This is a genomic window from Kribbella sp. NPDC059898, from assembly GCF_042730855.1.
GTDB lineage: Bacteria > Actinomycetota > Actinomycetes > Propionibacteriales > Kribbellaceae > Kribbella.
In genome coordinates this window covers 53,712-110,308 of record NZ_JBHWKR010000005.1, presented here as the reverse complement: position 1 = coordinate 110,308, position 56,597 = coordinate 53,712, and the positions used below count along the sequence as shown (strand labels likewise).

Sequence of the window (56,597 nt, the reverse complement as noted above, 5' to 3'; positions counted from 1 at the left end):
GAGCTCGTTCGTGTTCACGCTGCTCGGCCTGGCCATCACCGGCTCCCCGGTGCAGGCCGGTCTGGTCGGTACGGCGTCCTCGCTCGGCACCGTCCTGGTCGCGCTGCCCGGCGGCGCGCTCGCCGACCGGTGGAGCCGGCGCCGGATCCTGGTCGGGTACACGTTCCTCGGCGCGTTCCTGTTCGGCTCGGTCGCCGTCGCCGCCTGGCTCGGCCACCTGACGCTCCCGCACCTGTTGCTGGTCGGTCTGCTGAACGGCGCCGGCTACGCGCTGTTCATGCCTGCCGAGAGCGCCGCGCTGCGCGAGATCGTCGCCCCCGAGGACATCAGTACGGCGCTCGCCGCGTCGCACGGCCGGCAGAACGTGGCAGGGCTGGCCGGCGCACCGCTCGGCGGCCTGCTGTTCTCGATCGGGCGTGCCATCCCGGTCGCCGCGGACGCGATCTCGTACCTGGTGATGGCGATCATGCTGACGACGATCCGGCACCCGCTGCCGGCCCCGCAGCCCGAGGGCGAGGCACCCGAGCCGATCCTGAAGGCGATCCGGTCCGGGCTGGCCTGGCTGTTCCGCCAGCGCGACCTGCGGACGATCGCGATCGCCGCGACGCTGCTCAACTTCGCCGCGAACGGCACGATCCTGGTGCTGATCCTGAGCATGCAGCAACGCGGCGTACGGCCGTCCGTGATCGGGCTGCTGGAGACCGCGATGGGGGTGGGCGGTCTGCTCGGGGCGTTCGCGGCGCCGCGGCTGCTGGCGAAGTACAGCACCGGGAAGATCACGATCCTCGGCGCCTGGGTCGTCACCGTGACGTTCGCGGCGACGGCTGCCAGCACGCTGCCCGCCGTACTGATCGTGCTGCCGGCGCTCGCCGTGTTCCTGCTGCCCGCGCTGAACTCGGGCCTGTTCGGCTACCAGATGCTGATCACCCCGAACAATCTGCAGGGCCGGGCCCAGAGCGCGTTCATGTTCATGTCGAACGGCGCAGCCCCGCTGGCGCCGTTCCTCGGCGGCGTCTTCCTCGGCACGCTCGGCGCCCGGACCGCGCTGCTGCTCTTCGGGGCGCTGCTCGCGGTGGGCGCCGTACTGCTCACCGTGAGCAGGTCGATCCGGGCGATCCCGCTGCTTTCGGACGTGGAGGCCCTCCCGTAGGCGGCGCTCGTGTGCTCAGATGGGTTCATGAAGAAGCTCATCAACGACCCTGCCGATGTTGTGAGTGAGGCGCTGCGCGGGATGGCGGCGGCGCATCCGGACCGGCTCCGGGTGGACCTGGAGAACCGGATCGTTTACCGCAAGGAGGCGCCGCGGCCCGGGAAGGTCGGGCTGATCTCCGGCGGCGGGTCCGGGCACGAGCCGATGCACGGCGGATTCGTCGGGGCCGGGATGCTGGACGCGGCCTGCGCGGGTGAGGTGTTCACGTCCCCGGTGCCGGACCAGATGATGGCCGCGACGAAGGCCGTCGACGCGGGTGCCGGCGTACTGCACATCGTCAAGAACTACACCGGCGACGTGATGAACTTCGAGATGGCCGCCGAACTGGCCGCGGCCGACGCCGGGACCGAGGTGCTGTCGGTGGTGACGAACGACGACGTCGCCGTTCAGGACAGCCTCTACACCGCGGGCCGCCGCGGCGTCGGCGTGACCGTACTGCTGGAGAAGATCGTCGGCGCCGCCGCCGAGGAGGGCCGCCCGCTGCAGGAGGTCGCGGACCTGGCGAAGCGGGTCAACGACAACGGCCGCAGCATGGGAATGGCGCTCACGTCCTGTACGGTCCCGGCCGCGGGCAAGCCGACGTTCGAGCTCGCCGAGAACGAGATGGAGGTCGGCATCGGCATCCACGGCGAGCCCGGCCGGCAGCGCCTCCCGCTGGCCCCGGCGCGCGAGATCGCCGAACTGCTCGTCGACCCGGTGGTGTCCGATCTGCCTTACACCCAAGGCGATTCGGTGATCGCGTTCATGAACGGCATGGGCGGTACGCCGCTGATCGAGCTGTACGTGATGTACAACGAGATCGCCCAGCTCCTCGACCGCGCCGGCATCACCGTCGCCCGCTCCCTGGTCGGCAACTACATCACCTCGCTCGAGATGGCCGGCTGCTCGGTCACCCTGCTCAAGGTGGACGACGAACTGGTACGCCTCTGGGACGCCCCGGTGAACACCCCCGGCCTACGGTGGGGTGCATGAGCGTCGAGAACTTCGTCAACTGGATGCAGGACGTCGCGCAGGTGCTGCACGAGAACGCGGCGTACCTGACCGAGCTGGACTCGGCGATCGGGGACGCTGACCACGGGGCCAACATGGATCGCGGGTTCCAGGCGGTCGTCGAGGTGCTGGACGGTACGTCGTTCGCATCGGCCGACGAGTTGCTGAAGAAGGCCGGGATGACGTTGGTCAGCAAGGTCGGCGGGGCCAGTGGGCCGTTGTACGGTACGTTCTTCCTGCGGTTCGGGACCGCGCTGGCCGGGGTCGACCTGACACCGGAGGCGATCGGGAAGGGGCTGCACGCCGGCGTCGAGGGTGTGCTGGCCCGCGGCAAGGCGGAGCTCGGCGACAAAACGATGTACGACGCGTGGGCGCCGGCGTTGACGGCGTACGACGATGCCGTGGCCGGCGGAGCGGAGCTCGGTACGGCGCTGACCGCCGCGGCGGAGGCGGCCGCGAAGGGGCGGGACGCGACCGTACCGCTGGTGGCACGCAAGGGGCGGGCCAGCTACCTCGGTGAACGCAGCGCCGGGCATCAGGATCCGGGGGCGACGAGTACGACGCTGATCTTGGAGTCCGCGGCGCGCACGCTCTCATGATCGGGATCGTGGTGGTGTCGCACAGCCGGGCACTGGCGGACGCGGCGGTCGGGCTCGCGGCGGAGATGGTTGCCGAGGACAAGCGTCCGGTGATCGCGGTGGCGGCGGGGCTGGACGCGACGACGTTCGGGACCGACGCGATGGCGGTCGCGGAGGCGCTCGGGGTCGCGGACAGCGCGGACGGCGTACTCGTACTGCTGGATCTCGGGTCGGCGGTGCTGAGCGCCGAGATGGCCTTGGAGTTCGTCGATCCCGCGGTCGCGGAGCATGTCCGGCTGACGAGCGCTCCGCTGGTCGAGGGGCTGGTGGCGGCCGTGGTGACGGCGTCCACGGGCGCTTCGCTGGATGCGGTTGCTGCGGAGGCGGCGCGGGGGCTGGCTGGTAAGCAGGACCATCTCGGGGACACCTTGGTGGTCGCGGAGCCGATAGTTGAGGCCGATCACACCGTTGAGGTGGTGGTCGGGAACGAGCACGGGCTGCATGCGCGGCCGGCGGCTCGGTTGGTTGGGCTGGTCAACGGGTTTGATGCTGTGGTCACGCTGACCGATCTGGACACCGGGAAGGGCCCGGTGGATGCGGGCAGTTTGAGTATGGTCGCGACGTTGAATGCGCGGCAGGGGCATCGGTTACGGGTGGGCGCCAGTGGAACGCAGGCAGCTGAGGTCCTCGCGGCCGTTGAAGAGCTTGCTGCTGACAACTTCGGTGACGAGGTCGTGGTTGCTTCCCAGTTGCCGGGTGGGTCCGGGCTGGATGTGGCGATCGGACCGGCCGTGCTTGTCGATGCTGCGGTTGATCTCACCGGTTATGTTGCTGGGGACAACGAAGATGCCCGGTTGGAGGATGCGGTTCGGGTCGCGGGCGATGAGCTGCGGGCGTTGGTTGACGGTGGCGGGATCTTCGAGGCACACCTCGCGCTGCTGAACGACCGCAAGCTGCTGGAGGACGTCCGCGCGGCGATCACGGGCGGTACGTCGGCGCCGGTCGCGTGGAAGCAGACGTACGACGGGTTGGCCGCCACCTTCGAGGCGTTGGACGACCCGTACCAGCAAGAACGCGCGCAGGACGTCCGTGCAGTGCGGGACCGCGTGCTGCGGTTGCTGGTCGGCGCCACGGAGCAGACGGCTGCCGACGGCATTCTCGTAGTGCCTGAGCTGGATGCGGCTACTGCTGCGACGGTTGATGCGACCGCGGTCGAGGGCATTGCGGTGCGGGCCGCGGGGACGACCGGGCACGGGGTGATCGTGGCGCGGTCTCGCGGGATCCCTTTGGTGACAGGGATCGGAGACGTCGCGGTACGGGCCGGGACCGTGGTCGCGTTCGACGCCCGAACGGGTGTGTTCGACACGTCACCCGACGAGGCCGCGGTGCGCGCCACGATCGCCGAGCGGCTGGACGAGCGGGCGCGGGCGATCGCTGACGCGGACGCGCCGGCCACGACCCGCGACGGCCGGACCGTCGACGTACTGGTGAATGTCGGTGTCCTGCAGGACGCCGTGGAGGTGCGGGGCGCGGACGGGTCGGGGCTGGTGCGGACCGAGGTGCTGTTCGGCGGCCGGCGTACGGCGCCGAGCGTCGACGAGCAGGCCGAGGTGTTCCTCAAGATCGCGCAGGCGCTCGGGAACAAGCCGATCACGATCCGCACATGGGACATCGGCGGCGACAAGCCGCTGCCGTTCCTCCCGCAGGAGCACGAGCCGAACCCGTTCCTCGGCGAACGCGGCCTGCGAGTGTTCCGCCGCCGGCCGGAGCTGCTCCGCGATCAGCTCGCGGCGATCCGGCGGACGGCGGCGGAGACGCCGGTACACGTGATGTTCCCGATGGTGACGACCGCCGACGAGGTCGACTGGGCGCTGCACGAGCTCGGCCCGCGGGACAACGTCGAGGTCGGCATCATGGTCGAGGTCCCGGCGGCCGCGCTCCGGGTTGCCACGCTCGCGAAGGACCTCGACTTCGTCAGCATCGGCACGAACGACCTCACGCAGTACACGACCGCGGCCGACCGTACCAACGCTGCCGTGGCACCGCTTGCGGACGGGTTGGACCCCGCGGTGCTCCAGCTGATCGATCACGTCGTCCGTACGGCGGGCGTACGCGTGGCCGTTTGCGGTGACCTCGCCAGCGACCCGCAGGCCGCCGTACTGCTGGCTGCTCTCGGTGTGACCGAGTTGAGCGCCGTCGGCCCGCAGGTACCGCTGGTGAAGGCCCAGCTACGACAGGCCGACCTCAGCCAGGTCGACACTGCCGCGGCTTTGGCTGCCCGGGACGCGAGTCAGGTGCGGGGCTTGCTGTAGTAGCGAAGCTCGACCAGGTTGAAGCCTGAGGTGCGCTCCGCCTTCGCGGGGAGGGTGTAGGACTGCCCGGGCTCCAGGTAGGTCACGTCTGGGCTCGACAGGTCCAGGTCGACGACAAGAGCGGGGTAGGCGCCCGTACGCCACGTGTAGGACTCCCCTGCCTCAGGAGTGACGTGCTGCACGCGTACGTCGTCCTCGTCGACCACGACCTTCGTCGGAATCTCGCCGGTCTGCTCGAAGCCCGCAGCAGCTGTGTCAACCGCGGCGTACGGCTCGCCCGAGGCCTCTTCGCCGAGGTCGAGCACCTCGATGAGGCGGTTGAGGTAGAGCGCGTCGCCGTCGTTGGTGAGCATGTGCACCGGCGACACGGGCCGGTAGACCGACCCGCCGACGGTCTCGCTCAGGTGGCGGGCAGGGCTGCCGTCCAGCCAGTCCATGTGACACGGCGACGTCGACAGGCACAGGACGACGTACGGGTTGTGGTGCAGGTGCCAGCCCTGCGCCGTACCGGGCTGCAGCTCCACCTCCCAGACACGCACCCGTGAGTTCTTCAGCAGCACGCGGGTGCCGATCTCACCGAGCACGACCTCGGTGCCGTCCGGTGCGGTGACAGTTGTGCCAGCGGTCATGCGTTCTCCTCGATCGGTCGTTCCATCGCGACGCCGGGGAGCAGGGTCCCATCCGGCATCGGTAGCTGGGCGTCCTCCACCTCGGTGAAGCCGTAGGCCTTGTAGAGCGGTACGCCGGGCAGCGTCGCCATCAGGGCGAGCCGGGTGAACCCCTCCGCGCGAGCAGCCTCGGTACAGGCGGTAAGAATCGCCCGCCCGAGCCCGCGGCGGGTCCAGTCCGCCCGTACGAACATGGCCCGGATCCTGGCCGGCTCGGTCGCCGGATTGAGCAGCCGGGTGTCGGCTCCCGCCGTACTGGCGTTGAACAGCTTGTTCCGCCGGCTCCACCCGCCGCATGCGACGACCTCTCCGGCCGCCTCCAGCACGTAGTAGGTGCCGTCGTCGATCAGGGCGGTGTCCAGCGTGGTGATGTGCTCGGCCGCACTGGCCGTCTGCGCGGCGTCGTAGTACGCCGGAAACTGTGTCTCCACCGCCGACCGGGCCAGCGCGGCCACCGCAGGCCCATCCCCCACCACAGCCAACCGCAACACAGGCTCCACGCCCACAGACTATCTGTGGTTCTTGACCCACTTGCGGTACACCAGGAACATCCGCCAGCCCACGATGAGCCCGGCGAGACCCGCCATCGTCAGCGGAGCGTGCGCGACGATCAGCACGCCCACGAACACCACCCCGACTGCGAGCTCCTTCACGAACCTCACCACCAACTGCCGCTCCGCCGCGGGCGGCCGTGCGGCGAGCGACACCTCGGGCGTCGGCGACCCGCTGGGCAGGGGCCCGTCCAGATCCGGCATCGGCAGGCCGTCGAAGACCGCCTTCAGGTCGCGGCGGGTCTGTGCCGTCGTGACGAACAGGTTGATGCGTCGGGACAACTCCGCCTGGTCGATGGTCCCGGCCGTGTACAGGTCGGTCAGGGCGACCGCGCACCGCTGCCGGTCGTCGCTGGTCAGCGGGGTGCTCCGGTTCTGGCGCTGCACAGGAGGGCGGCGCTTGGGGCGGGCGCCGACCAGTTCGTACTCAGCGGGTCCGATGTCCTGTGGGCGACGGACGATGGTCGAGGTACGCAGCAGGTGGTCCAGGACTCCCTGGATCTCGTCCGGTTCCGCGCCGGTCCGTCGCACCAGCTCGTCGCGGCTCTTCCGCCCGTGGCCCAGCGCCCGCAGGACCATACGCTCTAACTCTTCAGGTGTCATCCGCTCCGGCGAGCTATCGAGCGCACCCTCGCTCAAGGCCCCGGCCAGCAGGCCGCCAAGCGCCCTGCCGATGGCCCTGGAGGGAGAGTCCAGCATCTCGGCGACCAGCTTCAAGCGGACGGCACCGGCCCCGGTCAGCTCGTACTCGGCCGGCATGCCCCGCTGGGTCAGGCGCGCGACGGACCCGTCCTCGACCAGCTCGTCCAGAGCGGACTGCGCTGTGTCGTCGGTGGCGCCGGTGCGGCGTACCAGCTCGGCTCGCGTGAGTGGAGCATGTCGCAGTTGCGTCAGCAGGACATGCTCCAGCATCGCGTCTATCGCCACAGTTCCCCCCTCGGCTCATTCTCGCAGAACCGGGTGGTCAGTCGAATGTCAGAAGCAGCAATCCTCCCGAGTACGTCGGACGCAGTACGGCCTCCACCCGGACGTGCTGAGCGCGTACTGGCGTGAACGACGTGCTGTTGGGCTGATCGACCGCGACGTCGTACGGCGTGGTGTTGTCGGCCGGGCGCCACGTCGCCCCGTCGAGCCACAGGACCCGCCAGGACTGCGGTACGCGGCACTGGCCCGAGCCGGTGTCGTCGTACCAGTACGCCGAGACGCTCGACAGGTCCCGTACCTCGCGCAGGTCGTACTCGATCCACTCCGTCGTCCCGCGACGGTCCCACCAGGTGAAGCGCGGAATCGACGTGTCTGCTGACGATTCCGGCGTACGGCCCGAGTCGGGCGCCTCCAGCGAGTCCCCGTCGTTCACGTGCGACGCGGTGATCCGGGTGCGGTAGAACCACTCCTCGCCCTGCGCAGACACCTGCGGGAACGACGTGACCCGCAGCCGGGCCGCCCCCATAGGTATCAGGGTCACGGTCTCCACAGGCTGCTCTGACAGTGCAGGGCTCTGCTGCAGCAGCCCTACGACGTCCTCGGTGTCCGTTTCCCACTGCGGGATCCGCTGAGCCTGTGTGGTGAGTGCCAGCGGTACGCCGTCCCGTGTGAACGGGTTGCCGCCGCCCTCCCGTCGTACGACGTCAAACGTGGCGCCTGCGACGAGCCCGTAGTTCCACGGGGATTCCGGGTACACGGAGAGCTCCGGCCAGGCCTCCGTGCCGCCGATGCGCTCGTACCGCTCGTCGATCTGCAGCGAGTACGTCAGCGGGCCGCGGTCGACGGACACCGAGTCGTGGTTGTCGTTCCAGACGCGGGTGGTCGTCCGCATCGGCAGCTTGAGCTCTACACGGTCACCCGGATGCCAGGTGCGCTCTACCTTCATCCAGTCGCCAGCAGTGCGCACCTGCTCCCCGTTGACCTTCACCGAGGCGCCATGCGCCCAGCCGGGACGCCTTAGGTACAAGGGGAATCGCACCGGACGCTGCGACTCCACCGTGAACGTAATGGTGTCCGAGAACGGGTACTCCGTGTCCTGTACGACGGACACGGTCTCGCCCGTTCCGACCGTCGCAGTCACCTTGCTGGCGGCGTACATCGACGCGGCCAGACCGTTGTCCGTAGTAGCCAGCCACAGCTCCTGCACGTAGTAGGGCCAGCCCATGCCGTAGTTGTGCGGGCAGCACCTGTACTGGTGCACGCCGTACTTGTAAGAGCCCATCGGGAACGCGTTCTGGAACTGCCCGTGCTTCGGCTGGTCGTCGAGCTGCACGCTGTTCGCACAGGTGATGTAGTGCATCACCTGCTGCTGCGGGTCGTACGACGCCGGTAGCGAGTTGAACGCGAGCTCCTCACACCTGTCCGTCCACGCGACGTCGCCCGTGAACCGGGTGAGCAGCTCGTAGCTGTGCATCAGCTCCACGATCCCGCACGTCTCGAACCCCTGCCGCGGATCACCGAACCCAGGGCGCGAGTTCTCGTCACCGGCGTACCCGCCGCCCGGGAACTGTCCGTACAGGCCCATGACCGTCGCATAGTCCCGGTACGTCGCCTCCCGGTGCTTGGCGTCCCCGGACAGCAGCCAGTACTGCAACGGCTCCCGGAAACCCTGCGCCAGGTTGACGTTATGCCAGGTGGGGATGCCGTTCACGTAGTCCGCCGACCCGTTGTGCATCTTGGTCACCAGATCGAGCAGCCACTGCTCACCGGTGCGGTTGTACAACCAGTACGCACTGTCGATGTTGTCGCCCCAGCGGAACGCACCCCACGACCGGTTGAACACCTCCGGCGGCTGCGTGTTCTGGAACCTCAGGTACTTCGTCATGAACGGAATGACCCGCTCGTCACCTGAGTACTCGTACCAGGACCGGAACGATGCCAGCAACGGCATGCCCGGCCAGAAGTCCGGGCCGTTCTCCAACGACGTCCGCAACCGGTCCGGGCCGAACCACCCGTCGGCCGCCTGCGTAGCCAGGATCCCGTCCATCCACCGTTGCGTCCTGGTCAGTACGCCGGTGTCGCCCGTAACGTAGCCGAGGTCGCCGAAGCCGCGCAGCCAGTACGGCAGCTCCTCCCATGCGCCGAGCGCCGGGTCGACCCAGCCGTTCGTGTCGTAGACCAGGAAGTCGGAGATCTCGTCGTACCGCCCGCACAGCCCGTTGACCTGCAGGTCGAGCTGCTGCGCGAGCCAGCCGCGTGGCTCGATCGCACCGGGTGGGAGCTTCTGGAACGGGACAGGGCGCAGCGGAGCATGTTGCGGGACGTAGTGCCCGCCGCGACTCGCCGGCGGGCCGGAAGGAGGGGCGGCGGTCGCGGAACTCGTCACGAGCACCGCCGCGGCCAGAGAGACACCGAGGAAGTCACGTCGGGGCAGTCCTTCGGGAGTGGGTTCGGACATGGGTGCGCCTTTCGGGTGACGGGGGCGGACATCACACCGACGGAAAAACGGCACACGTTTTCCGTCACTGACAACGTAGGTCTCAGCTAGGCTTCGACGCAAGACGGGACGACCAGGAGGATGACAGGATGAGGCCGCCGGCAGTGCGAATGGTGGATGTTGCCGCGCTCGCGGGGGTGTCCGCCGGGACGGCGTCCAAGGCGCTCAACAACACCGGCCAACTGAGCCAGGAAACCCGCGACCGGGTGCGGCAGGCGGCCGAGAAGCTCGGGTTCACCCCCGACAGCCGGGGTCGCGCGCTGTCCTCCGGCCGCACGTACACGGTCGCGCTGGTGACCACCGACAGCACCGGCCGGTTCAGCATCCCGATCATGCGCGGCGTCGAGGACGTGCTCAGCGCCGGGCAGCTCGCGACCGTGCTGTGCGACACCCGGGACGACCCGCTGCGCGAGCTGACGTACCTGCGCTCGATGGTCGCCCGCGGCGTCGACGGCTTCGTCGTCACGGGACGTCGTACCGAGCCACGGCCGCCGATCGACGTACCGCTGCCGGTCGTCTACGCGCTCGCCGCCTCCAGCGACCCCAAGGACGCCTCGGTGATCGTCGACGACGCGGGCGGCATGGCGGCCGCGATCACGCATCTGCTGAGCCTCGGCCGGCAGCGGATCGCGCACATCACCGGTCCCGTCAACCACCGCTCCGCCACGGCCCGCGCCGAGGCGGTCGTCAGCACTGCCGGCGACGCGCTCTGCGGCGAGCCGCTGTACGGCGAGTGGAGCGAGCGGTGGGGGCGCCAGGCAACGGACGTCGTACTGCGGCAGGGCCCGGACGCGATCAGCTGCGGCAGCGACCAGATCGCCCGCGGCGTCTGCGACCGCCTCCGCGAGCTCGGCCATGCCGTACCCGACGACATCGCGGTCACCGGCTACGACAACTGGTCGGTGATGGCGATGGCGAGCCGTCCGCCGCTCACCACCGTCGACCCGCGCCTCGAGGACCTCGGGCGCCGCGCGGCGACCGTGCTGCTCGAAGGAATCGCCGGCAAGCGGCACCACGGCGTACTGGAGCTCCCGGCCCGGCTGATCACCCGGGAGTCGACCCTAGGCGCCTGACTTCTTGCGTTGCTCGTCGCGCTTCGGGCGGGAGGCCCAGCGGTACGCGAAGAACACCCAGGCGAGTGCGGGCAGCCCGAAGATCGCGGCAACGATCTCCCGGCCGAACACCAGGAACAGCAGCCCGGCCAGCGCGAACGGCAACGCCATCCACACCGCACCGATGAACGCCGCCCATCGCCACTTCCCCGGTGTCCGCGGCACGGGCTTGTACAGCGACGGCGTCGGCAGGCCGGCGAAGATCGGGATCAGGTCGCCGTGCGTGACCGCGTCGTTCAGCAGGTCCACCCGCCGGTGCAGTTCGTCCTCGTCCAGCCGGCCGATCGCGAACTGCTCGGCCAGCTCGTCGGTACAGACGTGCCGCTCCTCGTCGGTGAGGCGGATGTTGACCATCCGCCGCCGCGTCGCGACCTCCCGCGCCTCCTGCCCGGCCGCCGTCGCGTACCCGATCAGGTCGCCCGGTTTCACCGGTCGCCGCTCCGCCATCCGCCTCACCTCACACTCGTCATTCAGAGTGTGCCATCCGGGTGGTCAGCTGAGGGCCGCCGGAAGTGTCGCGGTCCAGGCCTCGCGGAGTTCCGCCAGGGGGAGTTCGAACTGGTCCTGGACGTCGAGGGTGTCGCCGGTGATCACGCCGATCTTGGCATGCGGGAAGCGGCGGGCGGTGCACATGTCGGTGAACCGCACCTCCTCGGTCCGCGGTACGGCGACGATCGCGCGGCCGGCCGACTCCGCGAACAGGAACAGGAACGGGTCCAGCCCGTCCGGCGCCCACACCCGCGCGCCGATGCCGCCGCGCAGCGCCGACTCGGCCAGCGTCTGCGCGACACCGCCGTCGCTGACGTCGTGCGCCGCGTCGATCAGGCCGTCCCGCGAGGCGTTGATCAGGATGTCGGCGAGCTGCTTCTCCGCCTCCAGGTCCACCGCCGGCGGCCGCCCGCCGAGGTGCCCGTGGACGACGTGCGCCCACTCGGACCCGGACAGCTCGTCCTCCGTCGTCCCCAGCAGGTACAGCTGGTGGCCTTCCATCTCCGCGGTGAACCCGATCGGCGTCCGCCGGGTCACGTCGTCGATCACGCCCAGCACGCCCACGACCGGGGTCGGCAGGATCGGCGTCTCGCCGGTCTGGTTGTAGAACGACACGTTCCCGCCGGTGACCGGCATGCCGAGCTCCTTGCACGCGTCGACCAGCCCGCGGATCGCCTCGACGAACTGCCACATCACGGCCGGGTCCTCGGGCGAGCCGAAGTTCAGGCAGTCGGTGACCGCGACCGGCCGGGCGCCGGTGGTCGCGACGTTCCGGTACGACTCGGCCAGCGCCAGCTTCGCGCCGGTGTACGGGTCGAGCTTGGCGAACCGGCCGTTGCAGTCGGTGGACACCGCGACGCCGAGGCCGCTGGTCTCGTCGACCCGGATCATGCCGCTGTCCTCGGGCTGCGCGAGCACCGAGTTGCCGAGCACGTACCGGTCGTACTGGTCCGTCACCCAGGACTTGTCGCACAGGTTCGGCGACGCGACCAGCTTCAGCAGGGTGTCCCGCAGCTCCGCCCCGCTGCTTGCCCGCGGCAACTTCTCGGCGGCGTCCGCCTGCAGTTCGTCCTGCCACGCCGGCCGCTCGTACGGGCGGTCGTAGACGGGGCCCTCGTGCGCGACGGTCCGCGGCGGTACGTCGACCACCCGCTCGCCGTGCCAGTCGATCTCCAGCCGGTCGGTATCGGTGACCTCGCCGATCACGTCCGCCTGCACATCCCATTTGGCGCAGATCTTCAGGAATGCCTCGACGTTGTCCGGCGTCACGACCGCCATCATCCGTTCCTGCGACTCGCTCATCAGGATCTCTTCCGGCGCGAGCGACGCGTCTCGCAACGGCACCTTGTCGAGCGAGACGTGCATGCCGCCGTCACCGGCGCTGGCCAGCTCGGACGTCGCGCAGGACAGCCCCGCGCCGCCCAGGTCCTGGATGCCTTCGACGACATTCGCCTGGAAAAGTTCGAGCGTGCACTCGATCAGCAGCTTCTCCATGAACGGGTCGCCCACCTGGACGGCCGGCCGCTTGGTCGGGCCGCCGTCCGCGAACGTCTCCGACGCCAGCACGGACACGCCGCCGATCCCGTCACCGCCGGTCTTCGCGCCGTACAGGATGATCTGGTTGCCGAGGCCGGTCGCGTTCGCGAGGTGCAGGTCCTCGTGCCGCATGACGCCGATGCAGAGCGCGTTCACCAGCGGGTTCCCGGCGTACGTCGGGTCGAAGACGACCTCGCCACCGACGTTCGGCAGGCCGAGGCTGTTGCCGTAGCCGCCGACGCCGGACACGATCCCGGGCAGCACCCGCCGGGTGTCCGGCGCGTCCAGCGGTCCGAACCGCAGCGGGTCCATCACCGCGACCGGGCGGGCGCCCATCGCGAGGATGTCGCGGACGATGCCGCCGACCCCGGTAGCCGCGCCCTGGTACGGCTCGACGTACGACGGGTGATTGTGCGACTCGACCTTGAACGTGACGGCGTACCCCTCGCCGATGTCGATCACGCCGGCGTTCTCACCGATGCCGGCCAGCATCTTCCCGGCCGGGGTCTCCTGCGGGATGTCGCCGAACTTGCGCAGGTGCACCTTGGACGACTTGTACGAGCAGTGCTCGCTCCACATCACCGAGTACATGGCCAGCTCGCAGCTGGTGGGGCGCCGGCCCAGGATGTCCCGGATCCGCTGGTACTCGTCCGGCTTCAGACCGAGGTCAGCCCACGGCTGCTCGACGTCCGGCGTGCTGCTGGCGTTGCTAACGGTGTCGGTCGACACTTCAGGACTCCTGCACTAGGTGGGACTCAGGTAAAACGGTAGCTGGCTGGTGGGAAGCCAGGAGGTGGGCCACCAGGATCGGTACGGCGAACCCGGCCATGATCGCGGGCAGGGCGACGCCCGCGTCGTTCAGCAGCATGCCGACGATGCCGCACACGGACAGTGCGAGCAGCGTCGGCCGGACCATCGGGCTGCTCCGGTAGAAGTCGCGGTACGCCTGCGACGGAACCCGGTCCGGGAACACCGTGGCGAACACGCACAGCAGCACCGCGATCAGCATCGTCCAGCCGGTCGGGCCGTGGAAGAACATCACGGCCATCTGCAGCTTGCGGACGAACACGTCGTCTACGTCCCCTTGGAGCACCCGGGCGAAGAACGTCCCGAAGTGCGTGCGCTCCGCCGCCGGCCGCAGGTAGTCCAGGAACGCGACAGCCGTGACAGCCAGTACGCCGAGCACGCCGACGCTGATCAGTGCACGCAGCGAGAGGCTCCCGCGCCACGTCAGCCAGGCCATCAGCAGCACAGCCGGCGTGAGCGCCAGGATGCCGCCGAAGTCGGTGCCCCAGCCCGGTGTGCCGTCAACGATGATCGCCGCACCGCCGATGACCAGGACGGAGACCGCGGCCTGCGCCTTGCTCTTGCCGAGCAGCCTGTGCGCGGCCCACCCGGCCGTGACGAGCGCCCCGACACCCAACGCCGCGAACGTCGAGTTGCCGAAGCCGTAGAACCGCCCGCCGATCACAGGGCCGTCCGCGTACATGCTGCCGAGCTGCATGGGCGTCCCCAGTACGCCGTCAACGAGCAGCAGCAGGTACGCCGCGAGCGCGAGGCCGAAGTACGCGTACTTCTTCAAGAAGAGCTGGGCCAGGGCCGCGGACAGGACACTGATACCGATCGTCACGGCGTACAGCGAGAAACCAGGGGCGGGCCAGCGCCACCAGACGGTGGCCTGTGCCAGGAAGACCGCGATGTAGAAGCCGCCCTGGACGAGGAGCGTGAAGACGGCGGCACGGCGGGACGCGGGCGAGCGGCGTACCAGGAACCAGATCAGGGCGAGTACTTCGGCGCCGACGATCGTCAGGGCTACGTAGAACAGCACCGGGCGGGGCTGTTCGTACCGCTGGTTGGCGCCCAGACGGTCCGCGATCACGGCGGACGCGTCGGTATGGAGCTTGCCGGTGAAGTGGATCTCGCTGCCGTCCAGCGGGCTTGCGGTCTCCTCGCCTGCCGGGTCCACGGTGGCGGGAGTGCGGCCTTTCAGGATGGTCGCGGTGATGTCGGTGAGCTGGATCAGGCCGGGACGCCGGGTGCTGTCGCTTGTGAGCCAGCGCGGGCCGTTGTCCGGCGGGAGTTGCAGCGCGACCAGGGTCTGTTTGTGTGCGTTCAGGTCTTCCTGGCTGACGCCGGCCAGCAGGACCCAGCCGCCGGCGGCGCGTGCCTGCGCGACGAGGTCCGCGACCTTCTTGCGGGCTTCGGCGCGGCCTTCGCGCAGCGGCATCGCGCCCGCGTCGACGATCGCGTCACCGCAGTCCGGCTTCGCCAGCCGGGACGGGTCGAACGTGGGCTGCCAGTTGGCGACCGAGCCGTCGGTCTTCGCGAGCGCGATCGCGGCGCCCGGGCCGAAGCCGCAGATCGGGTAGCCGGTCTGGCCGAGGCGGCCGATCGGGGCGCCGGTGTGGTGCTCGGCCTGGCGGTCGACGTACGTCTGCCAGTTGTCCACCGTGCCGTTGGTCACCGCGGGCAGCTCACCGCACGGCTGGTCCGGAATGTTCCCCCAGGCCCGCGTACCGGCGCTGATCGTCAGCCAGCCGTCGATCGGGCAGGTGTGCGGGCCGGCGGTCTTCACCGAGATCGACCCCACGTGCGCCTGGTCGACCAGCGCGGTCAGCTCCGGCGACGCCTGCACGTCACTCCAGGTCAGCCCGGGAACCCCGACCACCACGACCTTCGCGAACAGACCCGAAGGTGCCGCGTCCGCCGTGCTGGTGCCGCCGATGGCTGCGGCGAGCGCCGCGACGCAGAGGAGCACCCGGCGCGCCCCCGACCAGCCCATCAGCCGGCGACGACGGCCTTCAGCACCGAGGTGAAGAAGCCCAGGCCGTCCGTGGTGGGGCCGGTGAGTGTCTCGACGGCGTGCTCCGGGTGCGGCATCAGGCCGACCACGTTGCCGCGCTCGTTGGTGATGCCCGCGATGTCGCGGTACGAGCCGTTCGGGTTGCCGAGGTACCGCGCCACCACGCGCCCCTCGCCCTCCAGCCGGTCCAGCGTCGCCTCGTCCGCGACGTACGAACCGTCCTGGTTCTTCAGCACGATCGTGATCTCGTGGTTCGCGTCGTAGTCGCTGGTCCACGCGGTGCGGTTGTTCTCGATCCGCAGCGGCTGGTCCTTGCAGATGAACTTGCGGTGGTGGTTCTTGATCAGCGCACCGGGCAGCAGGTGCGACTCGCACAGCACCTGGAAGCCGTTGCAGATCCCCAGCACCGGCATGCCCTCGCCGGCCTTCTTGATGACGGTCTCCATCACCGGCGCGAACCGGGAGATGGCACCGGCGCGCAGGTAGTCGCCGTACGAGAACCCGCCGGGCAGCACGACCGCGTCCACGCCGTGCAGATCCGCGTCGCCGTGCCAGAGCGCGACCGCCTCGGCCCCGGCCACCGCGGCCGCCCGCCGGGCGTCGGCGTCGTCCAGCGAACCGGGGAAGGTGACGACCCCGATCTTCACTGGTCCTTCTCCACGTGCAGCACGTAGTCCTCGATCACCGGGTTGGCCAGCAGGGTGTCCGCGGCCTTCCGGATCTCCGCAATGGCCTCCTCGGTCGCCTCACCGTCCAGGGTGATCTCGAAGCGCTTTCCCTGCCGCACATCGGCCACACGAGAGAAGCCGAGCCGGCCGAACGCGCCGTGCACCGCCTTGCCCTGCGGGTCGAGGATCTCGGGCTTGAGCATGACGTCGACGACAACGCGAGCCACTGACTACTCCAGGTTCGTTGCGGGGTGACGCCTGAATCCTACCGACCGCGGCGCGGAACTCCCGCATCCGGACTACTCACTCAGTACATACACGCAATGTATAGTTCTCAGCATGGCCACAGCCGAGCTCGTTCTCGGGCTGCTGTCCGGGGGGCCGGCCCACGGGTACGACGTGAAGCGCGGGCACGACGCCTGGTTCCCGGACAGCCGCCCGCTGGCGTTCGGGCAGGTGTACACGACGCTCGGCCGGCTGGAGCGGGACGGACTGGTCGAGATCGTCGACAAGACCTCCGGCGGCGGACCGGACCGGACCGTCTACGCGCTCACCGCGAAGGGCCGCGACCATCTCACGGACTGGCTGAACGACCCGGTCCCGCCGGCCTGGGGCAGCGCGGACGAGGTACTGCGCAAGCTCGTGGCCGCGATCCGTACCGGGGGCGACGCGGCCGGGTTCCTGGCCCGTCAGCGCGCCAGCCACCTGCGCCGGATCCGGGAGCTGCGCGAGACCCCGGCCGACGACGACCCGACCTCACCGCTGGTCCGCGAGTACACCGTGGCCCACCTGGACGCCGACCTGCGCTGGCTGGACAGCGCGCTGGACCGCATCGCCGAGCAGAGGGGGACTCGCTGATGAACGCTTTGGAACTGGAGAAGGTCGAGTACTCGTACCGTCGCAACAGCGCCCTCCGCGGCGTCAGCCTGCAGCTCGCGCCGGGTGAGGTCGTGGCGGTGACCGGTGCCAGCGGTTGCGGCAAGTCGACGCTCCTGCACTGCGCGGCAGGCATCCTGACGCCGGACGTCGGCGCCGTCCAGGTGGACGGGCAGGACCTGGCCGAGCTGCCGGAAACGGACCGTGCGGCCCTTCGGCGTACGAAGATCGGCATAGTGCTGCAGTTCGGACAGCTCGTGCCGGATCTGCCGCTCGTCGACAACGTGGCGCTGCCACTGTTACTGGGGGGACATGAACGTGGTGAAGCTCATGTGTCCGCGATGAACTGGCTGGAGCAGGTCGGCATCGCGGACGACGCTGACGCCGTACCTGCCGAGCTGTCCGGCGGACAGACCCAGCGGGCTGCAGTAGCGCGCGCACTGATCACGGGGCCCTCCGTAGTACTCGCAGACGAGCCGACGGGCAGCTTGGACAGCCGGGCCGGTCAGGAGCTCCTCGACGTACTGCTGCAGGCTGCCCGGTACCGCGGGGCGGCGTTGCTGATGGTGACGCACGACAACCTCGTGGCTGCGTCGGCCGACCGTGAGATCAGGCTGCGGGACGGTCTGATCCAGCACGAGGTTCAGCTCTGATGACGCTCGAGACACTGGTCCAGCTGGCACGTTCACGGACTCCTGCCGACCGCGGGCGGGTCCAGCTCGCCACGGCGGCCCTGGCACTCAGCGGGGCCGTCCTGCTTGGGGCACTGCGCATCACCCGCCTGGGCAAGAACCCGCTGAACGAAGAGGTCTACAGCAACTACATCGCCGAGCCAGGACTCCGGTCCGGCCTGATAGCGATCCTTGTCATCCTGGCCGTCCTGATCGGTGGCCTGGCAGTGCAGGCATTGCGGCTGGGTACTGCGGCCCGCGAACGGCGGCTGACCGCGCTCAGGCTCGCGGGAGCATCCAGGAAGCAGCTACGGCAGCTCACCGTGGCAGACGCGACCGTGGCCGGTCTGGCGGGCGGCCTGCTCGCGGGACCGACGTACCTGCTGCTCAGCCTGGTCTTTGGCGCCCTACCGCGGATGGCTCGAGTCCTACCGGGCGCTGAGGTGCTGGACGCGGTCCTGTGGCTCCCGGTCATCGTTCTGACCACAGCGGCCGGTGCTGTCATCGGCAGCCTGCTGCACCGCGACGGGTCGACGTACGAGCCGCAGCCCGTCGCCCGACGTCGTACGGGCCTCATCGCCGGCCCTGTGCTGCTCCTGCTGGGCCTGATCGCGGCGCCGTACCTGGGGTACGTCGCTACCACGGTCGTGCTGGCCGGTACGGCGTTGTTGTTCCTCGGCTCGTCGACGCTCTGGATCGGCTGGCTCGGACGGCGGATGCGGCGCTCGGGTGACCCGGCCGACCTGCTGGCCGGCGTCCGGCTGCTCGCGGACGGACGGCCCTCCTCGCGGATGAGCGTGCTGCTCGGCTGCTGCGGCTTCCTGATCGGCACCATGGCCAGCGGGATCGAGAGCGTGATCGTCGACCCGTACCAGATGGCGGGCAGCGGAACGTTCTACGCCACCGGGTTCGGGCTCGCGATCGTCGGGCTGCTGATCGTCGTACTCACTGCCATGGCCGCGCTGTTCGTCGGCGTCGCGGACCAACTCGTCGACCAGCGGCGGCAGTTCGCCAGCCTGACCGCGCTGGGTGTCGACCTGCCGTTCCTCCGCGTGGTCGTCCGCCGCCAACTGACCGCGGTCGCGGCACCGGCGCTCGCGGCCGGCCTACTGGTCGGCACGCTGATCGGCATCGAGCGGGTTGCCGGCGGGGCCGTCGCGGCGTTCGACCCGGTCGCTGTGATCCTCGCGGCGGTGCTGGCCGCCGGCGGCTGGCTGTTCGGCCAACTCGGCGGCACGGTCGCCGGTTTCCTGCTTCGCAACCAACTCCGGGACGCACTCGATCCCGAGAACCTGAGGGCGGCCTGATGACTCTACTTTCGGCCGGGCCTCCGGCGCCGGCGTGGTCCTGGGGCTGTGACTCCCGGTCTTCCCTCGTCGCTCCGGTCGCTTCGCTCCCTCCGCTCCTCAGTCCAGACCGGGAGGCCCCATGACCATCGAAGTTTCTGCCCAACCGGCATTGCTGCTCGGCGTACCGAACCGGATCACGCTGATCCGGACCGTGGTCGCGATGGCGGTCGCGACGTACGCGTTCCGGACCGGCGACCTGACCTGGCTGGTGGTCGGGTACTTCTCGTACTGGTTCGGCGACAGCCTCGACGGCTGGGTGGCCCGGCGCCGGAAGCCGGCTGATCATGATCCTCTGCGGCCGCCGGACCGCCGGACCCGCCGGGGGTCACGATGGGTAGTAACCCTGGCCCCTCCCCGATGTGGGCCTAGGTTCCGTGCCATCGATGGGATTGGCGCTTAGCCTCGGAGGTATGTGGGTCTGGCAACTGGCATTGGCTGTGGGCTTCGGCATCGGGTCCGCCGTCGTACTGTTCATGGACGCGGAGACGTACATCGTCGCGCTCGGCGCCACCCACGCCCTGAACCCGGTGACCGCCGCGATCGGCGTGGCGATCGGCCAGACGATCGGCAAGGTCGCGATGTTCCTGGCCGTCCGGTACCGGCCCGGTTACGCCGCCCGGAAGACCAGGAAGGAGCCGAAGCCGGTCAACCTGGACACCCGCTGGGGCCGTTTCGTGCAGCGGAACCGGGATCTCAGCAAGCGGTTGCTGGACGCAATGAGCGACAGCCGCTGGGGGGTCCCGGTCACGCTGCTGAGCGCCTTCGTCAGCGTCCCCCCGCTGTACGGCGTGGCGCTGATCGGCGGCGCCTCCCGGATGCGGACAGTGTTCTTCGCCGCCTCCGTACTGGTCGGCCGCAGCGCGCGTTTCGTCCTGCTCGCGCTCGGCGTGAGTATGTTCTAGAACTTGCGCCCGGTGAGCTGCTCGTAGGCGCCGATGTACGCCGACCGGGTCCGCTCGACGACCTCGTCGGACAGCGGCGGCGGGGCCTCGCCGGACGTCCGGTCCCAGCCGGACTCGAACTGCAGCCAGTCCCGCACGATCTGCTTGTCGTACGACGGCTGCTGCTTCCCCGGCGCCCACTCGGCGGCCGGCCAGAACCGGCTCGAGTCCGGCGTCAGCACCTCGTCGGCCAGCACGATCGTGCCGTCCGCGCGGGCGCCGAACTCGAACTTCGTGTCCGCCAGGATGATCCCGCGCTCCTCGGCCATCGCCCGGGCCCTGGTGTAGACGTCGAGGGTCGTCCGGCGCAGCGCCTCCGCGGTGCCGGCGCCGACGGTTTCCACCACGGCGTCGTACGAGACGTTCTCGTCGTGCTCGCCCAGCTCGGCCTTGGTGGCCGGGGTGAAGATCGGGGTCTCCAGCCGGGAGCCCTCGACCAGTCCGCTCGGCAGCGGGATCCCGCAGACCGCGCCGGTCGCGGTGTAGTCCAGCAGACCGGAGCCGCTCAGGTACCCGCGGGCCACGCACTCGACCGGGAACATCGCGAGCTTCTCGCACACCACGGCCCGCCCGGCGACCTCCGCCGGTACGTCGGTGGAGACGATGTGGTTCGGTACGTCGAGCTGCTCGAACCACCACAGGCTCATCGCGGTGAGCACCTTGCCCTTGTCCGGGATCGGCGTCTCCAGGATCCAGTCGAACGCACTCATCCGGTCGCTCGCGACCATCAGCAGGTCGCCGGACTCCAACGCGTACAGATCCCGGACCTTGCCGGAGTGGATGTGCTTCGCACCAGGAATCTCAGGGGCCTGCGGAAGAGTCGTCACGCGGGCGATTCTTCCACCTCGCGCGCAGCTGCGGACGCGCAGCACTCACAACCACCGCCCGGGGCCGCGGCCGAGCGTGCCCGCCCGCCGTCGCGGCGGGTTGGCACGTGGTGAAGGTCCGCTCCCTAGCGCTGCCGCAGCGCGAGCAGTTTGCCGCCGAGGGTGAATAGGCCCTCGCGGACGATGCAGATGACCGGGTTCTCGGTCTGGGCGAAGCGGCCGAGGGCGCGGGAGCGCTTCACCAGCTTGGTGGTGGCAGGGCGGCGTTCGGCGTCGTACGCGGTCAGCGCCGTCCGCAGGTCACCCTCGCGGAGGTGCCGGCCCAGGGCGCCGGCGTCCTCGATCGCGGAGCAGGCGCCGCGGCCCAGGTTCGGCGTCATCGCGTGCGCCGCGTCGCCGAGCAGCACCACCCGGCCGTGCGCGAACGGCACCAGCGGCAGGGTCAGGTCGCAGATGTCGTTCTGCAGGATCTTCTCGCTGCCCGCGATCAGCCGCGGGATCGGGTCGTGCCAGCTCTCGAACACCGTCGGCTCGCTCGTCGTCCCGGCCGGCTGGTTCGCGGTCCCGTACCAGTAGAACCGCCCGTCGATCAGCCGCGCGAACCCGAACAGTTGCCCACGGCCCCAGGTCTCCCCGCCGCCGTCGTCCAGCTCGACGTCCGCGATCCCCCGGTACGCCGTGAACCCGGAGTACCGCGGTCCGGCGTACCGCGGATACAGCGCCCCGCGCACCACGCTACGGATCCCGTCCGCGGCGACCAGGAGGTCCGCGCGCAGGTCGTCGTTCACCGTGACGCCGTCCGCGTCCTGGGCGACCGTGCGTACGTCGTACCCGGTCCGGACCGTGACCGCCGGGCCGAACTCGGCCGTGATCAGGTCGTGCAGCTGCGCGCGGTGGATCATCACCGGAAGCTCCATCCCCAGCTGCGGCGCACTGACCACCCACCGGCCGTCGGGCCTGCGCATCCCGGCGGGCTGGGACTGCACGGACGACTTCTCGACGCCCTTGACCCCGAGCTCCTCGAGCACGGCGACCGCCGACGGCCAGACCGAGATCCCGGCCCCGACCTCGCCCAGCTCCGCGGCCCGCTCCAGCACGGTGACCTGCCAGCCGCACCGTTGCAGCGCGACAGCTGCCGTCACCCCGCCGATACCCGCTCCGACCACGATCGCCGTCCTCATGTCCTCGACTCTACATCTGTAGAGTCTGACTGGGAAGTGCGAGACTGTCCGGCGTGACAGTGCCACGGGGGGCGGACCGGCAGGACGCGATCGCCGACGCCGCGATCCACCTGGTCGCCACCCGCGGGCTGCGCGGGCTCACGCACCGTGCGGTCGACACCGAGGCGGGCCTGCCGCCGGGGTCCACGTCGTACTACCTGCGGACCCGGAATGCGCTGCTGACGGCCTGCGTACGGCGGATGCTCGCGCGGGACGTCACCGGGATGCCGCCGCCCGGGGCGGACCCGATCGAGTTGATGGTCGCGATGGTCGCCGGACTCGCGCGGCAGCGACCGGACGATCTGATCGCGCGGTACGAGTTGTCGCTCGAGGCGAGCCGTCAGCCCGAGCTCCGGGCCACGATCGACGAGGGCGGGCGGCAGTTGCGGGCGATGCTGGCACAGTTGCTCGACGGGATCGGCGTACCCGATCCGGAGGCGGCGGCATGGCCGGCGGCGGCGATGATGGACGGGTTGCTGTACGACCGGGTCGCGGGAGCCGGGTCGACGCTGTCACCAGCAGCGTTCGAGGCCGGCGTACGACGCTCCGTCACCGCGCTGATCGGTGGCCTCAGAGACGGTCGGTGACCGCCACGAAGGTGAAATAGCAGACGCCGAGCAGCATGCCGACGTGGCCGAGCACGGACAGTCCCGCGCCCGAGCCCCAGGAATCACTCTGTGTGTCCTCCGAGTGCTTGCCACCGCTCGGCAGCCATCGCGTCAGCAGCAACAGTCCGACAACGGTCAGTGCCCACCAGCCGGCCAGCATCACCAGCGCGATCTCCCGCCGACCGATGGCCAGGGCAACTACCCAGCCGATCAGCGTGACGACGCCGACGATCGTGTGCAGCCGCAGCAGGATGGCCGAATACCCGTGCCGGCCCGCGCCGTGACCGGTGCCGTCGACAACAGTCCCGCCGAGCCGGACGCGCGTGATCAGTACGACGACCGCCCCGAGCGCGGTCAGGAACCAGGTGACGTTCGACCATTCCACGACCCGATCCTTACCCCACCCGGCCGTCCCGTGAACCCTCTGCGCTCTTGACACCTGTCCAGAACGACGCCCGGCGGGCCGAGTTGTCCGCTCACACCCGCCGGGCTGCCTGTCCGGAACCAACTGCCGTCAGCTGGTCCGGGTCTGTCCCTGGGTCCCCTGCTGGTTCCCGTTACCAGGCAAGGTCCCCTGCCCAGTCCCGTTCCCCTGCCCGGTCCCGTTGCCTTGCCCGGTGCCGTTGCCTTGCCCGGTGCCGTTGCCTTGCCCGAAGCCCTGGCCGGTCCCGTTGCCCTGGCGGTTCCCCGGGAAACCACCACCGGCCCCACCGAACTGGCCCTGCTGATTACTGCTCCCGTCCCACGAATGCCCCACCGCCATCCCACCCAGGAACGCCAGCACCGCGAGAATCGACCCGGCCCCAGCCAGCATCAGGTTGCTCGGCCGCTTCCGCCCAGCCTCCTGCGCCACTCCCGGCTGGACCACGCCGCCCGGCTGCTGCTGACCTGCTCCGGCCTCATGCTGCGCCGGGCCCGGCTCACCAACTGCCGGACGCGTTGCCCGCGCGGCCTGGAACTGCGCTTCCGGGGACTGCGTCATCTTCATGCTCCTGTTCCGGTGGAAAGGTCGTAGACGGTGGTGCCGCCGACGGTCTGCGACGTGAAGTTCTGGCTGACCCAGGTGGAGATGTCGCTCGTGGTCGAGTCCCCGCCGCCGCGCCCGCCGAACCCGCCCCCACCGCCGCCGATGAAGTAGTGGATCTTGCCCTGGGCAACCAGCTGCTTGAACTGGTCCAGCGTCGGCGCCGGGTCGGTGCCGTTGAAGCCGCCGATCGCCATGATCGGTTCGCCGGAAGCGATCTGCATCGGTGCGGCACCCATCGCGGTCACCGCGGCGGCCGTCCAGGTGTACCCCTTCGACCCTTGCTGCAGCAGCGTCACCAACTCACTCGAGACCCCGCTGGTCCCACCACCGCCGAGGAACCCGCCCATCCCGCCGCCGCCCATCCCGCCACCACGCTGCGTCGTACCCGTTCCAGGCTGCGTCGTACCCGTTCCAGGCTGCGTCGTACCCGTTCCAGGCTGCGTCGTACCCGTGCCAGGTTGCGTCGTGCCGGTGCCCTGGCCGGGCGGCGTACCCATCCGCCCGCCCGGGAAGCCGCCACCGCGGCCGCCGCCCATGCCGCCGAACCCGGCCGGCCTGGCGGTCGGAATCGCGCCGGAGTGCGCCGAGCTGATCGTGTCGATCGAGTACGCCGTCGGCCCGGCCAGCGCGCTGATCGTCAGCACCGCGGCCGCGGCCAGACCGGCCCGCCGGGCCGCCGTCCGGTGCAGCTTCAGCTCCGGCAGCAGCATCACCAGACCGGCCGCGAGTACGCCGGTGATCAGCACCACCCAGCGCAGCCACGGCTGCCAGGTCGGCGTGGCGTTCAGCAGGTGGAAGCTCCACCCGGCCGTCAGCAGCGCACCGCCCGCGAGAGTTGCCCGCGGCAACCACGCGGCGCGGCGCCGCCAGAGGACCGACATCGCCCCGCCGATCACGGCCGCGAAGGCGGGCGCCAGCGCGATCATGTAGTACGGGTGGATGATGCCCTGCATGTAGCTGAAGACCAGCCCGGTCACGACCAGCCAGCCGCCCCACAGCAACGCGAACGCGCGCGTCCGGTTCGTGCGCGGCGCCTTGCCCGCGGCCACGACCAGTACGACGGTGGACAGCAGCGCGGCCGGCATCAGCCAGGAGATCTGCGACCCGAACTCACCGTCGAACAGCCGCTGCAGACCGGTGGCACCACCCCAGCCGGGGTTGCCGACGCCGCCGCCGACCGAGCCGGTCTCGTTGCCGCTCAACCGGCCGAGACCGTTGTACCCGAGCGTCAGCTCGAGGATGCTGTTGTCCGACGAGCCGCCGATGTACGGCCGCGCGGACGCCGGCAGCACTTCGACGATCGCGACCCACCAGCCGGCGCTCACGACCAGCGAGACGGTCGCGAGCAGCAGGTGCAACAGCCGCTTGCCCAGCTTGGGCTTGCCGGCCACCAGGTACGCGATACCGAACGCGGGCAGGATCAGGAACGCCTGCAGCATCTTGGTCAGGAACCCGAAGCCGACCAGCGCACCGGCCAGAATCATCCAGCGCGCGGCGTACTTGGTCGAGTCGATCGCCCGCGTCACCGCCCACGCACCGGCGCAGAGCAGCAGGATCAGCAGCGCGTCCGGGTTGTTGAACCGGAACATCAGTACGGCGACCGGCGTCAGCGCGAGGATCGCCCCGGCGAGCAGGCCGGCGTTCGCGGAGAACCAGCGGCGTAGGGACACGTACACGAAGCCGACGCTCGCGACGCCCATCAGCGCCTCGGGTACGAGCATGCTCCAGCTGTTGAAGCCGAAGATCCGCCCGGACAGCCCCATCACCCACAGCGAGGCAGGGGTCTTGTCGACGGTGATGAAGCTCGACGAGTCGAACGACCCGAAGAACCAGGCCTTCCAGCTCTTCGACCCGGCCTGGACCGCGGCTGCGTAGTACTCGTTGGCGTACCCGTTCTTGGACAAGCCCCACAGGTACGCGATCGCGGTCAGCGCCAGGAGGCCGCCGTACAGGATCTTGTCCCTGCTGAGGGTGTACTGCGTCGTGATCGCGCGAGGCCTGGTTGCCTCGACGGGATCGGAGACGGTCGTCATTCAGTTGCTCCGGGTTTGATCGAGAACCGCTGGGGGTTCGAAGGCGGGCAAAGTAGGCGCGTCGTCGTCGAACACCCACGTCTGGAAGAGGCTGAACCGGACCACCGTCGCGGCCAGGTTGGCGAGGGTCAGCACGGTGACCTCCACCGCTTGGTGCGGCGTGGTGACCGCGGTGTGCAGCAGCCAGAGCGACGCGGCGGTCAGGCTCCAGCCGATGCCGAACGCGACCAGGCCGCGCAGCTGATGCCGCCAGCGGCCCTCCACGCCGGTGACACCGAACGTGAACCGCCGGTTCAGCGTGGTGTTGCCGATCGCGGTGATCAGCAGCGCCAGCAGGTTCGCCACCTGCGCCGGCATGCCCTGCCGCAGGATCAGGTAGATCAGCGCGTACGCCGCCGTACTCAGCACGCCGATCGCGCAGAAGCGCAGTACCCGCGCCGCGAACGCGGTCCGTGGATCGAGCATCCGGGGCCGTCCGTACTTCTGCCGGACCGGCTCCAGGTCGACGCGACTGCGCATCAGCCGGGCGATCCCCCGCAGGTCCTCGCCCACCGTCTTCGCGATCGCGACCCGGGAGTCCAGGTCGTCGATCCAGTCCACCGGCACCTCGTGGATCCGCAGCCCGGCCTTCTCGGCCAGCACCAGCAGCTCGGTGTCGAAGAACCAGTTGGTGTCCTCGACCAGCGGCAGCAGCTCCCGCGCGACGTCCGCGCGGATCGCCTTGAACCCGCACTGCGCGTCCGAGAAGTGCGCACTGAGCGTTGCCCGCAGCAACAGGTTGTACGAGCGCGAGATGAACTCCCGCTTCGGCCGCCGGACCACCCGGGAGCTCTTCGCCAACCGGGTGCCGATGGCAACGTCACTGTGCCCGGCGAGCAGCGGCGCGACGAGCGGCAGCAGGGCGTTCAGGTTCGTGGACAGATCGACGTCCATGTACGCGAGCACCTCGGCGGAGCTCGCGGACCAGACCTGCTTCAGCGCGCGGCCGCGGCCGGACTGCTCGAGCCGGACGATCCGGACCCCGGGCAGCTCACTCGCGAGCAGCATGCCGATCTCATATGTCGCGTCCGTACTTCCGTTGTCCGCGATGCAGACCTCGGCCGGAAACGGGAAGGCGGTGTCGAGGAACTCACGGAGCCGCCTGATGTTCGGTCCGAGGTCGTTCTCCTCGTTCTTGACGGGTACGACGATCTCGACCCGAGGCTGACCTGGAATCTCCATGCCACCGATGCTGTCCGGTGAACCTGAGTCAGCCCCTGTGTGTGGCTGGCAGTTCCCTGGCAGTTACCGGGTGCGACGAAGCCAGAGCAGGCCGAGCACAGGCAGCACCAGCGGGACGAACCCGTACCCCTGGCCGAAGTGCGACCACACGGTGGCGTCCGGGAAGTCGCCCGGTACGGCGTAGCTGAACGCGCCGATGCCGATCACGCCGACCAGCTCGACCCCGATCGCGACGGTGGCCACCTTGCGGGACACCGCCGTCGCCTTCGCCAGCGCGAACGTCGCCGCGATGTAGACGACCGCGGCAACCGCCGACAACAGATAGGCGATCGGCGCCTCGTGGAACTTGGTCGCGATCTGTACGCCGGCCCGCGCGGTCGCCGCCAGCGCGAACACGCCGTACACCGCGATCAGAATCCGCCCGGGACCGTGCTTGGTGGCTGCCGGATCGCTCAACTCAGGCCGTCCACACGTCGTGCAACCGGAGCTCGAGGATCGGGATCACCAAGCAGGCGATCGCGAGCGCGCCGGCACCCCACCGGCTGCTCTCGGCCAGCGCCCAGAACGCCCCGATCGGCAGGATGATCAGCGAGCCGATCAGGTACCCGATGAAGAACGGCCCGGACACGTGCCGGTCGGTACCGCTGAACTGCACGATCCCGACGACCAGTTGCGCGAGCAGCCCGACCTCGACGACCCCGATCGCGCCGAGCACTGGCCAGTCGATCCGCTTGTTCCGCGCGGCCAGCACGACGGCGTACACCATCGCTGCCAGCGACAGCGCGACGATGAACCAGGTCAGCGGTGCGAACACGGACTAGAGGATGTCACCCGGGGTGTAGGCGGCTGCCTCCGGGTGGCGCTTGGCGAGCTCGTCGATCTTCGCGACGACCGCGCCGACCTGGGCGACGGCCGCGCCGGTGAAGGACAGCGGCTCGCCGACGATGCCGACGATCTGCTCCTCGGTGAGGCCGAGGCGGCCGTCGGTACCGAGGCGGTGGAACAGGTCGTTCGCGGCGAGGCCCTTGCGGAGGTCGAGCGCGGTGGCGACCGCGTGCTCCTTGATCACCTCGTGGGCGGTCTCCCGGCCGACGCCGTTCTTCACGGCGGCCATCAGCACCTTGGTCGTGGTCAGGAACGGCAGGTACCGCTCCAGCTCTCGCGCGACGACGGCCGGGTACACCCCGAACTCGTCGAGCACGGTCAGGAACGTCTCGAACAGCCCGTCCAGCGCGAAGAACGCGTCCGGCAGCGCGACCCGCCGTACGACGGAACAGAAGACGTCGCCCTCGTTCCACTGGTTGCCGGCCAGCTCGCCGGCCATCGACGCGTACCCGCGGAGGATGACGGTCAGGCCGTTGACCCGCTCGCACGACCGGGTGTTCATCTTGTGCGGCATCGCCGAGGATCCGACCTGGCCCTCCTTGAACCCTTCGGTGACCAGCTCGTGCCCGGCCATCAGCCGGATCGTGGTCGCCAGGCTCGACGGACCGGCGGCCAGCTGCACCAGCGCCGAAACCACCTCGTAGTCGAGGGACCGCGGGTACACCTGCCCGACGCTGGTCAGCGCATTGTTGAACCCGAGGTGCTGAGCGATGGTCGTCTCCAGCGTGGCCAGCTTCTCCGCGTCCCCGCCGAACAGGTCCAGCATGTCCTGCGACGTACCCACCGGGCCCTTGATGCCGCGCAGCGGGTACCGCTCGATCAGCTCCTCGAGCCGCGCGATCGCGACCAGCAGCTCGTCCGCGGCCGACGCGAACCGCTTGCCCAGCGTCGTCGCCTGCGCGGCCACGTTGTGCGAACGCCCGGTCATCACCAGCGCGGCATGGTCCGCGGCCAGCTGACCGAGCCGGACGACGGTGGCCACCGCGCGGTCCCGGACCAGCTCGAGGCCGGCGCGGATCTGCAGCTGCTCCACGTTCTCGGTCAGGTCACGGCTGGTCATCCCCTTGTGGATGTGCTCGTGCCCGGCGAGCGCGCTGAACTCCTCGATCCGCGCCTTCACGTCGTGCCGCGTGACCCGCTCACGCTCGGCGATCGACCCCAGGTCCACCTGGTCGATCACCCGCTCGTAGTCCTCGACCACGCCGTCCGGAACCGGCACGCCGAGCGCGCTCTGGGCCTTCAGTACGGCGACCCAGAGCTTCCGCTCGAGCACGATCTTGTGCTCCGGCGACCACAGCTCCGCCATCGACAGACTGGCGTAGCGTGCGGCGAGAACGTTGGGAATCCGGGGTTTGGTCACGAACCCCATTCTCCCAGACGGCGACTACTTGACGGTCACCAGACTGCACAGGCGAGCACCCGACAGCGTGCAGACCTGGTACGTACCGGCCGCCAGACCCTTCGGCAGCGCCAGCGTGAACGGGCCGGTGCCGGAGTACGACGGCATCGCGATGCCCAGCTCACCGGTCATCGGGATCGCGTACGGCGCGGCCGAACCGACCTTGGCGACCAGCGTGTACAGCGACTTGTCCGGCTGCGACACCGAGGACAGCGAGAACGCTGCGCCGCGGGCCACCTTGTCGGGGAGCCCCGCCACGAACTGGGCACCGGCCGGCACCGTCGTGGTGCGCATCGCCAGCGGGCCGACGATCTTCGGCAGCTGCTGCGCGGTCGGGTGCGACTCGGCCTTCGGCGGCGCGACCGCGTTGGTCGGAACCGGGCTGCCGGCCACCGGGGCGTTGTTAGCAGCAGGGCGGAGCGTAGGGATGATGGCAACCGCCGCGACCACCGCGGCTGCTCCGATCACGGTCAGGCCGGCAGTCCGGCGGCGCTTGCGGGTCCGGGCCGCGACCAGGACCGACTCGAAGTCCCCGTTGGACTCGGCGGCGCGGCGGTCGGCCAGCGCCTGCAGGTCTTCCTGCAGCTCAGGCATGGTCGTCACTCCTCAACAGCAAAGATTCGGACAGGGCGTCCCGGGCGCGGGAAAGGCGCGACTTGACCGTGCCTTCCGCGATCCCGAGCGTGTCCGCCACCTGAGCCACGCTCAGGTCGCAGACGTAATGGAGGACGACGGCCTGGCGGGTCGGCATCGGCAGGCCGGCGAGAGCCTGCTCGAGGTCGCCCGAGTATCCGTCGGCATGGTCCGGGACGTGCTCCGCCGGCAGCCGGTGGAACAGCTGACTGACCCGGTTGCCGTCCCGGTGCCTGTTCGCCGCCAGCCGCATCGCGACCAGCCGCACCCAGGCCTCGGGAGAGTCGTACCGCGACACCTTCTCCCAGCGGGGCACCAACCGGACGAACGCCTCCTGCACCATGTCCTCGGCTTCGGCGCGCGATCCGGTCAGCAGCGAGACGACACCCACCAGCCGCGGCTGGTGGGCGCTGTAGAACTCTCGCAGCCCCTCGGTCTCCATACCCACCTACACCCCCGACCCACTGATCCGGTTCCATCGAATTCTGACCCTGTTTACAGGACACCATGAACAGATGGACAGGCTCACGCCGTACGAGGTCGCGTATCTCGTCGGCGGCGCCGGGCGCGCCGCCGTAGTGGTGTTCGTCACGCTGGCCGGCGACGGGCGGCTGGAGATCGCATACAAGCGGCAGCGGGTCAAGGCGGTCCGGACCGACTCGACGTACCCGGTCGAGGCGGCCGCGCTCGCGCTGGTCCCGGAGAGCGGTCTCACGGTGCCGGAGTTCCTCGCAGCGGTCGCGGCGACGCCGGCTGTCGCGGAGCTCGGGGCGGCGGTCCGGGCGAAGGGGCAGCTCCGGGCGCTTCGGTGGTTCAGCCGGACGTACCGCGAGCTCCGGGAGCACCCCGGCACCGGGGTACGGCGGGTTGCCGTGCTCGGCGTACCGGGGATCGAGGACGACCGGCTGCGCGAGATGCTCGCGAACCCGCTGCCCGGGATGCCGAGGGTCGATCCGTTCAGCCCGGTCCGGGACAACACGATCGACGGCTCGATCGGCCCGTCGCCCGGGGCCTGATGAGCCGGTGGGTCCCGGCGGACCGGGGTAATTGGACCCGCCGACGGAGGTCCTTCGGTGCCTGTCGGTGACGCCTGTCGCTGCCGAACACTCGGAGTACAGGCCATCCACACTCCGCGGCCCCGAAGACCGCGGGCCGAAAGGACGACATCATGCGCCGCAAGACGTTCGACGCGCTGCTCACCTCCGCCGGGCTGGTTCTCGCGATCGTCATGGTCGCCGCCGGCGCACTGCTGCTGTGGGCCCACACCTTCGTCGACAACCAGGTCCACGATCAGCTCGCCGCCCAGCAGATCTATTTCCCGAAGGCGGGCAGCGACTCGCTCAACGATCCGGCGATCAAGCCGTACCTGACGCAGTACGCCGGGCAGCAGCTGGTGAACGGCGCCCAGGCCGAGGCGTACGCCAACCACTACATCGCCGTGCACATCCAGTCGATCGGCGGCGGCAAGACGTACGCGCAGCTGTCCGCCGAGTCGATCGCCAGCCCGAACGACGCCAAGCTGGCCGGCGAGGTCCAGACCGTGTTCCGCGGTGAGACCCTGCGCGGCATGCTGCTGAACGCCTACGCGTTCTGGAAGATGGGGCAGATCGCCTTCGTCGCCGCGATCGCGGCCTTCGCGGCCGCCGGGCTGCTGCTGATCCTCTCGGTCTTCGGCTACGCCCACCTGCGCCGGGTGCCCGCCGATGCCGAGGTAATGCCGAAGCTCGCCGGCCCCACCCCGGCCACCGCCTGACTCTCACTCCTGACGTCCGAAGAAGCGTCGGTCCCCGACCCCACTTCTTCGGACGTCAGCGCGCTTAGAGGGTGATCTCGCCGCGTTCGGCCTTGAGAGCGATGTCGGTGCGGTGCTGGGAGCCCTTGATCCGGATCTGGCCGACCGCCGCGTACGCGCGCTGCCGGGCCTCGGCGAGGTCCTTGCCGACCGCGCTCACCGCGAGCACCCGCCCGCCGGACGTCACCAGCTCCTCGTCCTGGATCGCCGTACCGGCGTGGAACACCCGGACGTCGTCGTTCTCGGCCTGGTCGATCCCGGCGATCGGGTCGCCCTTGCGCGGGCTGGCCGGGTACTTCTTCGCGGCCACCACGACCGCCACCGACGACGCGTTCCGCCAGCTCAGGTCGCCCTGGTCGGCGAGCTTGCCGGTCGCGGCGGCGTACAGCAGACCGCCGAGCGGGGTCTTCAGCATCGGCAGCAGCGCCTGCGTCTCCGGGTCCCCGAAGCGGCAGTTGAACTCGATCACCCGGACACCGCGCGACGTCAGCGCGAGACCGGCGTACAGCAGGCCGCTGAACGGCGTACCGCGGTGCCGGAGCTCGTCGATCGTCGGCTGCAGCACCTTCTCGGTGATCTCGGCGACCAGATCCTCCGGTGCCCACGGCAACGGTGTGTACGCGCCCATGCCGCCGGTGTTCGGGCCTTCGTCGTTGTCGCCGAGCCGCTTGAAGTCCTGCGCCGGCTGCATCGGCAACACGGTCGTCCCGTCGGTGATCGCGAACAGCGACACCTCCGGCCCGTCGAGGTACTCCTCGATCAGCACCTGGTCGCACTCCGCCGCGTGCCGCAGCGCCTCCTCGCGGTCCGACGTCACGACGACGCCCTTCCCCGCGGCGAGCCCGTCGTCCTTCACGACGTACGGCGGCCCGAACGCGTCGATCGCCGTCGCCGCCTCCTCGGGCGTGGTGCACACGTACGCGCGGCCGGTCGGCACGCTCGCGCACGCCATCACGTCCTTCGCGAACGCCTTCGACCCCTCGATCTGCGCGGCCTCCCGGGACGGCCCGAACACCGCGATCCCGGCCTCCCGCAACGGATCCGCCAGCCCCGCGACCAGCGGCGCCTCCGGCCCTACGACGACCAGGTCCGCGTCCAGTTCCCGCGCCAGCGCGACGACCGCGTCATGGTCCTCGACGTCCACAGCCCGGCACCCGACCGTCTGCCCGTCGTACACCGGCCGCAGCGCGGCAATCCCCGGATTCCCCGGAGCCGCCACCACCAGCTCAACCTCCGCATCCTGAGCCAACGCCCAGGCCAGAGCATGCTCGCGCCCACCAGACCCGACAACCAAAACCTTCACGGGCGCCCAGCCTAGCGTGCCCCGCAGCAGAACCCGCCGACGGACGGAGGCCGGTGATCAACAGGTGAGCTAGCAGCCCCCGCGTGCTACGCAGCCGCACCGATCGCTCCGCTCCCTCCGGCACCCGGGCCAGCGACCCGGAACTATCGAACTACCACCGACGAACTGCACGCCAGCGCCCGCCAGCGAAGCCTCACGCGAGCGCCCTGCGCAACGACTTCTGGTACGGGGGCTGAACGCCGAGTCGTGGCGTTTGGCTGGTGCCCGGGACCGCGAGTCGTGGATCGAGGTCGCCGGACACGGCGCGTCGTCGACCGATTCCCACGACTCAACGAACAGGGTGCTGCGGGTCGCGGCGCGTGTGGCCTCGGACGGAAGTGGTGGGGCGCCGGGCGAGGGGCTGGGTTGGGACGTCAGCATTTGTGGAGGGTAGGCCTGGCGGGGCTTTGGTGGACCGTCCGCCAGTCGTGGACAGGTCGATCGGGCCACATGCGAGAGCACGCCATGGGTTTGTGTGGGCTCGAAGTCGGCAGCGTCGGAGGCGAGCGTTGCGATCGGTTGGCAGTTCTGCCCAGGGTCGGCGAGGCGCGAGGATGCGACCTATCAGTGCTCGCGTGGAAGGCAGCACTTCTTGTATTTGCTGGTCGAGCCGCACCAGCATGGGTCGTTGCGGCCTGGGGGCCAGCTGATCTCGGTGAGATCCGACTCCGCGAGGGAATCGCTGTAGGCCTGGACTGCGTCGCTGTCGAGCTGCTCGGTCCCGTCCACCGTGGCGAACTGCGCAAGTCCGGCGGCCGAGCCGGGAACGACAGCTAAGCGAAGTGCCCCGTGCTCCGCGCGCAGCCGGAGCTCCTGCTCTGTGGCGGCTCGATGCTCGTCCCAGGTCGCGCCGTGGTCGACGACCGGTTCGGGCCAGCGGCGGAGAGCTTCTTCATACTCACGCTGCGGCAGGAACATCAACAGCGACTCGTCTTCGAGCGACTCCTCCAGATTCTCCAGCAGCTCGTCCGCGAGCTCGTCGTGATCGTCATGCGGAAGCCCCAGCTCGTGCCGCACATCATGCCTGGCCTGAAGGAGTTCGAAGGCGAGCATCGCGACGTCGTCGTAGTTCGGGTCCGAGGGACTGGACTCGAGTTCATCTTGACGCCGGAGAACTTCGTCCAGGGCCTCGGTCAGCCACTCCTCAGCGATTTCCGCCAGCCCATTGGCCACCAGCACGTCACCGACGAGCATCGGGGCATCAGGATCCTCGATCAGTCGTGCACGCAAGGCCGAGAGCTGCGTCATCGCATCCTCGTCACGGCCGGCCTGGAACAGCGCGTCAGCGCGAATTGCCGCCGGGTGGCAAACGAAGGTGCCTTCGGATCGCTCGTAGAACTCGATTGCCCGCTCGGCAAGCGTGATCGAGGTCTCCGCATCGCCGGCGTCACAGGTGATCTCAGCCGCGACTGTCAGGGCATAGCCGAGGTCGGCCACCCTGCCTTGCTCGACGGCGTCGATCAAGGACGCTGCCAACGCGCCCGGCGTCTCGCTGTCGATCGCTTCCTCCGCGATGCGATCGATGTCTTCCGTCGACAACATTCCACTCATGCGAACACTCAATCAGTAGTGCCAGTAGTAGCGGCCGTCGGCGTTCCATTCGAGGGGGACGGTGGTGTGGTTGGTGAACGCCATGCCTTGGCCCTTCGCTAGTTCGACGGTGCGGGCTAGTTGGAGGGAGTACGGGTGTTGGTTGTCGTCCCACCATTGTTCTGACTGGGTGATGCAGGTCTGGTTGGAGAAGTAGGGGTTGGAGCAAGGGTGGGGTGGGAGCCACTTCTGGAGGTGGCGGAAGTGGACTGTGGTGGAGGCGTTGGGGGGTTTGATGGTGCCGGTGGCGTCCAGGCAGTAGGCCGTTGTGGGGATGCTCCATTTGACGTAGTGCTGGCGGCCGTTGGTGGAGGGGATCGGTTGCATATTGGTGCAGTTGGCGTCGCCGATGGTTTCGGTGGTTACGCGTTGGAGCTGGGTGAGCGGGCGGCCGGCTCCGTCGTTGTAGCCGTCCAGGAGGACCCAGTCGCCGTCGTGGATGAAGTGTTCGGCCGAGGACGGCGGCCAGGGCTTCGGGTCTCCCCACGAGATGTCGGATTCGGTGGCGGACAGTGGGGTCCAGGCCCACTGTCCGGCCGCGGTGCCGCCGGCGAAGTACTGGCCGGCGGACTTCTCGAACATCAAGGAGTACTGCGCATAGGTTTCGGGGGCGGTGGGAGAGGTCAGCAGGCCGATTACCAAAACCAGTGCTTTGATCACAGACAGCTAGGTTACCCAAGGACCTCGCGGAGCTTGGCCGCGAACTCGACCGGCTTGCCGGGCTGGCCGTACTCGTTGCCGAGGAAGCCACCGTGGCCGCTCGGGAACACCACCGGGGTGAGGCCGAGGCGCTCCGCGACCACCTTGCCGCCGCGGGCGGCCAGCTGGTTGCCGGACTCTTCGCCGACCCCGATCACGATCCGGTCCGTCACCTTCGCGAGCGCGTCGAAGTCTGGCTGGTACGACGTACAGCCGCGCAGGTTCTGCCCGAGCAGGGCGTCGTCGCGGGTTCCGTCGTCCTCGGTCGGGAGGCCGAACATCGCCGGGTCCGGCGCGGGCTGCTGGGTGTAGTCGGCCGGGATCTCGCCGTCGTACCCCACGATCGTGATGAACTTCGCCATCCCGGGACCCACGCCGTCGCGCTGGTACGTCGTGTAGATGTCCTCGACCGCGGCCGTCGCGGCCTCGTGGTCCGGGAGGATGCCGGCGAGCGGCGGCTCGTGCGGGACCACGCGCCGGATCAGGTCAGGGCGGCGGGCGGTCAGGGCCAGCGCGTTCACCGCACCACCGCTGCTCGCGAACAGGTCGACGGGGCCTACGTCCAGGTGCTCGATCAGTGCGGCGAGGTCCGAGGCGTGGTCCTCCGGTGAGAGCTCGGTCAGCTCGCCGCTGCGGACGCTCCGCTCGACGCCGCGCGGGTCGTACGTGACGACGGTCCGGTCCTCGAAGTGCGAGGCCAGCGTCGGGAATCCGCTGGCGCCCATCGGTGAGCCGATGATCAGCAGCACCGGGCGGTTCGCGAGGTCGCCGCGGACGTCGTACGTGAGCGTCGCACCTGGTACGTCGAGTGTCTGGGTCACCGGCTCCGGCATGGTCGAACTCCTCGTGCCTGCGGCCCACCCCCATTGGTCGACCTCGTGTTCGAGAGCCTAGACGCTCCCGATCACCCCCAACAGGAACCCGATCGGAACTTTCCCGGCACTTTCTGATTAGCTGGAGACATGACTGAGAAGCCAGAGATCGACTTTCCGGACGGGCCGCCGCCGGCGGATCTCGAGATCACCGACATCACCGAGGGTGACGGCGCCGAGGCCAAGGCCGGTTCCCGGGTGAACGTGCACTACGTGGGCGTCGCGCACTCCACCGGCGAGGAGTTCGACGCGTCGTACAACCGCGGCGCCCCGCTGGCGTTCCAGCTCGGCGTCGGCCAGGTCATCCAGGGCTGGGACACCGGCGTCCAGGGGATGAAGGTCGGCGGCCGGCGCAAGCTGGTCATCCCGCCGCACCTGGGCTACGGCGACCGCGGCGCGGGCAGCTCGATCAAGCCGGGCGAGACCCTGATCTTCGTCGTGGACCTGATCAGCGTCAGCTGAAGCACGAACAGACAGCCGGCGGCGACCCGCGAAGGGTTACCGCCGGCTGAGCCGTTCCTAGCGGATCGACGCCGCCCGGATCACCTCCTGGCGGACCGCGTTCCCCGCGTCGTCGGTCGCCGTCGCGCGCAGCGAGAGGTACGACGCTCCCTTCGGCAGCCGTACGTCGGCGTACCAGCCGGCACCGGCCCGCGACAGCGGAGCCGCCTGCCAGCTCGCGCCGTCGTCGTACGAGACCTGCAGCGTCGCGCCGTTGACCTTGCCCCCGCCCTCGACACCGTCGAACTGGAACGCGGACAGCCCGATGCGCTGCCGCGGGCTACCCGTCAACGCACCGTTGAGGTTCGTCGCCAGGTGGTAGTCGAGCTGGATCAGCGGCAGGTAGGCGTACCCGTCGGTCGCCGCCGTCTGCGCCCGGAAGACCCACGCGGTCGACGTCTTCGTCCCCAACTCCCACACCGCCGGCCGGGTGGTGTCCATCTCGAACCGGTAGTTCGCCCAGCCTGTCGTCGCGGGCACACTCGTCTGGATCGCCTGGAACGTACTCGTCCGCACCAGGTTCCCGTTCTGGAACAGCCTGGTCGCGACCGTCGACTCGTCGTCCATCGCTCCGGTGACGCCCTGGTCGCCGCTGCTCGTGGTCGGCACGTTCACCGCGAAGAAGTTCCCGCTGCGCCGCGGGTTCCAGTACCCGGAGCCGACCCGCGGACGGGCGACCGGCGCGAACCACGAGTTCGTCTGCACAGAGCGCGGCTGGTACATGTGCCGCTCACCACGCTGCTCCCAGCCCCGCGGGTCAATCGTCTGCTCGTACCAGTCGGTCCCCGCGCCCGTGGACACGTAGTCGACCCGCTGGGTCCCGAGGTGCACCGGTTCGGTCACCTGCAGGCACGGCGGCCAGAACCCGATCCGGCAGTCGGCCCTGCTCTCGAACGCGAGCTGACCGGTCGGCCCGACGAACCGGTTGACCACCGTGGCCAGCTCACCGGCCCGCGGCGCGTACCGCAGGTCAGCCGGGATCCCCCCGCTGTACGCCTTGACCAAGTCGTACAGGTACGGCGGAGCCTCGGTCCCCATCATCCGTAGCCGAACGGACGCCATACGGGCAATCAACGGAGCACCCTCTGCCGCCGTCAACGAGTACACAGGCAGGTCAGTGCCACCAGCCGAGTCGTAGTACCGGCTCTCACTCACCACAACGAGCACAGCCGCACCAGCATCGCGCGCAGCCGCAGCCCGGGCGCTAGGCGTGACCGCAGGGTCAGCCGTGACGAACACAGCCTTGCCACGCACGTCCTTACCCGTGTAGTCCGCACCATTGCCGGCATACACGCTGCTCAACGTCGCCTTACCGTCCCAGCGCTTCGAACCGCCCTGCAGCAGCGGGTGCAGCGCCTTGTTGTCCACAGTCATCGACAGCAACGGCGTCGTACGACGCCAGCGCGACGAGAAGTCGTACACACCACCAGGCACAGCGCCCGTCGGGGCGGCGTAAACGGTGGTCACCACCGGCGTAGGCACGTACTGGCTCAAGAAGGTCGCGTACTGCCCACCGATCCCGGAGTCGTGGTACCACCCGGACCGCCGGTAGACGTCCTCACCCGGCAGCGGCGTGCTGAGCGTGATGGGCTTCGCCGTACGCGCGTCCAGCGTCAGGTCGGTGTTCTTCCCGATCACAAGGTGCGGATTGCCAACAAGCGCGACACCCTGCTCGCCGTCAACCGGCAGCCAGGAGTACGCCGCGTACACGCCGGGCTCCAGGCGCTGCGTCGAGACGTTGCCGGTCGCCGGGTCGATCTCGAGCGTGTCCACGAACTGGTTGCCGTACTTGTACAGCGTCACGAACCCGCCGGCCGGCTTGCCGTCGCGGCCGGTCGCGTGCACGTTGAGGTTGTACCGCTCGCCCTCCATGACCAGCCCGACGGCGGTCTGCCCAACCTGCTTGCCGTCCTGCTTGGCGATCACTGTGCCGGAGTACGACAGGCCTGGCGTGGCCAGGTTCGGCGTCGCGGTCACGTTGACCGAAGCAGTGCCCTTGGCCGGCACAGTGACCTGGTTGGACGCAAGCGTCAGCAGACCGGCCGGCGCGGGCGTCGTACCGTCACTGGTCAAGTCCGTCGACAGGTCCAGCGTGGCCGGGCTGTCACCGAGGTTCGTGTAAGTGACGGTCCGCGAGACCGGTACGTCGTCACCGTGCGGCCAGGCGTGGAACCCGAAGTCGCGCGTCGCCGTGGCGTTGATCTTCCCGAACGCCGCGGCCGGTACGTCGAGACGCCCGCCGCCGACCTGGTACGCCGTCTCGCCGGCCAACGGTTTCGCCGTACTGACCAGCGCCGACTTGAGCTGCTCCCCCGTCCAGTCCGGGTGCTCCTGCACCAGCAGCGCGGCAGCACCGGCGACATGCGGCGTCGCCATCGACGTACCGCTGAGAGACTTGTAGTACCCGGTGCCGGACGACTTCGCCGCGCGGGCCGCGAGTACGTTGACGCCGGGCGCGACGATCTCCGGCTTCACGGTCGCGTCGCCGAGCCGCGGGCCCATGTCCTGGAAGTAGGCGCGGTTGTCGTTCTTGTCCACAGCGCCGACGGTCAGCGCGGCCGACGCCGCACCCGGCGAGCCGATCCCGCTTACCCTTCCGTAGTTGCCTGCGGCAATCACAAAGAGCGTGCCGGTCTCGGCGCTGAGCCGGTCGACGGCCTGCGCCATCGGGTCGGTGCCGTCGCTGGCCTCGGTGCTGCCGAGGCTCATGCTGACCACCTTGGCCCGGTGCGCGGCCCACTCCATCCCGTCGATGATCCAGGACGCGGCACCGGAGCCGCCGTCGTTGAGCACCTTGCCGATCGCGAGGTGCGCGGCCGGCGCGACGCCCTTCTCGACGCCGTTGGATGCGGCACCGGTACCGGCGACCGTGGAGGCGACGTGAGTACCGTGACCGTTCACGTCCTCGGTGGTCTCACCCGGGACGAAGCTCTGCGTCTCGGCGATCTGCCCGGCCAGGTCGGGGTGCGTCTGGTCGACACCGGTGTCCAGGATCGCGACCGTCGTACCGGCCCCGTCGAGACCCTGCGCCCAGGCGGTCGGCGCGCCGATCTGGTTGACGCTCTCGGCGAGGCTGGCCTTCACCTTCTCGTCGAGGAACACCTTCTGGATGCCCTCACCGAACTGGCCGGGCGCGGCCGACCGGGCGGTGCTCGCGGTGATGCCGGACCAGAACTTCGCGGCCTCGGCCTTGTGCGCGGACATGCCCAGACCGCTGATGCTCTCCAGCGTCGCACCACGGTCGGCGTACTGCGGGGTCGCGGCCGCGGCGCGCAGCCCCGGCCGGTACTGCACGATCAGCGGGATCGACTTGACCGACGCGTCGTCGTACCCCTGGTCGACCAGGGCGGAGACGTTGAACAGTTCAGGGTCGAGCCGGCCGCTGGCGAGGTACGGGAGCGCGGCGTCCGGTACGACGTGCAGGTCGTCGCCGACCTGCTGGATCTGGACGCCGCCGTGGCTGCCCGCGGCGGGCTCGACGGACGCGGTCGGCGGGCCGCCGGTGTTGTCGGTGAGCGTGACGACGTCACCGGTCACGAGCGTGACGCGGTGGGTGGTGCCGGTGGCGGACGGGGTCGGTGGGGAGGTTGCAGGAGCGCCGGCCTGCGAGGGCGTCGTCGTGGCCGTGGCCAGAGCCACGAGTACGGCGAGCCCACCGGCGACGGCGCGGGCGGATCGGGACATGGGCGGACCCTTCCTGGGGGAGACCTGCGGAACGGATGGCATGAATATGCCGCGTCCCCGTACCATGGTCCATGGCGGGATTGCGGCATGACACGTGTCCGCCACGCCACCCTCCGTCCGGCGGCCCCCGAAGGAGCGCACGATGCTCGACGTGCTGGGACTGGAAGCGATCGAGGAGAGTGCCTACCGGCGGCTGATCACGCTGCCGTCGGAGTCGGTCGAAGAGCTGGCGGCGGCGCTCCGGGTCGAGACGAGCGACCTCGCGGCGGCGCTCGACGGGCTCGAGGAGAAGGGCCTCGTCGCCCGCTCCACCGCGACGCCGGGGCACTTCGTCGCGTCGCCGCCGGCGCTCGCGCTCGGGTCGCTGATCGTGCAGCGCCAGGAGGACATCCGGCGGGCGCAGCTCGAGCTCGGCCGGCTCGCGGAGCAGTACCGGGGCGTGATGGCGGAGCGCTCGGACACCGACGTGATCGAGGTGGTCCGCGGCGCGCAGGCGGTGGCGCAGCGGTTCGGGCAGATGCAGCGCGGCGCGTCCGGCGAAGTACTGGCGCTGGTGAAGGCGTCGGTGGCGGTCGTGTCCGCCGACGAGAACGTGGACGAGGACGCCGCGCTGGCCCGCGGCGTGACCTATCGGGTGGTCCTGGAGCGAGCGGCGTTCGCGAAGCCGGGGTTCGTCGACCTGGTGGCCGAGTCGGTCAAGGCCGGTGAGCAGATCCGGGTCACCGGCGACCTGCCGCTGCGGCTGATCGTCGCCGACCGCTCGCTCGCTTTGTTGCCGTTGGCCCCTACTGCGGCGGATTCCGCGGGCGGCGCGCTGCTCGTCCATCCGTCCGGGTTGCTGGACGCGCTGCTGCACCTGTTCGACCTGATCTGGGCGGGCGCGAACGAAGTACTGCCGAGCGAGAACGGCACCACCGAACTCTCGGCCGATCGCCTCGACGACCTGGACACCCGGATCCTCACGCTGCTGCTGGCGGGCCTCACCGACCAGGCGATCGGCGGTCAGCTCGGGCTGTCGCTGCGGACCGTCCAACGCCGCGTCAGCCACCTGATGGACCGCGCCCAAGTCGTCACCCGCTTCCAGCTCGGCCACGAAGCCGCCCGCCGCGGCTGGCTCTGACCTGTTCGGGTAGTTGTACTCATCCGCCAGGAGCGGCGGACCGGTTGACTCTGGGGCATGACGAAGAAGGCTGCGCTCTTGGTGAAGCTGCTGCTGTTCGCATTGTTGCTCGCGGCACTGATCTGGCCGGATCTCAGCGGCATCAAGGGAAAGGCGTCGACCGCCCGGCTGATCGTGTACCCGATCGGCGGGATGGTGCTGCCGCTCTACTGGTGGGCGCGCGGCCGCCGTACGTTCCCGTGGGCGGCGGACCTGTTGATGACGCTGCCGTGGACGATCGACCTGCTCGGCAACCGGCTCAACCTGTTCGACACCGTCGACTGGTGGGACGACGCGATGCACTTCGTCCTCTGGGCGTTCCTCACCGCCGGCGTCCTACTCGCCTTCGCCCCACGCGACCTCTCCCGCGCCCTCACCGTCTTCATCGCCCTCGGCTTCGGCACCACCGCGGCGGTCGTGTGGGAGCTCGGCGAGTACGTCGCGTTCGTCCGCATATCCCCGAACTCCAAACCGCGTACACCGACACCCTCGGCGACCTCGCCCTCGGCACCCTCGGCGCACTACTCGCCGGCCTGACGATCACCCCCGTACGCCGCATACTGTCGCCGTGAAGCTTCTCGCGCTGGCGGCGGTCGTGGTCCTGGTCGCGGGCTGCTCCAAGTCGGAGTCGCTCGGGAACGGACCGGTGACCGCCGGAAGCAGCGCGGCCCACAGCACCACCTGCCTGCCGATGCCCGCCTCCGAGCGCGACGCCACCGTCGGCAACGACGTACTCCGGAACACCGGCGACAAGGACGCGATCATCACCGCGGTCTCCCCCGTCGACGCCGGCAACGTCCGAATCCAGGAGGCGGTCGTCGTGGTGGCCACCGGCACGCTCCTCGGCTCGTCGACCAAGTGGCCGCCACGGTCGGCGGGAAGAAGTACTGGGCGAGGACCAACAGCACGTACGAACTCAAGCCCAGCTGCTCGTAATCCCTCTACTTCCAACGTATAGCGGGTTGGGGGGCTTGCCGCAAGCCCCGGGTGTGCTCGCAGACTGGTGCGTCTACGAGAGGATGAACGCGTGCGTTTTGTGCTGGCCAGTTGGGGATCGCGCGGTGACATCGAGCCGTTGGCAGGGCTTGCGGTGGCGCTTCAGGGATTGGGGGCCGAGGCAACGGTCTGTGCGCCGCCGGAGGGTGAGTTCGAGGAATTGCTGGCGCGGGCCGGTGTGCCGATGGAGCCGCTGGGTCCGTCGGTGCGATCCGTCGTCACGGCGCCGAAGTCCACCGCGGGAGGGCATCCGGCGTTCGAGTTGGCGCCGCGGTTGATTGCGGCGCGGTTCGAGACCCTCGGCCGGGTTGCGCCCGGGGCCGATGCGATCGTGGCGACCGGTCTGATGCCGGCCGGCGCGCGGGACGTCGCCGACAAGCTCGGCATCGGCTACGCGCTCGCGTGCTTCCACCTGGGCGGGATCCCATCGCAGCACTTCGCGCCAGGAGCACGACCGGGTAGGCCGACCCCGGACGACGTCACCGACCGACCTGAGCAATGGGAGTACGACGCGCTCCGCGTGAACGAGCTGTACGGCGTAGCCCTCAACGAACAGCGGGTCGCGATCGGGCTGCCACCTGTGGCGAACGTCCGCGACTACGTCTTCACCGAACACCCCTGGCTCGCCGCGGACCCAACGCTCTGCCCGTCGGCGGGTATGACCGATCTCGAGCTCGTACAGACTGGCGCCTGGATCCTGCCCGATCACCGTCTGCTCCCGGACGACCTGCAGGCGTTCCTGGACGCCGGCGAGCCACCGGTGTACGTCGGCTTCGGCAGTATGGCGTCGTACGCGCCGAAGGACATCGCCCGGACCGCCATCGAGGCCTCCCGGGCGCACGGTCGCCGGGTTCTGCTCAGTCGCGGGTGGTCCGAGATCGACACGGAGGACTGCTTCGTCGTCGACGAGGTCAACCAGCAGGCGCTGTTCCCGCAGGTTGCGGCGGTCGTGCACCACGGCGGCGCCGGTACGACGACCACGGCCGCGCGGGCCGGCGTACCGCAGGTCGCCGTACCGCTCATCGCCGACCAGCCGTACTGGGCGTCCCGGGTGACGGCGCTGGGCATCGGCGCCGCGGACAAGGCACCGACCGTCGACTCGCTATCGACCGCGCTCGGCACCGCACTCGCCGCCACCCCGCAGGCTCGCGAGGTGAGCGGGCTGATCAAGACCGACGGCGCGACGGACGCCGCCGAGCTGCTGATTCAGTCGACCGGGCGGTGAAGCGCATCCAGCAGGTGTGAGACGACGGCGTCCGGCGAACGGGTCCAGTCCGTGGTGAGCACGTGGTGGACCCGCCAGCCGGTGGTCGTCAGCGCACTCGGATGCGTGGTGAGGCGTTCGAGCAACGTGTCGGACGCGACGCGGTCGGGCGTGTCCACGAGGACGGCGAGCCGGTACCCGCTGTCGTCCGGAAGCTTCAGCGCGAGGTCACACCGGAACACGGACTCGCCCACCGCCACGTCGACCTCCACACCGCGCGCCTCCAGCGCCGACGCGAGCTGCTCGACCACCGGAGTCGTCTGCTGTTTCTCGCGAACGGTCCTCAGGTTGTACGACGCGAGGGCGGCCTGCGCGGCGTGCTGGTCCCCGCGCGACACCGCCGCGGCGTACCCGAGGAACCGGCGCAGCGTGTTCGCGCCGTCGTTGTAGGTGTTGGTGATCGCGTCCGGCTCGATGCTGCTCACGATCACCATGTGCTCGCGGGCCCGGCTGAAGATCACGTTCAGCCGCTTCTCGCCGCCCGAGGTGTTGATCGGGCCGAAGTTCATCAGCATCCGGCCGTCCGGACCGGGCGCGTAGCAGACGCTCATCAGGATGATGTCCCGCTCGTCGCCCTGGACGTTCTCCAGGTTCTTCACGAACAGCCCGGCGTCCTGCTCGCCGTGCGTGCGCACCTGCTCCGCCTCGTACCGGTCGGCGAACTCCGGATCGCCCTCGGCCAGCTCGGCCAGCGCCCGCTCGATCTCGCCCTGCTGCGCCTCCGAGAACGCCACGATGCCGATGCTCTTGCCGGTCTCACGGGCCAGCAGCTCCCGCACCAGCGACGCGATCCAGCGCGCCTCGGCCGGGTTGGTACGCCGTACGTAGACACCGTCGACGAGCCGTACGGCGGTGATGCTGCCCGCGAGCACGCTGTCGCAGACGTCCGCCGCCGGCGAGTCCGAGCGCAGCGTCCACGGCGGCGCGGTGTGCGGCCGCAACCGGTCCGGCACCGTCGCCAGCTTGCCCTGGTAGAACGCCGCGTTGCTGAACGAGATCAACGCCTCGGAGCGACTCCGGTAGTGCCAGGTCAGCATCGTCGACGCCAGCCGGAGCGCACTGATGGACAGGAAGCTGTCCTCGGTCAACGCAATGCCGAGCGGTTCCTCCTCGGCGTCGTCAGTCTGCACCCGGAAGTACTGCGTCGGCGGCAGCTGCATCTGGTCGCCGACGACGATCAGCTGCGGCGCCCGGTGCAGCGCCGGGATCGCCTCCTCCACCGGGATCTGACTCGCCTCGTCGTACACCACGACGTCGAAGGAAGTTGTCAACGGCAACGTGTCGGACACCGACGACGGGCTCATCAGCCATACCGGCCGGAGCATCGCGACCACCTCGCCGGGCGGGCCGGAGGCGAGGTCGCGGATCGACCGGTACCGCATCACCTTGCCGAACTCGTGCTCCAGCTCGCGGCGCCCGGTCGCGAACGTCTTCTTGCGCTCGCGGTCCGCGGCCCGCATCCCGGTCACGCTCTGCTCGGAGTGCGCGACCTCGGCGAGGAACCGGCGCCGGACCTGCGCGACCACGACCTGGGCGTTCAGGCCGGTGAGGTCGTCGTACACCATGCTCAGCTCGCCGACGATCGCGTCGACCCGCTCCGACGAGAGCTGCAGCGGGGCGGCGGAGCGGGCGTGCTCCCACTCCGCGGCACAGACGGCGTACTCGAGCTGGTCCGGCGTCGCGTCGAGCCGTCGTACGGCGCTGAGGACGGAGTCCGGCGCGGTGGCGAGTTCGCGGAGCTTGGGACCGATCGCCCGTACGACGGGGCCTTCCGCGGCCAGGCGATCCGCCAGGTCGCGGAGCTCGTCGACCGTGAGCGTGTCCCAGTGGTCGGCCAGCAGGTTCTGGGCGGCCTCGGTGGCGTCTTCGAGTACGTCGGCCAGGCGGGCGAGGCGGGCCGTGTCGTCGAGGGCGGCGCGCCAGTCGGGGACGGCCTTGCGGGCGGCGGCGAGCTGGTCGATCAGGTCGCGCGGGTCGTCGGTGGCCCAATCGTGGCGCGTCTGCTCGGTGTGTTCGGCGACGGCCGCGGTCGCCGAGTGGGCGGCGACGAGGTCGGTGAGGATCTCGGTGACGGACGGCTGGACGGTGCGCGCCGTACCGTCGAAGCGGTCCCGGACCAGGTGTTTCACCCGGCGCCAGTCGCCGCTGAGGAACGAGAACGCGCCACCTTCCTTGCTTTGGGCAACCTTCAGCGCGGAGCGGGCGTCAGCCGGGTCGAGCGCCTCCCGCCAGCCCGCGGCCTCCTTCCAGGCGGCACGCTCAGCCTTGACCAACTGCTTCCGCTCGGCCGCCGCCTCCGCCAGCTCCCGTGCCGCCGGCGACCGCGGCACGATCGCCTCCTCCTTGTCGAGCTGCGCCAACGGCTCGAGTAACCGCCCGAGCCGGGCAAGCTCCTGCACGTCCCGTACGGCGACGTCCCCCATGTCGACGGCGTCCCAGGCCTCCCGGAGTCGCCTCGCTGCCCCCACCACATCCGCCTCGTCCCACCGCGCCAGGTAGGCCAATGAGCTCCGCGCCAGCACCCCACCGGTCGCCGGCTCAACCGCGGCCAGCCCCTGCGCAACCTCTCGCGCAGCATTCCGCGCCGCCCACCACTCCCCCACGCCAGGCAGGGTTTCTGGGGTCGCCCAACCGTGTTCGTGGAGTTCCGTGAGCCTGTTGACCACCTCGCGCAGTCGGGGCGTGCCACCCGCCAACTGCTGCTCGAAGTCGTCGACAGTCGCCAGCAAACGATCCACCCGAGCGACCAACGCCGTACGCCGCTCCGTCAACGCATCCAGGTCGTCCTTCGCGGGCAGCCAAGCGTCGTACGTGTCCCGAAGCCCGTGCACGAACGCCTTCTTGTCGCCCTGCGAATCGTGGATCAGCGCACACAACCCGTCCAGCCGCCGACTCGCCAGCCGCGCGTACACGACATCCAGCGCAGCCCGCTTCTGACAGACGAACAGCACCCGCTTCCCGCGCGCCACAAAGTCCGCGATCAGGTTCGTGATGGTCTGCGACTTCCCGGTCCCCGGTGGACCCTGGATCACGAAGCTCTCGCCACGCCGCGCCCGCGCGATCGCCGCCACCTGCGACCCGTCCGCCGGCACCACGAGATGCCGCTCGCCCGGCGGCAGTTCCGGCAGCTCGCTACCGACCGGCCGCGGCCGGTCCGAGAACAGCTGGTCGAACGACGCCGCCGAGTCCGCTCCCGTGAGCAGCTCGTCGTAGTCCCGCACCAGGCCGAGCGTGCGGTAGTTGAAGTTCGCCAGCGAGACCGCGCACAGGTCGACGTCCCACGAGTACGGCCCGCCGTCGGTGTCGAGCGAGTACGTGTCGGTCTCGATCGCGGCCGGCCGCCGCGGCTCCTCGCCGAGCGCGATCCCCAACGGCAGCGGCTGGTGCGCGATCTGGGTCCGGAAGATCTGTACGCCGAGCGGCTGGTAGTCGGTCCGCCGGTACGAGTACGGGTACTGCTTCCCGCCGAACCCGGTCGCGAGATTCCCGTGCCGGCGCCGGTTGTACGTCCGCAGCCGGGTCACCGCGCGTTGCCGCACCAGGTCGATCCGCGGCTTCTCCCGCAGGTGCAACTGGAGCCCCGGCTCGGTCGCCTGGATCTCCTTCGCCAACCGCTCGTGCAGCTCCCGCAGCGCATCCGGCGCCGACAGGTCGACGGTCTCCGGCAGCGAGATCCCGTACAGCTGCCGCAGACTGTGCCGCAGCGTCGGGTTCACCTCGGCGATCGGATCCGTGACGCGCAGCGTGTACGAGTCCCGCACGCCGCGCTTCTTCGTCAGCTCCACCTTCGCCAGCACCAGCGGCGACGCGAGCCGGGTGTCGCGGTCGTTCTTCAGGTCGTGCCAGCGCAGGAACGCCGGCACCAGCCGCAACTGGTCCAGCCCGTAGTCGGCCTTGTCCCGGCGCGCCGTCGAGATCAGCTTGTCCAGGGTGTTCGCGGCGTACGGCGCCTCGTCGTACCGGATCCACTTGCCGAGCGGCTGCGGCTTCTTGAGCAGCTGCCCGGCGAGGTCGTCGCGCCAGGTGAACAGCTGCTCCGGGCGGATGTTCCGGACGTCGAGCATCAGCGGCACCGACACCTCGGTGAGGTTCAGCGTCTGCGCGGTCGGGCGGAAGTTGATCAGCCGGTTCCGCCGGGACAGGTCGAAGAGCCGGTCACGGAGCGCGCCGAGCACCGCGGTACGCCGGTCCGCGACGCCGCGGACGACCGCCTCGACGTCGAAGTCCAGCGGCTGGTCGCGGTAGTTCTCGAGCTGCTCGATCAACGAGCGGAGGTCCTGCGCCCGCCGGTACCGGTCGGGCTCGGTCATCTGCGCGGCCACCGAGACGATCACCGGGTGCAGGTCCGGGTCCAGCTGGTACAAGTTGCCCCGGGCATCGATCAGGGTGGCGACATCCGCGGTCCTGGACAGGTCGAGACCGCAGCCGAGCGCGAGCAGCAGCTGCCCGAGACTGAAGATGTCGGTGAGCTGATCGTGATGCCCGACCACGTGCTCCCAGCTCTGCCACCCAGCCACCAACGTCGGCGCGGCAATCGCCACCGAACCAATCGGGCCCCCAGCCCCGGTCCCGGGTGCGGTCGAGCTCTCGGTCCCGTCCTCGGTTGCCGTCGAGTTGCCGGGTACGACGGTCTGCCCGCGTCCGCCGCCTTCGCCGAGGTCGAGAACGGCCTGCCGGTGCGCCACCACCTCGACCGCGGTCGGCCGTTTCCCTTGCAGGGCGTCGATCTCCTTCGTCGCGAGGGTCGGACGCCGGGCGTCCTCAGGCGCGAACCCGAGCCGGCTCTGCTCGTCGATCGTGATCCGGTCCAGCCCGCGCAACGGCGCCACCAGCCCGCGCTCGTGCACGGCGGCCGTCTGGTGGAACAGCGGCAGCACCGCCGCCAGCAGCGCGTCGTTTCCCAGCCCGCCTTGCGAGACGGCCAGCGCGACGAGATCCTCGGCACTCATCCGACCACCTCCGCTGCCGCCTGGACGAGTCGCACCCGTTCTTTGTCGCTCCAGCCCAGCTCGTCGTCGGCAACATCGACGTACCCGCCGAGCCCCGACCGCCGGGCAACAACCAGCGACGCGACCAGCCCGGCGTCGCCAACGTCCGGATCGGCCGTCGCAAGATCCAGCAGCAGGTAACACAGATAGCGAACCGTTGCCGCCGCCAACGGCCTCGGCCGAGGCTGCGGCGCACCGTCCACCGGCCGCACCCCCAACGGCTCATCGAACCGCACCCCACCACCCGCCAGGTCAACCCGTCGCGCAGCCCCCACCGCCTCGCCACCCGCCAGGTCAAGCCGCCGCGCAGCCCCCTCCGCCTCACCACCCGCTAGGTCGAGCCGCCCCGCGAACCCCGCCGTCTCGCCACCCGACCCCTCGTGCGCGAGCCCAGGTGCGTCGAGCGGATCGGCGAACCCCGCGGCTGCGGTCGCGATCGTGTCCGTGCGCAGGCCCTCGGTCTGGGCGATCGCCGCGGCGAAGTCCCGGCTCAGCTCCCGCAGCAACACGGCGTCCAGCAGATCCGGCGCGTCCACATCGAGCGGCCCCGTCACCAGCGCCTCGACGTCCTCACCAGCGAGCCAGTTCTTCAACGCCCACGCACGCCCGACCGCCTCCGGATGCGACGTACCGCGACTCCCCGACCGCAGATCGAGCGACTCCGCCTGCCGCAGATACGCATCCGGATCCGCCGTACTCAACCCGGTCTCCAGCTTCAGCAACGCACGAATCGCCGTCCGCAAATCACCGCAAGCCGTCAACGCACCCCGGTCCGCGAACAACTCTGTCGCCAGCGACCACCGCCGATGCGTCTCCAGGTACTGCGACGGCGTCCGAGCATCCCCAGCCGCCGCATCGAGCAGCCGATCCACCGCCAGGTATGCACCGTCCTCGGCCTGCCACAACGACCGGTGCGCCAACTCGTGCCCGATCACCGCGGTCAACTCGTCCTCGTCAAGCCGATCCAGCAACGCCCCTTGGAACAGGATCACCGCCTTCCCCGCCTGATGCAGGTACGACGCGTTAGGCTCCCCACTCACCTGGTAATAGTCGACACCCTCGGCCAACTCGAGCGCCCGCGCGGCCCGCTCACCCGCGCGAAACACATCCGGATGTACGTCGGCCTCCAACCGGTACGCGTTCCGCAGCAGCACGTCGTCGAGCGACTCCTCCGGGCCGCCGTGCAACGCCGTCCAGGCACGCTCATCGACCCGGCGGACGACCGCCAGGACGGACCGGTGATAACCGAGCGCTGACAACATGCCCGCCACCATAACCGGCGCCACCGACCATTCAGTGACGTTCGTTGGCCCGCCCCAGGAGCCACAGCAGGTACGGCGCACCGACGAGCGCGGTCAGCGCTCCGACCGGGATCTCCACCGGAGGCAGCACCGTCCGAGCAGCCAGGTCGGCAGCCACCAGTACGACGGCTCCTGTCAGCGCGGAGCCGAGCAGCGGGAGCTGCGGCGTACGGGTGATGCGGCGGGCGAGCTGTGGAGCGGTCAGGGCGATGAACCCGATCGGCCCGGCGGCTCCTGTCGCGGTCGCGGCGAGGACTACTCCAAGAACGGTCAGGGCGAGCCGGTTGCGTTGCACGCGGACGCCCAGGCCAGCTGCGGTGTCGTCGTCGAGCCCTAGTGGCCGTACTGCCCGTCCGGCCCAGACCAGTCCGGGTAAACACAGCACCAGTACCACTGCCAGCGGTACAGCCTGCGCCCAGCCGCGGCCGTTCAGGCTTCCGGTCAGCCAGAGCTTGAGCTGCTCGGCAGCCTCCAACTGACTGTCAGCAAGGTAGAGCTGCACAACGGCTGACAGTGCAACCCCGATGCCCACGCCGATCAGCACGAACCGGTTCGCATGCATCCCGCGCCGCCAGGCGAGCAAGTACACGATGGTGGCCGCAGCCAGACCGCCCGCGACCGAAACGAACGGCAACGCTCCCGCCGACGAGGCAACGCCCGCGGTCAATGTCAGCACGGTCGCGGCGGCTGCCCCATGGCCGACGCCGATCACGTCCGGGCTGGCCAGCGGGTTGCGGGTGACTGTCTGGATCAGTGCACCGGCAACACCAAGCACACCGCCAACCAACGCACCAAGAACCACGCGTGGCAGCCGCAGCTCGTTGACGACCAGGTCGTACTGCCCGCTGCCGCTGCGTACGGTCCGCCACACCTCTCCAGGCGTGACAACCGTCTGACCAGCACAGACCGCAACAGCCATCACCACGAGCAGTACTAGTAGAAGCACCCCAGCAACAACAGCCGCTCGCCGATGCAGCAGGAACGAGACCTGCGGCCGCGGCCGGAGTACTACGGTCCCGGTTGGTAGTCCGGTCACGCCCCAGCCACCTTCCGGCGTACCAGGAACACCAACACCGGTATTCCGACCAGGGCGGTCATCACGCCGGCAGGGACCTCTGCCGGAGCCCGTACGACGCGCCCGAGGACGTCAGCGGCCGGTAGCAGTGCAGCGCCGAGCAATGCGGACAGCGGGAGCACCCGCCGGTGCCCGCTCGTGACGAGGCGTCGTGCCAGGTGCGGTACGGCGAGCCCGACGAAAGCGATCGGCCCGGCCGCAGCGACCGCGGCAGCCGTCAGCAGCGTCGCCCCGAGCGCTGCACATACCCGCACCAGCTGTACCCGATGGCCGAGCGCCCGGGCGGTGTCGTCACCAAGTTCCAGAGCATCGAGCCCGGGCGTGCACGCCAGTACCAGGACCGCTCCCACGACCAGGAACGGCAGCATTCGCACCACGGTCCCCGTGTCGCGCCCGCTCAGCGACCCCACCTGCCAGAACCGGAACTGGTCGAGCGTTGCGGAGCTGGAGGTCAGTACGACGGTCGTCGCGCCCGCGGCCATCGCCGACAACGCCGTACCGGCAAGAGCTAGCTTCACCGGTGAAGCGCCGCCACGGCCTCGTAACGAGATCGCGTAGACGAGACAGGCCGCGACAACAGCGCCGACGAACGCGAACCAGACGTACCCGCTGAAACCACTCGCCAGCCCGAACGCGATCGCGAACACCACGCCCGCCGCCGCTCCCTGGCTCAGCCCAAGGATCCCTGGATCGGCGAGCGGGTTACGCGTGACCGCCTGCAGTACTGCACCAGCCAGCCCCAGGGCCGCACCAGCTGTCAGCCCGACCTCTGTCCGTGGCAACCGCAACGTCCTGACGACCAACGCGTCCCGAGTGTCGCCACCGTGGAACAGGGCGTCGATGACTGCCGACAACGGCACGGCCCTGGTTCCAACGGCGAGACTGAGTACCGCCACTGCCGCTACCAGCGCAAGTGCCGCCACCAGCCAGATGCGAGACCTCACGCGCCCAGGTGCTCAGCGAGCTGCTGTACGACGAGACGCGCGGCGGCCGGGCCCGCGTTGAGGTACCACGGGTCGTCGTCGACCTTGATCGCGTGGCCGGCCTTGACCGCCTTGAGCGACTGCCACAGCGGACCGGCCAGCACACTCGCCGCTTCGGTCTTCGCGGGATCGCCCTGCACCGAGTAGAAGATCCAGTCGCCGTCCGCAATGTCGATGCTCTCCGAACCGACGTCCTCCGAGATGGCCCGGAACTGCTGCGACTCGGGCCGCCCGAGCCCCATGTCGACCGCGATCGACCCGGTGAACGACGAGACGCCGAACATCCGCGTCCGATCGGGCGTGAACCGCACCATCGACACCGTCGTACCGCTCAGGCCCTTGCCCCGCGCAGCGGCATCGGCGGCGATCCCGTCTGCCAGGTGCCGCGCGGCTTGGCCCTTGCCGACCGCGGCGCCGACGAGCAGCAGGTCGCGCTTCCAGTTGATGCCGTTTCCGGCCGTCACCACGGTCGGCGCGATCTTCGCCAGCTTCGGGTACAGGTCGCCGAGCGAGTTGTTCACCAGGATCAGGTCGGGTTTGGCGGTGGCCAGCGTCTCCAGGTTCGGCGCCTGCCGGGTGCCGGCGTCGGTCATCGCGGCCAGCTTCGCCTTGTACTGCGGGAAGGCGGTGGTCAAGTATGTCGGCGTGAGACCGGCGTTCACCGCGCGGGTCGTCGCGATCGGGACGATGCCGAGCGACAACAGGTCGTCCAGCTGCCCGGTACTCAGTGCGGCGATCCGCACCGGCGCGGCCTTGATCGTCGTACTGCCCTTGAAGTGCTTGACGGTCCGCGGGAACACACCGTCCTGCGCGACGTCCGATCCCATACCGTCCGCGAGCTTGCTGGGCGCGGCAGTCGGTCCGTCGCCGGAGCCCTGCACCTCATTGCGGGTCCCGCCCTCGGCCGACGAGCACCCGGCCAGCAATGCGGCGGCAGCTACCAGACACACGACTGTTTTCACGGCGGACCTCATCGCTCGGTGGGGCGGCAGACGCCATCGGCCGCAGCCGACGCGGCCAGCGCCTGCGCGGCGGTGCTCCTGACGGCGTCGCTCCTAACGGTGTCCTGCCGGGTCGTGTGGCGGCCGATCGGGACCACCATCGGGCTGCCCGCGACGGGGTCCGGTACGACCTTGACGGCCAGGCCGAACACGTCCTGGACGACCGCTTCGGTGATCACGTCCGACGGGTTGCCCTCGGCAACGATCGCGCCGTCCTTCATCGCGATCAGGTGGTCGCCGAACCGGCAGGCCTGGTTGAGGTCGTGCAGCACCAGCACGATCGTCCGCTCGTCGGACTTGTTCAGGTCGACCAGCAGGTCCAGGACGTCGAACTGATGGGTCAGGTCGAGGAACGTCGTTGGCTCGTCCAGCAACAGGATGTCGGTCTCCTGCGCGAGCGCCATCGCGATCCACACCCGCTGCCGCTGGCCGCCGGACAACTCGTCGATCGGCCGGTCCGCGATCGACAGTACGTCGGTCGCCGTCATCGCGGCCGCGACCGCCTCGTCGTCGGCGCGGGACCACTGCCGGATCCACCGGGTCCGCGGGTACCGCCCACGCCCGACCAGGTCCGCGACCGTGATCCCCTCCGGCGCGGTCGGCGACTGCGGCAGGAGCCCGAGCTTGGTCGCCACCTCGCGGGTCGGGATCTGCTGGATGCTCTTCCCGTCCAGCAGCACCGAACCGCGCGACGGCTTCAGCAACCGCGCCAGTGTCTTCAGCAGCGTCGACTTGCCGCAGGCGTTGGCGCCGACGATGACCGTGATCTTGCCGGTCGGGATCCGCACCGACAGGTCGTGGATGATCTCGCGCTGGTCGTACCCCACCGCGAGACCATCGGCGGCCAAGCTGTGTTCCACGGACTTCTCCTCCATCTCAGCCACCACTCCCGACCCGGTTGGCCCGGGCCAGCAGGAACATCAGGTACGGCGCTCCCACCACGCCGGTCACCACTCCGACCGGCAGCTGCGTCTCGCCGAACGCGTGCTGCGCGACCAGGTCCGACACCGCCACCACCAGCGCGCCGAGCAGACCGGACGTGATCATCGCCGGCCCCGGCGACCGGGTCAGCCGGCGCGCGATCGGCGGCGCCACGAACGCCACGAACCCGATCGGCCCGGCCGCCGCCGTCGCCACCGCGGCGAGCAGTACGGCGATCACGATCAGCCCGAGCCGCGACACCTCGACCCGCAGCCCCAGCCCGTACGCCGTCTCGTCGCCGAGCTGCAGGATCCGCAACTGCTGCACCAGGAACACCATGCACGGCACCAGGACGACGAACGTGATCGCGAGCGACCGGACGTTCGACCAGTCCCGCCCATTCAGGCTCCCGGTCAGCCAGACCAGCGCCTGCTGCGCGATCTCGACCCGGGCCTTGGTCAGCAGGTACGACGTGATGCTGGTCGCGATCGCGCCGATGCCGATCCCGATCAGGATCAGCCGGTAGCTCGACACCCCGTGCCGCCAGGCGAGCACGTACATCAGGAACGCGGTCAGCACCGCGCCGGCGATCGCGAGCGCCGACACCGCGACCCCCGTCAGCCCGAGCGTCACGATCCCGAGCACCGCGAACGCGCTGGCGCCGTACGTCACGCCGATGATGTCGGGGCTGGCCAGCGGGTTCCGGGCGATGTTCTGGAAGATCGCCCCGGACAGCCCGAGCGCCGCGCCGACCAGCAGCCCGGTCAGTGCCCTGGGCAACCGAAGCTTGTTCACGATGAACTCGGTCGCGTGGTCCCCGCCGCCGAACAGCGTCTTCACCACGTCGACCACGGGGATCTTGAAGTCCCCCAGCGACAACGAGACGCAGAGCACCGCGAACACCACGACGGCAAGTACGACGATGACGACCAACGACCGGGTCTGCCGCGCGACGCGGGCCCTTGCGACGACTTGTACTGCCTCAGCCGTCACAGATCCGCCAGCTTTCGTCGGCGTACCAGCACGATGAAGAACGGTGCACCGAGGACCGCGGTCACGATGCCGACCTGCAGTTCGCCCGGCAGCGCGACGACGCGGCCGATCACGTCCGACCCGAGCAGCAGGATCGGCGCCAGCAGCGCGGAGTACGGCAGGATCCACCGATAGTCCGGACCGGTCACCAGCCGCGCCACGTGCGGGATGGTCAGCCCGACGAACCCGATCGGCCCGGCCGCCGCCGTTGCCGCGCCGGCCAGCAGTACGACGACCACCGCGACGAACGCGCGGGCCAGTCCGACCCGCTGCCCGAGCGACTTCGCCACCTCGTCGCCCAGCGACAACGCGTTCAGCACCCGCCCGCAGAACAGCGCCAGCACGATCCCGACCAGGATGAACGGCGCCACCTGCTTCGCGACGTCCGGACCGCGGCCGGCGAACGACCCCACCGACCAGAACCGGAACTGGTCGAACGTGTCGACGTCGCCGATCAACAAAGCCGTCGTCAACGACCCCAGCATCGCGGTCAGCGCCGCACCGGCGAGCGCGAGCTTCACCGGCGTCGCACCCTCTCGGCCCATCGAGCCGAGCAGGTAGACCGCGACCGACGCCGCGGCCGCGCCGACGAACGCGAGCCAGACGTACGACGTCAGCGACGACATCCCGAACCAGTAGATGCCGCCGACAACGAACAGCGCGGCGCCGCCGTTCACCCCGAGGATGCCCGGATCGGCCAGCGGGTTCCTGGTGACGCCCTGCATCAGCGCACCGGACAGCCCGAGCGCGGCACCGACCAGCAACCCGATCAGGGTCCGCGGCACGCGCAGCGACCGGACGATCACGTGATCCGTGTTCGACTCGTTGTAGTGGCGCAGGGCATCGATCACCGTGGACAGCGGAATCTGCTTGGAACCGATCGCGATGCTGAGCAGGCAGACCAGCACCAGCAGGACCGCGCAGCCGAGCAGGCCGGCGACCAGCGTGGCGCGCCGGGTCCGGCGCGGGCGCGACGGGGCAGCGGTCTCCGGGCCGGATTCGGCCGTGGCAGTGGGCGGGGGCATTGGACTTTCGGGATCCTCTTAGGTAAGGCTAACCTCTAGACGACTCACCATAACCCGACCGCCGTCGGGTCCGCACGTCCCTCCCCCTGCGAAGTTTATGGAGAAACCTCCCCATGACGACTGTGCTTGAGCGACCGATCGTCTTCGACTCGCTGCTGGCCACCGTGGCGGCCGTCGACGACCTGAGCCCGCACCTGCGCCGCGTGACGTTCGTCGCACCGCGGATCGCGGAGGCGGTCACGGCCGGTCCGGACCAGCGCATCAAGGTCCTGCTCGCCCCGCCGAACGGCAGCGCGATCCGGCTGCCCGCCGGGCCCGAGTGGTACGCCGACTGGTGCGCCCAG

The 56,597-nt window shown here is 69.8% G+C and carries 52 protein-coding genes and 1 pseudogene (2 of these 53 cut by a window edge); 20 read left to right on the top strand and 33 right to left on the bottom strand.

The genetic code is table 11. The features are described 5' to 3' along the window. The 5 genes and pseudogenes from ACFV9C_RS17565 to ACFV9C_RS17545 form a co-directional block, all read left to right on the top strand. Positions 1-1,150: the 3' portion of an MFS transporter gene (locus ACFV9C_RS17565; protein ID WP_380194779.1), read on the top strand. It extends 83 nt beyond the left edge of the window; the window shows 1,150 of its 1,233 coding nt (coding positions 84-1,233); the start codon falls outside the window, past its left edge; its stop codon occupies positions 1,148-1,150. A 27-nt stretch (positions 1,151-1,177) separates the two neighbouring features. Continuing rightward, complete coding sequence (gene dhaK, locus ACFV9C_RS17560; protein ID WP_380194777.1) at positions 1,178-2,182, top strand: dihydroxyacetone kinase subunit DhaK; 1,005 nt, start codon at positions 1,178-1,180, stop codon at positions 2,180-2,182. Continuing rightward, positions 2,179-2,799 carry a dihydroxyacetone kinase subunit DhaL gene (gene dhaL, locus ACFV9C_RS17555; RefSeq protein WP_380194775.1) on the top strand — a complete coding sequence of 207 codons (621 nt, stop codon included), beginning with the start codon at positions 2,179-2,181 and terminating at the stop codon, positions 2,797-2,799. Before dhaK ends, dhaL begins: the two co-directional genes overlap by 4 nt. Beyond that, positions 2,796-3,206 (top strand): annotated as a pseudogene (dhaM, locus tag ACFV9C_RS17550) (dihydroxyacetone kinase phosphoryl donor subunit DhaM); the annotation flags it as partial. The gene dhaL and the pseudogene dhaM, both read left to right, overlap by 4 nt. A 3-nt stretch (positions 3,207-3,209) precedes the next feature. Next, complete coding sequence (locus tag ACFV9C_RS17545; RefSeq protein ID WP_380195499.1) at positions 3,210-5,090, top strand: HPr family phosphocarrier protein; 1,881 nt, start codon at positions 3,210-3,212, stop codon at positions 5,088-5,090. Here ACFV9C_RS17545 and ACFV9C_RS17540 read toward each other — a convergent pair. The 4 genes from ACFV9C_RS17540 to ACFV9C_RS17525 are packed head-to-tail and all read right to left on the bottom strand — an operon-like array spanning position 5,069 to position 9,691. Beyond that, entirely contained in the window at positions 5,069-5,719 is a 651-nt protein-coding gene (locus ACFV9C_RS17540) for a hypothetical protein (RefSeq protein WP_380194773.1), read from the bottom strand. The genes ACFV9C_RS17545 and ACFV9C_RS17540 overlap by 22 nt on opposite strands. Then, entirely contained in the window at positions 5,716-6,258 is a 543-nt protein-coding gene (locus tag ACFV9C_RS17535; protein ID WP_380194772.1) for a GNAT family N-acetyltransferase, read from the bottom strand. Before ACFV9C_RS17535 ends, ACFV9C_RS17540 begins: the two co-directional genes overlap by 4 nt. A gap of 9 nt (positions 6,259-6,267) precedes the next feature. Further along, the gene (locus ACFV9C_RS17530) at positions 6,268-7,236 is read right to left on the bottom strand and encodes a DUF1707 domain-containing protein (RefSeq protein WP_380194770.1); all 969 of its coding nucleotides are present in this window, start codon (positions 7,234-7,236) and stop codon (positions 6,268-6,270) included. Positions 7,237-7,273: 37 nt separating this feature from the next. Continuing rightward, entirely contained in the window at positions 7,274-9,691 is a 2,418-nt protein-coding gene (locus tag ACFV9C_RS17525; protein WP_380194768.1) for a beta-L-arabinofuranosidase domain-containing protein, read from the bottom strand. A 128-nt stretch (positions 9,692-9,819) separates the two neighbouring features. Between ACFV9C_RS17525 and ACFV9C_RS17520 the strand changes: the two genes are divergently transcribed. Next, positions 9,820-10,803, top strand: a complete 984-nt coding sequence (locus ACFV9C_RS17520) for a LacI family DNA-binding transcriptional regulator (RefSeq protein ID WP_380194766.1) — start codon at positions 9,820-9,822, stop codon at positions 10,801-10,803. On the opposite strand, the gene ACFV9C_RS17515 is transcribed toward ACFV9C_RS17520, so the two are convergent. Genes ACFV9C_RS17515 through purS form a run of 5 tightly spaced genes read right to left on the bottom strand, consistent with a single transcriptional unit; the run spans position 10,792 to position 16,565 of the window. Next, a complete protein-coding gene (locus ACFV9C_RS17515; RefSeq protein WP_380194764.1) occupies positions 10,792-11,289 on the bottom strand; it encodes a DUF1707 domain-containing protein in 498 nt (165 codons plus the stop codon). The genes ACFV9C_RS17520 and ACFV9C_RS17515 overlap by 12 nt on opposite strands. A gap of 45 nt (positions 11,290-11,334) precedes the next feature. After that, on the bottom strand, positions 11,335-13,596 hold the full coding sequence (gene purL / locus ACFV9C_RS17510) for a phosphoribosylformylglycinamidine synthase subunit PurL (protein ID WP_380194762.1): 2,262 nt from the start codon (positions 13,594-13,596) through the stop codon (positions 11,335-11,337). Position 13,597: 1 nt separating this feature from the next. Next, positions 13,598-15,649 (bottom strand): hypothetical protein, encoded by a 2,052-nt coding sequence (locus ACFV9C_RS17505; RefSeq protein ID WP_380194760.1) that lies wholly within the window; start codon positions 15,647-15,649, stop codon positions 13,598-13,600. Continuing rightward, on the bottom strand, positions 15,649-16,317 hold the full coding sequence (purQ, locus tag ACFV9C_RS17500; protein WP_380194759.1) for a phosphoribosylformylglycinamidine synthase subunit PurQ: 669 nt from the start codon (positions 16,315-16,317) through the stop codon (positions 15,649-15,651). Before purQ ends, ACFV9C_RS17505 begins: the two co-directional genes overlap by 1 nt. Beyond that, a complete protein-coding gene (purS, locus tag ACFV9C_RS17495; RefSeq protein WP_380194757.1) occupies positions 16,314-16,565 on the bottom strand; it encodes a phosphoribosylformylglycinamidine synthase subunit PurS in 252 nt (83 codons plus the stop codon). Before purS ends, purQ begins: the two co-directional genes overlap by 4 nt. Positions 16,566-16,677: 112 nt before the next feature. Here purS and ACFV9C_RS17490 point away from each other — a divergent pair, with 112 nt between their 5' ends. The 5 genes from ACFV9C_RS17490 (at position 16,678) to ACFV9C_RS17470 (ending at position 20,136) form a co-directional block, all read left to right on the top strand. Beyond that, positions 16,678-17,196, top strand: coding sequence for a PadR family transcriptional regulator (locus ACFV9C_RS17490; protein ID WP_380194755.1), 519 nt, complete (start codon positions 16,678-16,680; stop codon positions 17,194-17,196). Beyond that, on the top strand, positions 17,196-17,867 hold the full coding sequence (locus ACFV9C_RS17485) for an ABC transporter ATP-binding protein (RefSeq protein WP_380194754.1): 672 nt from the start codon (positions 17,196-17,198) through the stop codon (positions 17,865-17,867). Before ACFV9C_RS17490 ends, ACFV9C_RS17485 begins: the two co-directional genes overlap by 1 nt. Next, positions 17,867-19,192, top strand: coding sequence for a hypothetical protein (locus ACFV9C_RS17480; RefSeq protein WP_380194752.1), 1,326 nt, complete (start codon positions 17,867-17,869; stop codon positions 19,190-19,192). Before ACFV9C_RS17485 ends, ACFV9C_RS17480 begins: the two co-directional genes overlap by 1 nt. A gap of 121 nt (positions 19,193-19,313) precedes the next feature. After that, positions 19,314-19,634, top strand: coding sequence for a CDP-alcohol phosphatidyltransferase family protein (locus tag ACFV9C_RS17475; protein ID WP_380194750.1), 321 nt, complete (start codon positions 19,314-19,316; stop codon positions 19,632-19,634). Between the two features lie 10 nt (positions 19,635-19,644). Next, positions 19,645-20,136 (top strand): hypothetical protein, encoded by a 492-nt coding sequence (locus ACFV9C_RS17470; protein WP_380194749.1) that lies wholly within the window; start codon positions 19,645-19,647, stop codon positions 20,134-20,136. Here ACFV9C_RS17470 and ACFV9C_RS17465 read toward each other — a convergent pair. Together ACFV9C_RS17465 and ACFV9C_RS17460 are read right to left on the bottom strand one after the other, a co-directional pair. Then, positions 20,133-21,002, bottom strand: coding sequence for a phosphoribosylaminoimidazolesuccinocarboxamide synthase (locus ACFV9C_RS17465; protein WP_380194747.1), 870 nt, complete (start codon positions 21,000-21,002; stop codon positions 20,133-20,135). The two genes, ACFV9C_RS17470 and ACFV9C_RS17465, sit on opposite strands and share 4 nt — an antisense overlap. 125 nt (positions 21,003-21,127) lie before the next feature. Continuing rightward, the gene (locus tag ACFV9C_RS17460; RefSeq protein ID WP_380194745.1) at positions 21,128-22,183 is read right to left on the bottom strand and encodes an FAD-dependent monooxygenase; all 1,056 of its coding nucleotides are present in this window, start codon (positions 22,181-22,183) and stop codon (positions 21,128-21,130) included. 53 nt (positions 22,184-22,236) lie between these two features. Here ACFV9C_RS17460 and ACFV9C_RS17455 point away from each other — a divergent pair, with 53 nt between their 5' ends. After that, a complete protein-coding gene (locus ACFV9C_RS17455) occupies positions 22,237-22,809 on the top strand; it encodes a TetR/AcrR family transcriptional regulator (protein WP_380194743.1) in 573 nt (190 codons plus the stop codon). Here ACFV9C_RS17455 and ACFV9C_RS17450 read toward each other — a convergent pair. The 9 genes from ACFV9C_RS17450 to ACFV9C_RS17410 all read right to left on the bottom strand — a co-directional run bounded on the left by ACFV9C_RS17450 (position 22,793) and on the right by ACFV9C_RS17410 (position 30,470). Next, positions 22,793-23,215 carry a hypothetical protein gene (locus tag ACFV9C_RS17450; RefSeq protein WP_380194742.1) on the bottom strand — a complete coding sequence of 141 codons (423 nt, stop codon included), beginning with the start codon at positions 23,213-23,215 and terminating at the stop codon, positions 22,793-22,795. The genes ACFV9C_RS17455 and ACFV9C_RS17450 overlap by 17 nt on opposite strands. Before the next feature lie 129 nt (positions 23,216-23,344). After that, complete coding sequence (locus ACFV9C_RS17445; RefSeq protein WP_380194740.1) at positions 23,345-23,812, bottom strand: hypothetical protein; 468 nt, start codon at positions 23,810-23,812, stop codon at positions 23,345-23,347. Between the two features lie 2 nt (positions 23,813-23,814). Then, positions 23,815-25,890 (bottom strand): ArnT family glycosyltransferase, encoded by a 2,076-nt coding sequence (locus ACFV9C_RS17440; RefSeq protein ID WP_380194738.1) that lies wholly within the window; start codon positions 25,888-25,890, stop codon positions 23,815-23,817. Continuing rightward, on the bottom strand, positions 25,891-27,111 hold the full coding sequence (locus ACFV9C_RS17435; protein WP_380194736.1) for a glycosyltransferase: 1,221 nt from the start codon (positions 27,109-27,111) through the stop codon (positions 25,891-25,893). A gap of 63 nt (positions 27,112-27,174) precedes the next feature. Continuing rightward, a complete protein-coding gene (locus tag ACFV9C_RS17430; RefSeq protein ID WP_380194734.1) occupies positions 27,175-27,567 on the bottom strand; it encodes a hypothetical protein in 393 nt (130 codons plus the stop codon). Position 27,568: 1 nt separating this feature from the next. After that, complete coding sequence (locus ACFV9C_RS17425) at positions 27,569-27,925, bottom strand: hypothetical protein (RefSeq protein ID WP_380194732.1); 357 nt, start codon at positions 27,923-27,925, stop codon at positions 27,569-27,571. A 3-nt stretch (positions 27,926-27,928) separates the two neighbouring features. Then, a complete protein-coding gene (gene purB / locus ACFV9C_RS17420) occupies positions 27,929-29,365 on the bottom strand; it encodes an adenylosuccinate lyase (RefSeq protein ID WP_380194730.1) in 1,437 nt (478 codons plus the stop codon). A 15-nt stretch (positions 29,366-29,380) separates the two neighbouring features. Beyond that, positions 29,381-29,989 carry a hypothetical protein gene (locus ACFV9C_RS17415; RefSeq protein WP_380194729.1) on the bottom strand — a complete coding sequence of 203 codons (609 nt, stop codon included), beginning with the start codon at positions 29,987-29,989 and terminating at the stop codon, positions 29,381-29,383. Then, on the bottom strand, positions 29,982-30,470 hold the full coding sequence (locus ACFV9C_RS17410; RefSeq protein WP_380194727.1) for a SigE family RNA polymerase sigma factor: 489 nt from the start codon (positions 30,468-30,470) through the stop codon (positions 29,982-29,984). The genes ACFV9C_RS17415 and ACFV9C_RS17410 overlap by 8 nt, the downstream gene beginning before the upstream one ends. A 73-nt stretch (positions 30,471-30,543) precedes the next feature. Here ACFV9C_RS17410 and ACFV9C_RS17405 point away from each other — a divergent pair, with 73 nt between their 5' ends. Together ACFV9C_RS17405 and ACFV9C_RS17400 are read left to right on the top strand one after the other, a co-directional pair. Beyond that, complete coding sequence (locus ACFV9C_RS17405; RefSeq protein ID WP_380194725.1) at positions 30,544-31,044, top strand: TIGR04222 domain-containing membrane protein; 501 nt, start codon at positions 30,544-30,546, stop codon at positions 31,042-31,044. A gap of 152 nt (positions 31,045-31,196) precedes the next feature. Further along, positions 31,197-31,781 carry a hypothetical protein gene (locus ACFV9C_RS17400; protein WP_380194724.1) on the top strand — a complete coding sequence of 195 codons (585 nt, stop codon included), beginning with the start codon at positions 31,197-31,199 and terminating at the stop codon, positions 31,779-31,781. Positions 31,782-31,845: 64 nt separating this feature from the next. Here ACFV9C_RS17400 and purD read toward each other — a convergent pair whose 3' ends face one another. The 4 genes from purD to ACFV9C_RS17380 all read right to left on the bottom strand — a co-directional run bounded on the left by purD (position 31,846) and on the right by ACFV9C_RS17380 (position 36,284). Further along, positions 31,846-33,123 carry a phosphoribosylamine--glycine ligase gene (gene purD / locus ACFV9C_RS17395; RefSeq protein WP_380194722.1) on the bottom strand — a complete coding sequence of 426 codons (1,278 nt, stop codon included), beginning with the start codon at positions 33,121-33,123 and terminating at the stop codon, positions 31,846-31,848. Positions 33,124-33,726: 603 nt separating this feature from the next. Next, the gene (locus tag ACFV9C_RS17390; protein ID WP_380194720.1) at positions 33,727-34,713 is read right to left on the bottom strand and encodes an SEC-C domain-containing protein; all 987 of its coding nucleotides are present in this window, start codon (positions 34,711-34,713) and stop codon (positions 33,727-33,729) included. 12 nt (positions 34,714-34,725) lie between these two features. Beyond that, positions 34,726-35,412: a hypothetical protein gene (locus tag ACFV9C_RS17385; protein ID WP_380194718.1), complete on the bottom strand. Its 687-nt coding sequence runs from the start codon at positions 35,410-35,412 to the stop codon at positions 34,726-34,728. A gap of 11 nt (positions 35,413-35,423) precedes the next feature. Continuing rightward, positions 35,424-36,284 carry an alpha/beta fold hydrolase gene (locus tag ACFV9C_RS17380; RefSeq protein ID WP_380194716.1) on the bottom strand — a complete coding sequence of 287 codons (861 nt, stop codon included), beginning with the start codon at positions 36,282-36,284 and terminating at the stop codon, positions 35,424-35,426. 129 nt (positions 36,285-36,413) lie between these two features. Here ACFV9C_RS17380 and ACFV9C_RS17375 point away from each other — a divergent pair, with 129 nt between their 5' ends. Beyond that, positions 36,414-36,785 (top strand): FKBP-type peptidyl-prolyl cis-trans isomerase, encoded by a 372-nt coding sequence (locus tag ACFV9C_RS17375; RefSeq protein WP_380194714.1) that lies wholly within the window; start codon positions 36,414-36,416, stop codon positions 36,783-36,785. Between the two features lie 57 nt (positions 36,786-36,842). Here the strand turns inward: ACFV9C_RS17375 and ACFV9C_RS17370 are convergent, their stop codons facing one another. Beyond that, positions 36,843-40,508, bottom strand: a complete 3,666-nt coding sequence (locus ACFV9C_RS17370) for a S8 family serine peptidase (RefSeq protein ID WP_380194712.1) — start codon at positions 40,506-40,508, stop codon at positions 36,843-36,845. 142 nt (positions 40,509-40,650) lie between these two features. Between ACFV9C_RS17370 and ACFV9C_RS17365 the strand changes: the two genes are divergently transcribed. From ACFV9C_RS17365 to ACFV9C_RS17350, 4 genes are all read left to right on the top strand, one after another. Next, positions 40,651-41,628 carry a helix-turn-helix domain-containing protein gene (locus ACFV9C_RS17365; RefSeq protein WP_380194710.1) on the top strand — a complete coding sequence of 326 codons (978 nt, stop codon included), beginning with the start codon at positions 40,651-40,653 and terminating at the stop codon, positions 41,626-41,628. 57 nt (positions 41,629-41,685) lie between these two features. Further along, positions 41,686-42,204 (top strand): hypothetical protein, encoded by a 519-nt coding sequence (locus ACFV9C_RS17360; protein ID WP_380194709.1) that lies wholly within the window; start codon positions 41,686-41,688, stop codon positions 42,202-42,204. 31 nt (positions 42,205-42,235) lie between these two features. Further along, positions 42,236-42,625, top strand: coding sequence for a hypothetical protein (locus ACFV9C_RS17355; protein WP_380194707.1), 390 nt, complete (start codon positions 42,236-42,238; stop codon positions 42,623-42,625). Positions 42,626-42,694: 69 nt separating this feature from the next. After that, complete coding sequence (locus tag ACFV9C_RS17350) at positions 42,695-43,888, top strand: glycosyltransferase (RefSeq protein WP_380194705.1); 1,194 nt, start codon at positions 42,695-42,697, stop codon at positions 43,886-43,888. On the opposite strand, the gene ACFV9C_RS17345 is transcribed toward ACFV9C_RS17350, so the two are convergent. The 8 genes from ACFV9C_RS17345 to ACFV9C_RS17310 are packed head-to-tail and all read right to left on the bottom strand — an operon-like array spanning position 43,870 to position 56,253. Continuing rightward, on the bottom strand, positions 43,870-48,876 hold the full coding sequence (locus ACFV9C_RS17345) for an AAA domain-containing protein (RefSeq protein WP_380194703.1): 5,007 nt from the start codon (positions 48,874-48,876) through the stop codon (positions 43,870-43,872). The genes ACFV9C_RS17350 and ACFV9C_RS17345 overlap by 19 nt on opposite strands. Continuing rightward, on the bottom strand, positions 48,873-50,177 hold the full coding sequence (locus ACFV9C_RS17340; protein ID WP_380194701.1) for a M48 family metalloprotease: 1,305 nt from the start codon (positions 50,175-50,177) through the stop codon (positions 48,873-48,875). The genes ACFV9C_RS17345 and ACFV9C_RS17340 overlap by 4 nt, the downstream gene beginning before the upstream one ends. 31 nt (positions 50,178-50,208) lie before the next feature. Then, on the bottom strand, positions 50,209-51,252 hold the full coding sequence (locus ACFV9C_RS17335; RefSeq protein ID WP_380194700.1) for a FecCD family ABC transporter permease: 1,044 nt from the start codon (positions 51,250-51,252) through the stop codon (positions 50,209-50,211). Further along, complete coding sequence (locus ACFV9C_RS17330) at positions 51,249-52,187, bottom strand: FecCD family ABC transporter permease (protein ID WP_380195498.1); 939 nt, start codon at positions 52,185-52,187, stop codon at positions 51,249-51,251. The genes ACFV9C_RS17335 and ACFV9C_RS17330 overlap by 4 nt, the downstream gene beginning before the upstream one ends. Positions 52,188-52,231: 44 nt before the next feature. Continuing rightward, positions 52,232-53,236, bottom strand: coding sequence for an ABC transporter substrate-binding protein (locus ACFV9C_RS17325; RefSeq protein ID WP_380194698.1), 1,005 nt, complete (start codon positions 53,234-53,236; stop codon positions 52,232-52,234). An 8-nt stretch (positions 53,237-53,244) separates the two neighbouring features. Then, positions 53,245-54,150, bottom strand: a complete 906-nt coding sequence (locus ACFV9C_RS17320) for an ABC transporter ATP-binding protein (RefSeq protein WP_380194697.1) — start codon at positions 54,148-54,150, stop codon at positions 53,245-53,247. A gap of 1 nt (position 54,151) precedes the next feature. Next, complete coding sequence (locus ACFV9C_RS17315) at positions 54,152-55,189, bottom strand: FecCD family ABC transporter permease (RefSeq protein WP_380194695.1); 1,038 nt, start codon at positions 55,187-55,189, stop codon at positions 54,152-54,154. Continuing rightward, positions 55,186-56,253 (bottom strand): FecCD family ABC transporter permease, encoded by a 1,068-nt coding sequence (locus tag ACFV9C_RS17310; RefSeq protein WP_380194694.1) that lies wholly within the window; start codon positions 56,251-56,253, stop codon positions 55,186-55,188. The genes ACFV9C_RS17315 and ACFV9C_RS17310 overlap by 4 nt, the downstream gene beginning before the upstream one ends. A 113-nt stretch (positions 56,254-56,366) precedes the next feature. Between ACFV9C_RS17310 and ACFV9C_RS17305 the strand changes: the two genes are divergently transcribed. Then, on the top strand, positions 56,367-56,597 hold the beginning of the coding sequence (locus ACFV9C_RS17305) for a siderophore-interacting protein (protein WP_380194693.1). It continues 576 nt past the right edge of the window; 231 of the gene's 807 nt are visible here — the first part of the coding sequence; the start codon lies at positions 56,367-56,369; its stop codon lies beyond the right edge, outside the window.

Excerpts from the sequence above, each read along its gene's own strand:
- ACFV9C_RS17485 (WP_380194754.1), top strand. The coding sequence starts at position 17,196 with ATGAACGCTTTGGAACTGGAGAAGGTCGAGTACTCGTACCGTCGCAAC.
- ACFV9C_RS17460 (WP_380194745.1), bottom strand. The coding sequence starts at position 22,183 with ATGAGGACGGCGATCGTGGTCGGAGCGGGTATCGGCGGGGTGACGGCA.
- ACFV9C_RS17445 (WP_380194740.1), bottom strand. The coding sequence starts at position 23,812 with ATGACGCAGTCCCCGGAAGCGCAGTTCCAGGCCGCGCGGGCAACGCGT.
- ACFV9C_RS17470 (WP_380194749.1), top strand. The coding sequence starts at position 19,645 with ATGTGGGTCTGGCAACTGGCATTGGCTGTGGGCTTCGGCATCGGGTCC.
- ACFV9C_RS17405 (WP_380194725.1), top strand. The coding sequence starts at position 30,544 with ATGGACAGGCTCACGCCGTACGAGGTCGCGTATCTCGTCGGCGGCGCC.
- ACFV9C_RS17410 (WP_380194727.1), bottom strand. The coding sequence starts at position 30,470 with ATGGAGACCGAGGGGCTGCGAGAGTTCTACAGCGCCCACCAGCCGCGG.
- purB (WP_380194730.1), bottom strand. The coding sequence starts at position 29,365 with ATGGGGTTCGTGACCAAACCCCGGATTCCCAACGTTCTCGCCGCACGC.
- dhaK (WP_380194777.1), top strand. The coding sequence starts at position 1,178 with ATGAAGAAGCTCATCAACGACCCTGCCGATGTTGTGAGTGAGGCGCTG.
- ACFV9C_RS17375 (WP_380194714.1), top strand. The coding sequence starts at position 36,414 with ATGACTGAGAAGCCAGAGATCGACTTTCCGGACGGGCCGCCGCCGGCG.
- ACFV9C_RS17370 (WP_380194712.1), bottom strand. The coding sequence starts at position 40,508 with ATGTCCCGATCCGCCCGCGCCGTCGCCGGTGGGCTCGCCGTACTCGTG.
- ACFV9C_RS17345 (WP_380194703.1), bottom strand. The coding sequence starts at position 48,876 with ATGAGTGCCGAGGATCTCGTCGCGCTGGCCGTCTCGCAAGGCGGGCTG.
- ACFV9C_RS17475 (WP_380194750.1), top strand. The coding sequence starts at position 19,314 with ATGACCATCGAAGTTTCTGCCCAACCGGCATTGCTGCTCGGCGTACCG.
- ACFV9C_RS17520 (WP_380194766.1), top strand. The coding sequence starts at position 9,820 with ATGAGGCCGCCGGCAGTGCGAATGGTGGATGTTGCCGCGCTCGCGGGG.
- ACFV9C_RS17435 (WP_380194736.1), bottom strand. The coding sequence starts at position 27,111 with ATGGAGATTCCAGGTCAGCCTCGGGTCGAGATCGTCGTACCCGTCAAG.
- dhaL (WP_380194775.1), top strand. The coding sequence starts at position 2,179 with ATGAGCGTCGAGAACTTCGTCAACTGGATGCAGGACGTCGCGCAGGTG.
- ACFV9C_RS17340 (WP_380194701.1), bottom strand. The coding sequence starts at position 50,177 with ATGTTGTCAGCGCTCGGTTATCACCGGTCCGTCCTGGCGGTCGTCCGC.
- ACFV9C_RS17490 (WP_380194755.1), top strand. The coding sequence starts at position 16,678 with ATGGCCACAGCCGAGCTCGTTCTCGGGCTGCTGTCCGGGGGGCCGGCC.
- ACFV9C_RS17415 (WP_380194729.1), bottom strand. The coding sequence starts at position 29,989 with ATGCCTGAGCTGCAGGAAGACCTGCAGGCGCTGGCCGACCGCCGCGCC.
- ACFV9C_RS17310 (WP_380194694.1), bottom strand. The coding sequence starts at position 56,253 with ATGCCCCCGCCCACTGCCACGGCCGAATCCGGCCCGGAGACCGCTGCC.
- ACFV9C_RS17360 (WP_380194709.1), top strand. The coding sequence starts at position 41,686 with ATGACGAAGAAGGCTGCGCTCTTGGTGAAGCTGCTGCTGTTCGCATTG.
- ACFV9C_RS17440 (WP_380194738.1), bottom strand. The coding sequence starts at position 25,890 with ATGACGACCGTCTCCGATCCCGTCGAGGCAACCAGGCCTCGCGCGATC.
- ACFV9C_RS17320 (WP_380194697.1), bottom strand. The coding sequence starts at position 54,150 with ATGGAGGAGAAGTCCGTGGAACACAGCTTGGCCGCCGATGGTCTCGCG.
- ACFV9C_RS17505 (WP_380194760.1), bottom strand. The coding sequence starts at position 15,649 with ATGGGCTGGTCGGGGGCGCGCCGGGTGCTCCTCTGCGTCGCGGCGCTC.
- ACFV9C_RS17480 (WP_380194752.1), top strand. The coding sequence starts at position 17,867 with ATGACGCTCGAGACACTGGTCCAGCTGGCACGTTCACGGACTCCTGCC.
- ACFV9C_RS17400 (WP_380194724.1), top strand. The coding sequence starts at position 31,197 with ATGCGCCGCAAGACGTTCGACGCGCTGCTCACCTCCGCCGGGCTGGTT.
- ACFV9C_RS17515 (WP_380194764.1), bottom strand. The coding sequence starts at position 11,289 with ATGGCGGAGCGGCGACCGGTGAAACCGGGCGACCTGATCGGGTACGCG.
- ACFV9C_RS17540 (WP_380194773.1), bottom strand. The coding sequence starts at position 5,719 with ATGACCGCTGGCACAACTGTCACCGCACCGGACGGCACCGAGGTCGTG.
- ACFV9C_RS17390 (WP_380194720.1), bottom strand. The coding sequence starts at position 34,713 with ATGAGTGGAATGTTGTCGACGGAAGACATCGATCGCATCGCGGAGGAA.
- ACFV9C_RS17365 (WP_380194710.1), top strand. The coding sequence starts at position 40,651 with ATGCTCGACGTGCTGGGACTGGAAGCGATCGAGGAGAGTGCCTACCGG.
- ACFV9C_RS17380 (WP_380194716.1), bottom strand. The coding sequence starts at position 36,284 with ATGCCGGAGCCGGTGACCCAGACACTCGACGTACCAGGTGCGACGCTC.
- ACFV9C_RS17525 (WP_380194768.1), bottom strand. The coding sequence starts at position 9,691 with ATGTCCGAACCCACTCCCGAAGGACTGCCCCGACGTGACTTCCTCGGT.